The sequence below is a fragment of the Bacillus sp. L_1B0_5 genome, assembly GCF_000836715.1.
Taxonomy (GTDB): Bacteria; Bacillota; Bacilli; order Bacillales; family Bacillaceae_G; genus Bacillus_A; species Bacillus_A thuringiensis_S.
The window spans coordinates 1-57671 of record NZ_JXIS01000025.1 but is presented as its reverse complement, the minus strand read 5'-3'; the positions used below and the strand labels follow the sequence as shown (position 1 = coordinate 57671).

The window sequence follows — 57671 nt, the reverse complement described above, 5'->3', positions numbered from 1 at the left end:
TTTATCAATACTGCAATTGTAAATAACCGTGAGATTCCTTGTGAATTACGTAAGTTATATGAGGAAGAAATGTCTACACCAGTTGTAGTGGATGAAGAACGTTTTGCTGAAAATAATATTGATGTTATTCAAGAGGGATTAGCGAAGTATGATGATCGTGTTGTAAGGCATGATACGTTAAAGTTAGCTTCGATTTTATATTCATTGTTATAAATGTGCGTTGCCTCGTTTGAGGTAGCGCTCCTCATTCATATAGGACAAGAATTTTGTTCCATAATAATCGTATAAGGAGGTGTTGACTGTGTCATTTGCATCAGAAACAAAGAAAGAGTTGACGAATCTTGAAGTGAAAGAATGCTGTGAGAAAGCAGAATTATCGGCGTTACTTCGAATGAACGGATCGCTTTCTTTTTCAAACCGTCGTCTATCTATCGATATTCAAACAGAAAATGCGGCAATTGCAAGAAGGATTTATACGCTTTTGAAAAAAGGATATGATGTGACGGTAGAATTACTTGTTCGTAAAAAAATGCGATTGAAGAAAAATAATGTGTATATTGTACGACTTGTTGAAAAATCTCGTGAAATACTAGCAGATCTTCATATTGTTCGAGCTGATTTTTCATTTATTCGAAATATATCACAGGAATTGATTGAGAAAAAATGTTGTAAACGATCGTATTTACGCGGTGCATTTTTAGCAGGTGGTTCAGTAAATAACCCAGAAACATCATCTTATCATTTAGAGATCTTTTCGTTATATAAGGAACATAATGATGCTATATGTGAACTGATGAACGGATTTGATTTAAATAGTAAGACGTTGGAAAGAAGAAAAGGGTACATTACGTATTTGAAAGAAGCGGAGAAAATTACGGAATTTTTAAATATTATTGGTGCTCATAATGCGCTTTTAAGGTTTGAAGATATTCGAATCGTACGTGATATGCGTAATTCCGTAAATCGTTTAGTGAACTGCGAAACAGCTAATTTAAATAAAACAATTGGTGCAGCGCTAAGGCAGATTGAAAATATCCGCTATATTGATGAGACGGTTGGTCTTGATATATTGCCAGATAAACTACAAGAGATTGCGCAACTACGAAGAGATTATCAAGATGTAACATTGAAAGAGTTAGGTGAGATGGTATCCGGGGGGAAAATTAGTAAATCGGGTATTAATCATCGTTTGCGTAAAATCGATGAAATTGCAGAGAAATTACGCGCGGGGGAAACGGTAGCAAAAAAATAAGAGGTTAAAGGGGAAATGGAGCTGTGGTTCAAAAACGAGTTCAGGTTTCATTAAAAAACGGTTTACAAGCACGTCCGGCTGCGTTGTTTGTACAAGAGGCAAATCGCTTTCATGCAGATATCTTTATTGAGAAAGATGGAAAGACAGTAAATGCAAAGAGCATAATGGGGATTATGAGCTTAGCAATTGGAACTGGAAGCATGATAACAATTACAACAGAAGGTTCAGATGCAGAAGAGGCTTTAGAAGCATTAGCTGCATATGTACAATAAAGAGCTATCGCGTATATGCGATAGTTTTTTTGTTTTGTTGTTTGTGCGGATTAGCGGGGAGGGGTATTTAGCTGATTTGTCCTTGTCGGAGATTGTCGGTAAATCGATATGTTGTGTCGAACCGTTGATATATTAAAAAAATCGTTGATATAATTTGAGTTTTGTTCGATATAATTGAAAAATCGTTGATATATTTAGAGAGATACTGGGTGGGGTATGTGAGCGGGGAACAATATATAAAAGAAGCGCCCAATTATAGGGCGCTTCCACTTTTAGTTGTATCCAGCTCCAGCGACCTGCGATTCTAAACGAGCCGCTTCCGCTTTTAGTTATATCCAGCTCCAGCGGCTAGAATGGTCGGTGGCTTCGCTTCTTCCGTCGAGGTAAAAAGCACCTCTTTGTCAGAAGCTCCATCCTCCTCCCATTCTGAACGAGCCGCTTTCGCTTTTAAGTATTAACGATTTGTAAAGATCTTATCGATTAAACCGTATTCTAAAGCTTTTTCTGCTGTCATGAAGTTGTCACGATCTGTGTCGCGTTGTAGTACTTCAAGTGGTTGACCAGTGCGGTCAGCAAGAATTTGGTTTAGCTTTTCACGTAAGAATAGGATACGTTTTGCAGCGATTTCGATTTCAGTCGCTTGACCTTGTGCTCCACCAAGTGGTTGGTGAATCATTACTTCACTGTTTGGAAGTGCATAACGTTTTCCTTTTTCACCTGCTGCAAGTAAGAATGCACCCATAGATGCAGCCATACCGATACAGATTGTTGATACTTGTGGTTTAATAAACTGCATTGTATCATAGATTGCCATACCCGCTGTGATAGAACCACCAGGGCTGTTGATGTAGATGTGAATATCTTTTTCTGGATCTTGAGATTCCAAGAATAAAAGCTGGGAAACGATTGAGTTAGCTACGTTGTCATCAATTGCACTACCAAGCATAATGATGCGGTCCTTTAATAGTCGAGAGTAAATATCGTAAGCGCGTTCTCCACGATTTGTTTGTTCAATTACTGTAGGAATTAAATTCATCTGTTATTTCCTCCTTCTAAAGCTTTCTTAGTCTTATAATACAATTATGGTCAATAAAGGTCAAACGAAACCACTTTAAATCAAAAAAATATGTAGTTGTACCATGAAATATTCGCTATGTTTTCGAAATTCCCTGCTTATGTATCTTCAACATCATAACCGAATTACGTAAATTTAAACGTTATGAAAACTGGAGAAAAACAGAAAAGAACGCCTTTTAACTGAAGCGTTCTTTCGATAATTAGTCTTTTAAAAGATAGGTTAATTTATTTAAAATCTTTTCGATTTGTTTCGCGTTTTTACTATACATTTCACTTGCTGATTTCGACTTTGTTTCTAGGGAAAATAGTTCAAGATCAGCATGACATTTTTTTAAAGATGCTAATAATAAAGGTTTGTTTTGAGGAGAAGGCATTTGAAGTTTGTCATTGTAAATGTCGATAGTAAGTTGTCCGTATGAATCTACTTGACCGAGAAAAACATTTTCGATAACAACACCGAGCTTTTCTAGTTCAGAGTGTAGCCAAGCGCGGTTATGCCCGCTGGAGGATAGAGGTTCATCTAGTACATTTCCATCCATAATAACAGTTTGCGGTTCTTTTTCGTTTGGTACTTTTAAACCGATGTCTTTTGCTGTAAGTGGCTGAGAATCTTTCTTTAATAGTACATTTAATTCTCCGCTCGGTTCTAAGACAGCAAATTCGACTTCCGCTACGCTGAACGCACTTTTTCCTCGGAGTAGTTCAAGTAATTCGTCACTCGTATATTTTTCTTTCTTTAAGTTATCTTCGAGTATCTTTCCATCTTTTATTAATACGGTAGATTTCCCTTCAAAAAAATCCCGAGCTGTTTTGTTCTTTAAGGAGAGGATTCCTGTGAAAAAAGGTACCGCAGCGAAAATGAGTATCGCAAAGACGCCGTGGAAAAATTTCGAATCGAGCCCTGTAGATACTTGGGCAGCGATGTCACCGATTGTCATTCCGGCAATGTATTCAAAAAAGGAGAGCTGAGAGATTTGTCTTTTCCCTAACCATTTCGTAATAGCAAATAAAATAATTAATATGAATACAGAGCGAAGAATGACAAGTGTCCATTCCGGCAGGTGAGACATAGTCATTTCCTCCAGTCTACTTAAAACCCTTTATATTGAGGTTCTTCACGTTCTAATACTGAAACTCTATTCTGTAAATCAGCGATGACGCTATCCATTTCTAACATACATTCATGAAATACACGTTTGGATTCGTCGTCTTGTGAATTTAATGAAAGCGAGCTTAAACTTGCTTGAGCTCCTCTTACACTAGCAAGGCAAGTTTTTACGCTAGCGATAACAGTCATACAAACACTCCTTATCCTTTCGGTTTAAATAACAATGCTCCTATGAAACCAAAAATAATAGCTGCGGATACGCCGGCGCTCGTTACTTTAAACATGCCGGTAATGACGCCAACAATACCATGTTTTGCAGCTTCTTCCATCGCACCATGAACGAGGGCGTTACCGAAGCTTGTAATAGGTACAGTTGCACCAGCTCCAGCGAAATCAATTAATGGTTCATACAAATTGAATCCATCTAATATAGCTCCGGCAACAACGAGTGTTGCCATTGTATGAGCTGGTGTTAGCTTGCCGACATCAAACATAAGTTGTCCGATTACACATATGAGTCCACCAATGACGAAAGCCCAGAAAAAAATCATTGCGTTGCACCTCCAAATTCAATCGAAACGGCGTGAGCGATACACGGAATCGTTTCTTCTTGTTGGAATGTAAGTGGAGATAGTAAAGCGCCTGTCGCAACGACAAGTATTTTTTTGAACTCTCCTCTTTTCATTCGATTTAATAAGTGACCGTACACGACGGTTGCAGAACATCCAGGCCCGCTAGCGCCGGCTATGACAGGTTGTCCTTCTCTATAAATGATAATTCCGCAATCTTGAAACTGTTCGCTCGTTACTTTTGTTCCATGCTTATGTAGTAAATCGTAAGCAATTTCGCGACCGACATGACCAAGATCACCGGTCACGATTAGGTCATAGTAAGAGGCATCGATTTGTCGTTCGCGTAAATGGGCTTCGATTGTATCGACTGCAGCTGGAGCCATTGCGCCTCCCATATTAAAAGGATCTGTTAATCCCATATCAATAACTCGTCCAATTGTGGCAGATGTTACCCTAGGGCCGTGTCCGGTATCGCTTAAAATGGCGGCTCCTGCTCCGGTTACTGTCCACTGTGCAGTAGGTGGCTTTTGTCCGCCGTATTCGGTAGGATAGCGGAATTGTTTTTCTACAGCTGTATTATGACTGGATGCACCAGTTAATAAATATTTTGCGCCTTTTGCATTTACGATACTTGCCCCAAGTGCTAAACCTTCCATAGAAGTAGAACAAGCTCCGAATAATCCGAGATAAGGAGTGCCAAGTGTCCGGCAAGCAAAGCTTGTAGGGGTAATTTGATTAATTAAATCTCCTGCGAGTACAAATTGAATATCATCTTTACGAAGTTCTGCTTTTTCAGTAGCACGGCTACAAGCTTCTTCGAATAAAATCTTATGTGCTTTTTCATAGGAATCTTGTCCGAGCCATAAATCTTCATGAAGGATATCGAAGTCTTCTGGGATGTTCCCCTTTGCTTCAAATGGTCCACCGACAACCCCTGTTGAGATAATGACTGGTTTGTTTTCAAATACCCACGTTCGGTGTCCTTGTAACATTTATAGTCCTCCCCATTGAACGAGAATCGTTTTAATAAGTGCGATGACGAAAGCGGAAAATACACCAAATAAAATAACAGAACCAGCTAGTTTAAACATATTGCCGCCAACGCCAAGGACGAATCCTTCCGTTCGGTGTTCGATACATGCTGCAATAACAGAGTTACCAAATCCAGTAACAGGTACAGCTGTACCAGCACCAGCAAACTGCCCAAAACGATCATATATACCGAAACCAGTTAGTAACATAGAAATGAAAATAAGAGTTGCGACGGTTGGATTTCCTGCCGAACGTTCAGTGAAATCGAAATACGTAATATAAAAAGTAGAGATTAGTTGTCCTATGAAGCAAATAAAACCACCGACGAAAAAGGCTTTTATACAATTTTTTAAGACAGGTCGTTTCGGTTCGCGTTCTTGCTCGAATTTTTTATACTCCTGTTGTACAGGGGTTAAGTTTTTATCTTTACTAGACATTGCAATCCTTCCTTTTCTTTTAAAAAGCGTTAAGTGTTAGACTCCATTTTTTTACCAATGAATTTTAATTGCTTATTAATCTCATCTTTAGATACTTTTTTGTCCTTAATCTTTCTTTCGAGCTTTTCGAGTAACATAAAGATTTTTTTATCTGTACTTACACGAACATCGAAAGTAGGGTGCTCGTCACTTAGCTGCTTTTGAAGCTTCTTACGTAGAGGTTTTAATCCAAATCTTTCGTGATGCTCCGGTGTAACTGCTATGTAGAGATCTAAATTTGAGTTTACTGCTGTGCTTTTTGTAATTTCATCCATAGCGAGAGCTCTTTTCTTCGCTCCTTGTGATATAGATTGATTAAAGGATTCCGTACTCGTCTTTGTTAACTTTGGACCTTTTTCTTTCTCCGTTCGTTTTGCTTCTTCTTTCACTTTTTTATCTAAAGGACTATTATCACATCCGGTAAAAGAGCTAAATAGAAGTGCAAATAATGCGGTTATGAGGCCGAGTTTTCGCATAATTATCATTCCATTTCTATTGCAATATGTAATGTGATAGAAAAAGGATGACTGCATATCATCCTTTTTCTATTTCACAGCAAGTCTGATTCGTTATTGCTGTGAGTATTGTGGTTCTTCTTGTTGGACTTCTTCAACGCGTGGGTTTAAAGAATCGATAATCGTTTGTGTTTGCTGCGCAGCTGTTTGGAAAAGTTGCTTAGCTTGTTGGTTATCCGTATCAAGAGCGAATCCCTCTAAGCTAGCTTGTGCACTTTTTAATCCAGAAACAGTTTGCTTTAGTTTCGTAATTACAGTCATTGAATGAAGCCCCCTTTGGAATATCAATTCAAAGATTATAATTTGTGAGTTGGGGTGAATTTATGATTGGAAAATTTAGGGGTATTACATGTGTGGATTACAATTTTGTAATGAATATGTAAGGAAAAGCGATAGTGGAAAAACCCTCTTTCTCCTAGAATAAAGAAAGTAAAGTAAGTTAAAAGGATATTTTAAGGAGAGAAAAATGAAGAATTTATTATTAGGTTTAATTGGACTTTTTATATTAGTTATTGGTGTGGCAAGCTTTTCTCATAATGAGGTGACTGATAGATATAATCCGCTTGTGAAAGAAGAATTTGTATATGTAAAAGCGAAAGAATCTGGCCGATTATCTACAGTTGGAGAGGTAGCTGGAGACTATAAACTTACTGGTTATTACGCTTCGGGTGAAGGAAGAGACGTTAAGTTTTATGCACCTCGTGGGCTTCGAGAAGGAGCGTATGTAAAGGTTAAAACAAAAGGTGAATATATTGAAACATACCAAGAAGTACAGCCGAATGAAATTCCAAAAGAGATTAAAGAGAAACTAGATAAATAAAATGGGTAAGAAGTGCCTCCTAAATGTAGAAATTAGGGGGCTTTTTTATGCAGACAAAAAGCGTATATATAATGTGCTATTAAAGAGTTTTTATTGATTTAAATGGTTTTTATTGCTATTATTATGAAGAGAAAATGAAGTGTTTTCTATAATCATGCGCCCATAGCTCAGTCGGATAGAGCGGTGGTTTCCGGTACCACGTCTGCCGGGGGTTCGAATCCCTCTGGGCGCGTTAAAAAGTCCTAACTTACGTTTTGTAGGTTAGGACTTTTTTTATTTACCTCTTGTTATATCTACTAATAAGATTTACTATTAGTACTTGGTGATAATTTTTAACTTTATTATTTTCTTTCAATATTATTCAAATTTCGGTTGTAAGTTGTAAATCTCATTAATACATATAAATTAATAATATTTTGGAATGGGTGTCTGTGATAGCATTCTCCTTTTACCAAACTTATTGTACAATAGAAACAAGGGGGAGATTAGTTTGAAGGCAAGTCTTTTACAAGAACAAAGCTTACGTTTGGCAATGACACAAGAGTTAAGGCAAGCGATTACAATGCTCCAGTATAATGTACAAGAATTATCGGAGTTTTTGTATGAGCAATCGTTAGAGAATCCCCTTATTGAGTTAGGTGGTTTTGAGAGGGAGAAGAAAAAGAGCTCTAACAACAGTAAAAGTACCAGCAAACAAGTCGAGAATCAGATGGAGATCTACAGTGTGGATTCTACAACGATTCAGCAACATTTATTAAATCAAATACAGTATTATAAAATAGATGAAGAAGAGCGAAAAGTAGCTTCTTTCATTATTATGAACATGGATGGAAATGGATATTTACAAGAAACGAATGAAGAGTTAGCAGAGCTCCTTTCTGCGCATATTCATGTAGTCGACCGCTCTGTAGAGCTTGTCCAATCACTGGAACCAGCAGGGGTAGGGGCGCGTAATATTCAGGAATGTTTAACCCTGCAATTGAAGCGCTTACAAAGGCGGAATGGATTAGCAGAAGAGGTTGTAGAAGATCATTTCGCTTATTTTGTGAAGAAAGATTGGCGAAAGCTCGTTCAAGTGTTGAAATGTAGTAATGAGGAATTACAGAGTGCGGTAAATTGTATAACGTCATTACAACCAAAACCAGGTCTTGCGTTTTCTTCAGATAAACCACTTTATATTGTGCCTGATATGGCGGTGAAAAAAGATGGCGATCGCCTCGTTTTACAAATGAATGAGAGAAATATGCCGAGAATTGAAATTCATTCTGAATATAGTGCGCTTCTTAATAATAGTGAAAGTGAAGTAGCATCTTACGTATCAGAAAAGTATCAGCATGTGCAATGGATTATGCGCAGTTTGAAACAGAGAAAACAAACACTTCTGCAAGTGATGACGATTATTATGGAAAAACAACGTGATTTCTTTTGGGGAGGTCCAGCGTATTTGAAGCCTCTCGCTTTAAAAGAGGTGGCGGAAGAGCTAAGTGTACATGAGTCTACGATTAGTCGTGCAACAAGAAATAAGTATGTGCAAACGCCACACGGTTTATTTGAGATGAAATCGTTCTTTAGTAATGCAATTTCGACGACAGAGGATGAGGCAGTTTCAACGAAGCGAGTGAAACAGTTTATTCAAACGCTTGTGGAAGCAGAGAATAAGAAAAAGCCACTCTCAGATCAAAAGATTTCAAAATTATTAGAAGAAGAGCATGAAATTGTTATTTCTCGAAGAACAGTGGCGAAGTATAGAGAACAAATGCATATCCCAGCTTCGTCATTACGAAAAACGATCGGATAGGTGAAGAAGATGAAAGTTGTACTGTATACTAAAAAAGATTGTGGCCTTTGCGTGAAGGCGAAACAAGTTTTACAGGAAGTACAATGTGAATATTCTTTTCAAATCGAGGAAATAGATATATATGAAGATAATGACCTTTTAGAAAAATATCACTTAATGATTCCGGTTGTAGAAATGGACGGAAAACAAGTAGAATATGGTAACATTCACAAAGGTGTCATAATAAACTATATAAAGAATGCAGTTAAGAGTTGAATAAGTTTCTATCTCCTGTTACAATAATACACGTAGCAGGGATTATTTTTTTAACCTATGTGGGACACAAAATGTCACTACGGGACGTAAAGTGACCATGAAGGAAAAATGAACCAATGTAGTGAGGAGAAAAGATATGCGCTCATGGATTCAGAACACAAAAAAATTATTACCTGATCTGCTACCTGTTATGCAAACGAGAATGCAAATTCTTCAATACATTAGGCTCATGCAGCCGATTGGAAGAAGAAACTTATCAGCAAGCCTCGGTATGACAGAACGAGTATTGCGAAGTGAAGTTCAAGTTTTGAAAGAACAAAACTTAGTTCACGTCGCTTCTTCTGGAATGACTTTGACAGAAGAAGGAACAGCTTTAGTTCTTGCTTTGGAAGACTTTATGAAAGAAATTTCCGGGTTAAAGGTTTTAGAAAAGCAACTTAAGGAAACATTAGACTTGGATGAAGTTTTCGTTGTCCCTGGTGATAGTGATGAATCACCTTGGGTCAAACTGGAGATGGGCCGTGCTTGTGTGACTTGTATAAAAGACCGTCTGACAGCGAATAATATCGTTGCTGTGGCTGGAGGAACTACGCTAGCTGCTGCTGCGGACATGATGCAACTTGATTGCAAAGATTTACATATGCTATTTGTCCCAGCACGTGGTGGAATTGGAGAAGGTGTTGAATTAGAAGCCAATACCATTTGTGCCAAGATGGCGCAAAATACGATGAGTAATTATCGCTTGTTGTATGTTCCAGACCATGTTAGTAGCGAAGCATATGCGTCTATTGTGACAGAGCCTTCCGTGAAAGAAGTTCTTGAGTTGATTCGATCTTCCAATATCGTCATTCATGGAATAGGTGATGCGTTAACAATGGCACGTCGCAGAAGTACTTCAGAAGCAGATTGGTTAAAGATTCAAGCAAGCGAAGCAGTTGGCGAAGCTTTCGGTTACTACTTTAATGAAGAAGGAAATGTTGTTCATAAAGTAAGAACAGTTGGTATGCAACTAGAGGATTTACAAAATGTATCTCACGTTGTAGCAGTCGCTGGAGGTTCTTCAAAGGCAAAGGCAATACAGGCTGTAATAAAGCAAGGGCACACTTCAATTCTAATTACAGATGAAGGTGCAGCAAAACAGTTAACAAAGGGTTTTACCCTTTAATATAATCCCCCAAGGAGGAAATTCAAATGACTAAAATTGGTATTAATGGATTTGGACGTATCGGACGTAACGTATTCCGCGCAGCTCTTAACAACTCTGAGGTAGAAGTAGTAGCAATCAACGACTTAACAGATGCTAAAACATTAGCTCACCTTTTAAAATATGACACAGTTCACGGAACTTTAAATGCAGAAGTATCTGCTAACGAAAACAGCATCGTTGTTAACGGTAAAGAAATTAAAGTTATCGCTGAGCGTGACCCAGCTCAATTACCATGGAGCGACTACGGAGTAGAAGTAGTAGTAGAATCTACTGGCCGTTTCACTAAAAAATCAGACGCTGAAAAACACTTAGGTGGATCAGTTAAGAAAGTTATCATCTCAGCTCCAGCTTCTGACGAAGATATCACTGTAGTTATGGGTGTTAACCACGAACAATACGATGCAGCTAACCACAACGTAGTATCTAACGCTTCTTGTACTACAAACTGTCTAGCTCCATTCGCTAAAGTATTAAACGAAAAATTCGGCGTAAAACGCGGAATGATGACAACAATTCACTCTTACACTAACGACCAACAAATCTTAGACTTACCACACAAAGATTTACGTCGTGCTCGTGCAGCAGCTGAAAACATGATTCCAACATCTACTGGTGCAGCTAAAGCTGTAGCATTAGTATTACCAGAACTTAAAGGTAAATTAAACGGTGGCGCTGTACGTGTTCCAACTGCTAACGTTTCTCTTGTTGACTTAGTTGTTGAACTTGACAAAGAAGTAACAGTTGAAGATGTAAACGCAGCATTCAAAGCAGCAGCTGAAGGCGAATTAAAAGGTATCCTTGGATACAGCGAAGAGCCATTAGTATCTATCGACTATAACGGATGTACAGCTTCTTCTACAATCGATGCATTATCTACAATGGTAATGGAAGGTAACATGGTTAAAGTACTTTCTTGGTACGATAACGAAACTGGTTACTCTAACCGCGTAGTAGACTTAGCAGCTTACATGACTTCTAAAGGTCTTTAATTCTTAATTATATAAGCAATCAATGACAAAACGAGGGAGAGGGTTTGTTCCCTCTCTCTTCTTTCGTTTTAAAAGCAAATGTGTTAAGCTTTTGAATGGGTTTTGTCAATCCTAACTAGTAGTCGGAGGGAAATCCAATGAACAAAAAATCAATTCGTGACGTAGATTTAAAAGGTAAGCGTGTATTTTGCCGCGTTGATTTCAACGTACCTATGAAAGAAGGCAAAATTACAGATGAAACTCGTATCCGTGCAGCTCTTCCTACAATTCAATATTTAGTAGAGCAAGGTGCGAAAGTTATTTTAGCAAGCCACTTAGGCCGTCCAAAAGGTCAAGCAGTAGAAGAATTACGTCTTACTCCAGTAGCAGCACGTTTAGGCGAGCTTCTTGGTAAAGATGTTAAAAAAGCGGACGAAGCATTCGGACCAGTTGCACAAGAAATGGTTGCAGCAATGAACGAAGGCGACGTATTAGTTCTTGAAAACGTACGTTTCTATGCGGGCGAAGAAAAGAACGATGCAGAACTTGCGAAAGAATTTGCAGCACTTGCTGACATCTTCGTAAACGATGCATTCGGTGCAGCTCACCGTGCTCATGCTTCTACAGCGGGTATCGCAGACTACCTACCAGCAGTATCTGGTCTATTAATGGAAAAAGAGTTAGATGTACTTGGTAAAGCACTTTCTAACCCAGAACGTCCATTTACAGCTATCATCGGTGGTGCGAAAGTAAAAGATAAAATCGGTGTAATTCGTCATCTATTAGACAAAGTAGATAACTTAATCATCGGTGGCGGACTTGCTTACACATTCGTTAAAGCTTTAGGTCATGAAATTGGTCTATCTCTATGTGAAGACGACAAGATTGAACTAGCTAAAGAATTTATGCAACTTGCAAAAGAAAAAGGCGTAAACTTCTACATGCCAGTTGATGTTGTAATCACTGAGGAATTCTCTGAAACTGCAACAACTCAAATCGTTGGTATCGACTCTATCCCTTCTACATGGGAAGGCGTGGACATCGGTCCTAAAACACGTGAAATTTATGCAGATGTAATTAAAAACTCTAAGCTTGTTGTATGGAATGGACCAATGGGTGTATTCGAAATGACTCCATTCGCAGAAGGTACAAAAGCAGTAGGACAAGCATTAGCAGATGCAGAAGATACATACTCTGTTATCGGCGGTGGTGACTCTGCAGCAGCTGTTGAAAAATTCGGTATGGCTGATAAAATGAGCCACATTTCTACTGGCGGCGGTGCGTCATTAGAATTCATGGAAGGTAAAGAGCTTCCAGGTGTAGTTTGTCTTAACGACAAATAAGTAGCAGCCAAAGAAAAAGGACGGTGCAAAGCATGCGTAAACCAATTATCGCAGGTAACTGGAAAATGAATAAAACTCTATCTGAAGCAGTTAGCTTCGTAGAGGAAGTTAAAGGTCAAATCCCAGCAGCTTCAGCTGTTGATGCAGTAGTTTGCTCTCCAGCTCTATTCTTAGAGCGCCTTGTAGCAGCAACTGAAGGAACTGACTTACAAGTAGGTGCACAAAACATGCACTTCGAAAAAAATGGTGCATTCACTGGCGAAATTAGCCCAGTAGCACTTAGCGACTTAAAAGTTGGTTATGTAGTACTTGGCCACTCTGAGCGTCGTGAAATGTTTGCTGAAACAGATGAGTCAGTAAACAAAAAGACTATCGCAGCATTTGAACATGGTTTAACACCAATCGTATGTTGTGGTGAGACTTTAGAAGAGCGCGAAAGCGGAAAAACATTTGATCTAGTAGCAGGTCAAGTGACAAAAGCACTTGCAGGTTTAACAGAAGAGCAAGTTAAAGCAACTGTTATCGCTTATGAGCCAATCTGGGCTATCGGTACAGGTAAATCTTCTTCTTCTGCAGATGCAAACGAAGTATGTGCGCACATCCGTAAAGTTGTTGCAGAAGCTGTTTCTCCAGAAGCTGCAGAAGCTGTTCGTATTCAATACGGCGGTAGCGTAAAACCAGAAAACATTAAAGAGTATATGGCACAATCTGACATCGACGGCGCTTTAGTTGGCGGTGCTAGCTTAGAGCCTGCTTCGTTCTTAGGTCTTCTGGGGGCGGTAAAATGAGAAAGCCAACAGCTTTAATCATCCTTGACGGTTTCGGACTTCGTGAAGAAACTCACGGGAATGCTGTAGCACAAGCTAAGAAACCTAATTTTGATGGTTACTGGAACAAATTCCCTCATACAACGCTTACAGCTTGTGGTGAGGAAGTAGGTCTTCCAGAAGGTCAAATGGGTAACTCTGAGGTTGGTCACTTAAATATTGGTGCTGGCCGCATCGTATATCAAAGCTTAACACGCGTAAACGTTGCAATTCGTGAAGGTGAGTTCGATCAGAACGAAACATTCCAAAATGCAATTAAAAGCGTAAAAGAAAAAGGTACTGCTCTTCATTTATTCGGTTTACTTTCTGATGGTGGTGTGCACAGTCACATGAACCATATGTTTGCTCTTCTTCGCTTAGCAGCAAAAGAAGGCGTGGAGAAAGTTTATATCCATGCATTCTTAGATGGCCGCGATGTTGGACCACAAACAGCAAAAGGTTATATCGATGCAACAAATGAAGTAATTAAAGAAACAGGAGTAGGACAATTCGCGACTATCTCTGGTCGTTATTACTCCATGGACCGTGACAAGCGTTGGGATCGCGTAGAAAAATGTTACAGTGCTATGGTGAATGGTGAAGGCCCTACTTATAAATCAGCAGAAGAGTGCATAGAAGACTCTTATGCGAACGGTATCTATGATGAATTCGTATTGCCGTCTGTAATTGTTAACGAAGATAACACGCCAGTTGCAACAATCAATGATGATGATGCAGTTATCTTCTATAACTTCCGTCCAGACCGTGCAATTCAAATTGCTCGTGTATTTACAAACGAAGACTTCCGTGAGTTCGATCGTGGTGAAAAAGTACCTCACATTCCAGAATTCGTATGTATGACACACTTCAGTGAAACTGTAGATGGTTACGTGGCATTCAAGCCAATGAACCTTGATAACACTTTAGGTGAAGTTGTTGCGCAAGCGGGATTAAAGCAACTTCGCATCGCGGAAACTGAAAAGTATCCGCACGTTACATTCTTCTTTAGCGGTGGTCGTGAGGCTGAATTCCCAGGAGAAGAGCGTATCTTAATTAACTCACCAAAGGTTGCAACGTATGACTTGAAACCTGAAATGAGCATTTACGAAGTAACGGACGCTTTAGTAAATGAAATCGAAAATGATAAACATGATGTTATCATTCTTAACTTTGCGAACTGTGATATGGTTGGCCATTCTGGGATGATGGAACCAACAATTAAAGCAGTAGAAGCAACTGACGAATGTTTAGGAAAAGTTGTAGAAGCGATTCTTGCAAAAGATGGTGTAGCACTTATTACTGCTGACCATGGTAATGCTGATCAGGAGTTAACTGCTGATGGCGGTCCTATGACAGCTCATACAACTAACCCGGTTCCTTTCATCGTTACAAAAAATGATGTAGAGCTTCGTGAAGGTGGTATTTTAGGAGATATCGCTCCAACAATGCTTACACTTTTAAATGTGGAACAACCGAAAGAAATGACAGGTAAAACAATTATTAAATAATTTGCTTATATAAAAAGGAGAGAATTTATTATGTCAACAATTATTGATGTTTATGCTCGCGAAGTCCTTGACTCTCGTGGTAACCCAACTGTAGAAGTAGAAGTTTACACAGAAAGCGGCGCTTTCGGACGCGCTATCGTACCAAGTGGTGCATCTACTGGTGAGCACGAAGCAGTAGAATTACGTGACGGTGACAAATCTCGTTACCTTGGTAAAGGTGTTGTTAACGCAGTAAACAACGTTAACGAAATTATCGCTCCAGAAATCGCTGGTTTCGATGTAACTGACCAAGCTGGTATCGACCGTGCTATGATCGAATTAGATGGCACTCCAAACAAAGGTAAACTAGGCGCTAACGCTATCCTTGGTGTATCTATGGCAGTAGCTCACGCAGCAGCTGACTTCGTAGGTCTTCCATTATACCGTTACCTTGGTGGATTCAATGCAAAACAATTACCAACTCCAATGATGAACATCATCAACGGTGGTTCTCACGCTGATAACAACGTTGATTTCCAAGAGTTCATGATCTTACCAGTTGGTGCTCCAACATTCAAAGAATCAATCCGTATGGGTGCTGAAGTATTCCATGCACTTAAAGCTGTATTACATGACAAAGGTCTTAACACTGCAGTAGGTGACGAAGGTGGATTCGCTCCAAACCTTGGTTCTAACCGTGAAGCTCTAGAAGTAATCATCGAAGCTATCGAAAAAGCTGGTTACAAAGCTGGCGAGAACGTATTCTTAGGAATGGACGTTGCTTCTTCTGAGTTCTACAACAAAGAAACTGGTAAATATGACCTTGCAGGCGAAGGCCGTACTGGCTTAACTTCTGCAGAAATGGTTGATTTCTATGAAGAGCTTTGCAAAGACTTCCCAATCATCTCTATCGAAGATGGTTTAGACGAAAACGACTGGGATGGTCACAAATTATTAACTGAGCGTATCGGTGATAAAGTACAATTAGTTGGTGACGATTTATTCGTAACTAACACTCAAAAACTTGCTGAAGGTATCGAAAAAGGTATCTCTAACTCAATCTTAATTAAAGTTAACCAAATCGGTACTTTAACTGAGACTTTCGAAGCTATCGAAATGGCTAAACGTGCTGGTTACACAGCAGTTGTATCTCACCGTTCTGGTGAAACTGAAGATGCTACAATCGCTGACATCGCAGTTGCAACTAACGCTGGCCAAATCAAAACTGGTTCTATGAGCCGTACTGACCGTATTGCTAAGTACAACCAATTATTACGCATCGAAGACGAACTAGGCGAAATCGCTGTTTACGATGGTATCAAATCTTTCTACAACATCAAACGATAATTGTAGAAAATAACGGCAGACCGTGAGAAATCACGGTCTGTTTTTTTATGCTAAAATTGTTCACCCGTCATAAGTGACATGAAATGTTTGAAGAAGCGATTATAATCAAAATCAATTGCTATTTGATGACTCGGCCAATCAATAAATGGTTTAGATTCTCCTAAAGAGCGAAATTCTCCAATGCTTGCCCCCTGTGCATAAGATTCTGTCATGACAACGATAGGTGATCTGTGATAGGTAAACATAGAGTTATCAAGTAAAGCAAGTATTGGCATTGTGTCATGGAAGGGGCTACCCTTTAAATGTGGTAGGGCGTCTTTATAATATCCGTAGTAATAATGATCGAATAACGGTTTGACAAGTGGAGCTTTTCCTTTTGCTTCAATGTATTCGGCCATTTCTGGTGTAATGATGGAATATTGGGTGACGTTTAATGGGTATATGTACATGTTAGCTGCGGATTGAAGGACTATATTAGCTGCAGTAGGGTCGCCATAAAAGTTTGCTTCGGAAATAGGGGTAACATTACCAGGATGTAAAAAGGCACCGCCCATTACGTAGTAAGATTTAACTTGCTCCATTAATTGTTTACATACGATAAATAAAATTGCTAGGGAGGTAAGTCTTCCTAAGCTCACAATAATTAATTCATCTTTATACTGTTCAATAAGAGGAATAACTTCAAAAAAATTCTCCATTTCTTCGTTAGTTACATTCACCTTTGGAATAATTGGCCCGAGCCCTTGTTTCCCGTGTACATCTGTAAAAAAAGAAGGAGGAGCACCAGTAATTGGACGTTCTGATCCACCAAAGATTTTGATATTTCTACCCTTTACTTCGTTTGTAAGAAAATAAGCATTTTCTACGGCCATTTTTTTTGGAACATTGCCGTAATCAGCAACGATACCGACGATTTCTATTTCATTGATAAAGAATGCTAAGAGGAGAGCCATCGTATCATCAATCCCAGGATCACAAAAAATAAGAACTTTTTTGGGCATATGTTCACCACCTATCTTGTTTATCCCGTACAAACCCGCTTGGTTAGGGTTAATCATCAATGGGGATGAGGAAACCCTCATTGATTAAAGTTTTACTTTATATATATGTAAGCTTATGGATAAAAAGATTATTTTATTGAAATAATAGTCCTTTAAATTCAGAAAATAAAAACTTTTTATATTAGGTCAAGGTTTTTGACGTAATTTTCATTTAGAAATGCAGTCATATCAAGGTTGTAAGCGTATAACATCGGCTGTTTTTGCTGTCAAGTGGATAAATTGCAGCTTTTTACAATTTATACTATGATAAAGATATTAACAGAAGATCGTATAAACATGAGGGATGATGAACATGAAATTTACAAAGATTCTTGTCCAAATTGCTGCTCTTTACGTGTTTTATATGGTTGGAACTTGGGTGCAAGAAATGTTAAATATTCCAATTCCAGGGAGTTTGATTGGGATGTTCCTCTTACTTGTTTTACTTAGCCTAAAAGTTCTTCCAGTGAAATGGTTCGATTTAGGAGCAGAAACACTCGTTGCTATTATGCCGTTTTTATTAATTCCGCCAACGCTTGGCCTAATGAATTACGGTGCTTTTTTTATGAGTAAAGGAATTTCTCTTTTCATTACAGTTGTAGCGAGTACATTTTTAATTATTATTGTCGCAGGACATACAGGACAATATCTTGCGAATAGGAAGGAAAGAGAGTCGCGATGAGCCAAATATTAATCGGAATCGGTTGGGTTCTTTTTACGGTGCTATTATATCAATTATCTAAAAAAATCTATAAATTATTTCCAACACCATTCACAATTCCAATGCTTGTAGCAACAGGATTAATGGCTTTCCTATTTATCGTGCTTGATATACCATATCAACATTATATGGAAAGTGGTGGTGGCTGGATTGCAAAGCTACTTGGACCCGGTGTTGTAGCATTTGCAATTCCCCTTTATAAACAACGTCATGTTCTGCAAAAATATGTTGTACCGATTGCTGGCGGGGTATTAGTAGGTACAACAGTTGCAATCGCTAGTGATTTTGCCATTGCTTCACTTATGGGAACAGATAAAAGCTTAATCTTATCGTCTTTACCAAAATCAGTGACAATGCCAGTTGCGATGAGCGTTTCTGAACAAGTTGGTGGTGTACCTTCCTTAACAGCAGCTTTCGTTGTTATCGCAGGTATTACTGGAACAATTACAGGACCTCTCTTATTAAAATGGAGCCGTGTTACAAACTCAGTTGGTAAAGGTATCGGATTTGGATGTGCTTCTCATATTATGGGTGTTATGAGAGCAATGAAAAATAACGAACATGAAGGTGTTATTGGATCGGTAACAATGACATTAACAGCAATTTTGACATGTTTACTTGGACCGTTATTTGCAATGATGTTTATGTAATAGAAGAAAAGCGAGGGCAACTCTATAGCTCTCGCTTTTCTATAGGATTTATGCTACAGTTACAATAACTGAATCTTTGTAGGAGGTACGCCAAGTGCATACGTTATTATCCGTTTTACTTATTACTGTATCGATTTTAATGATTGTTATGGTACTTATGCAGTCTAGTAATAGCTCAGGCCTTTCAGGTGCAATTTCAGGCGGTGCAGAGCAATTATTTGGTAAGCAAAAAGCACGTGGAATTGAAGCAGTATTAAACCGTATTACAATTGTTTTAGCTGTATTGTTCTTTGTATTAACAATTGCTGTTACGTACTTAAACTTATAGAATTGAAAGAAGAAGCGTTAGTAAGATGTACTAATGGTTCTTCTTTTTTGTTTTGCCATTTGAAAGATGTTTCTAATTAGATTATAGAAATACAAATATGGTACACTAGATATAGAAAGAATACGACTAGATTACAGAAGAGAAAGAGGAGAAGTACATGATGAAATTAGCATCTCCGAAACCATTTACATTTGAGGGTGGAGACCGCGCTGTTTTATTACTACATGGATTCACAGGGAACTCAGCTGATGTACGTATGTTAGGGCGTTTCTTAGAAAAGAAAGGCTATACTTGTCATGCGCCAATTTATAAAGGGCACGGTGTACCACCAGAAGAGCTTGTTCATACAGGTCCTACAGATTGGTGGCAAGATGTAACGGAGGCATATCAGCTTTTAAAAGATAAAGGTTTTGAGAAAATTGCTGTTGTTGGATTGTCACTTGGCGGTGTATTTTCTTTGAAATTAGGTTATACAGTACCGGTTTTAGGTGTAGTACCAATGTGTGCACCGATGTATATTAAGAGCGAAGAAACGATGTACCAAGGTATATTGGCATATGCCCGCGAATATAAAAAACGTGAGCAAAAATCACCAGAACAAATTGAACAAGAAATGTTGGAATTCCAAAAGACACCGATGAATACATTAAAAGCATTACAACAATTAATTGCTGACGTACGTAACAATGTGGATATGATTTATGCACCAACATTTGTTGTACAAGCACGTCATGACGAAATGATTAATACAGATAGTGCTAACATTATTTATAACGGTGTAGAATCTACGTTAAAAGACATTAAATGGTATGAAGACTCTACGCATGTCATTACACTTGATAAACAACGTGACGAGCTACATGAGGATGTATATAACTTCTTGGAGCAACTAGATTGGTAAGATCTAGTTGCCTCTTTTTTTCATAAGGAACTTTTTATGGAAGCTGTAAAAAAATCATTGGGAGATGATTAAAGTTTCACTTTATCCCGCACTAACGGGCAGTAGGCCTCCTACCTTGAAATTCAGCGAAAGCAAAGAAGTTAGGTAGGAATCAACTGCCCGTAAAGGCCCGATTGGTTCAACTAATAATCAGTGGGGGGATGAACAAACCCCGACTGATTAAAGTTTCACTTTATACATCCCCCATCTTTCGGATACACTAAATAATATAAGGGTTTAAAGGAGGTATTTCTACTTGGAAGAAATCATACAAGAACATATTGATAAGTTGTTATTATTTATGAGAGAAGAAGCGTATAAACCGCTAACGATACAAGAGTTAGAAGAGGCATTTGGAATTGAAGGTTCTGAGGGCTTTAAAGATTTTGTAAAGGCACTTGTAATGATGGAAGAGAAGGGACTTGTTATTCGTACACGTAGCAACCGTTACGGTCTTCCTGAAAAGATGAATTTAGTACGAGGTAAGTTAATTGGACATGCACGTGGCTTTGCTTTCGTTGTGCCAGAAGAGAAGAAAACGGGAGACGATGATCTTTTCATCCCACCTACAGAATTAAACGGTGCACTTCATGGCGATACAGTATTAGCACGCCTTAGTTCTCAATCAAGCGGTTCACGTCAAGAAGGTTCAATTGTACGCATTTTAGAGCGTGGAACGAAAGAACTAGTTGGTACATATACAGAATCGAAAAACTTTGGGTTCGTTATACCTGACAATAAGCGCTGGACGAGTGATATCTTTATCTTGAAAAGTGCATCAATGGGTGCTGTAGAAGGTCATAAAGTAGTTGTGAAAATTACGAGCTATCCAGAGAATCGTTTAAGTGCAGAAGGTGAAGTTATTCAAATTCTAGGTCATAAAAATGATCCAGGAGTAGATATTTTATCTGTCATTCATAAACATCATTTACCTTTAGCATTCCCTGAAGAAGTGATGGAGCATGCAAACAGTGTACCAGAAACGATTTCAGAAGAAGATTTAAAAGATCGCCGTGATTTACGTGATCAAATGATCGTAACGATTGATGGTGCAGATGCGAAAGATTTAGATGACGCTGTTACAGTAACGAAGCTTGAGAACGGCAATTACAAGCTAGGCGTTCACATTGCGGATGTAAGTCATTACGTTCAAGAAGGTTCTCCAATTGATGTAGAAGCAGCGGAAAGAGCGACAAGTGTGTATCTTGTTGACCGTGTAATTCCGATGATTCCACATCGTCTATCTAACGGTATTTGTTCATTAAATCCGAAAGTAGACCGTCTGACATTATCTTGTGAAATGGAAATCAACAACTTAGGTGATGTTGTTAAACACGAGATTTTCCAAAGTGTGATTAAAACGACAGAGCGTATGACGTATGCTGACGTAAGAAGCATTTTAGAAGATGAGGACGAAGAGTTAATTAAGCGTTATGAGCCATTAGTACCGATGTTTAAAGAGATGGGGCAATTGGCACAAATTCTACGTGAAAAACGTATGCGCCGTGGTGCAATTGACTTTGACTTTAAAGAAGCGAAAGTATTAGTGGATGAAGAAGGAAAACCGACTGATGTTGTCATGCGCGATCGCTCTGTATCAGAGAAGTTGATTGAAGAATTTATGCTTGTTGCGAATGAAACAGTAGCAGAGCACTTCCACTGGATGAACGTACCGTTTATGTACCGTGTCCATGAAGACCCGAAAGAAGATAAGCTTGAGCGTTTCTTCGAGTTTGTAACGAACTTCGGATATGCGGTAAAAGGACGTGCGAATGAAGTGCACCCTCGTGCGCTGCAACAAATTCTTGAAATGGTTCAAGGACAGCCTGAAGAAGTAGTTATTTCAACGGTTATGCTTCGTTCTATGAAGCAAGCACGTTACGATTCGGATAGCTTAGGACATTTCGGCTTATCAACTGAGTTCTACACACATTTCACATCACCAATTCGTCGTTACCCAGATACAATTGTTCATAGATTAATTCGTGAATACATTATTAATGGTAAAGTCGACAATGGAACGCAAGCAAAATGGCGTGAAAAATTACCTGAGATTGCAGAGCACTCTTCTAATATGGAACGCCGTGCTGTTGAAGCAGAGCGTGAAACAGATGAAATGAAAAAAGCAGAGTATATGGTTGATAAGATCGGTGAAGAGTATGACGGTATGATTAGCTCTGTAACAAACTTCGGTTTATTCGTAGAGCTTCCAAATACAATTGAAGGTCTTGTACATGTTAGTTATTTAACGGATGATTACTACCGTTATGACGAGCAGCATTTCGCTATGATCGGAGAGCGTACAGGAAACGTATTCCGCATCGGTGACGAAATTACAATTCGTGTTATTAACGTAAATAAAGACGAGCGTGCAATCGACTTTGAAATCGTTGGCATGAAAGGTACACCTCGCCGTAAGTTCAAAGATCGTCCAGTCGTTATCGAGCAGCCAAGAACAGGCAGAAAGAAACGCGGTGGACGTAGCGAGCGCAGTAATGAGCGCGGCGGAGAACGTGGCACAGGTAGAAAATTTGACCGTGGTGGCAAAGGTAAAAGTACAGGAAGAGGATCAGCATCAGCAACAGCATCTACGTCCGGTAGTCAGCCAGGGAAAAAAGATGGTAACGGCAAGAAGAAAAAAGGATTTTTCGAAAACGTACCAGGATTCAAGAAGAAAAAGAAAAAGCGTAAGTAAGAAAAGAGTGGCTTCGCTTTGATGAAAAGCGGGGCTTTTTCTTTTTTTATTGGTGGCTTGAGAGCGAGCCACTTTCGCTTTTTGTATAATCCAGCTACAGTGGCTAGAATGTTTGGCGGCTTCGCTTCTTCCCCAGAGGCAAAGAGCGCCTCAAGGTCAGAAGCTCCATCCACCTCACATTCTGAACGAGCCACTTTCGCTTTTAATGGAATCTAGCTACAGTGGCTAGAATCTATGGGCCATTTCACTCCCTCGGACGAAGCAAAAAGCGCTTCTCTGTCGGGAGTTCCAATGTCCAAAGATTCTGAGCGAGCCACTTTCGCTTTTTATCTACATTTGTTACAATAGTAAAAATAGAGGAGGGACGTTATATGCCAAAAGGTACAGGTAAGGTTATTGCACAAAATAAAAAAGCGTTTCATGATTATTTCATCGAAGAAACATACGAAGCAGGGCTTGTCCTTCAAGGAACGGAAATTAAGTCGATTCGCGCTGGTCGCGTGAACTTGAAAGATGCGTTTGCACGTATACATAATGGTGAAGTATGGGTTCATAATATGCACATTAATACATACGAACAAGGGAATCGTTTCAACCATGATCCACTTCGTACGAGAAAATTACTTCTTCATAAAAAAGAAATTGATAAGCTAGCGGGCGCTGCAAAAGAAACAGGTTACGCATTAGTTCCACTTAGAATCTATTTGAAAAATGGATTTGCAAAAATGGCACTTGGTTTAGCAAAAGGTAAGAAACAATATGATAAACGTCACGATTTAAAAGAGAAAGAAGCGAAACGTGAAATTGCACGCGTGTTCCGTGATCGCCAAAAGATGTAATACAGATATTTACATTTGTAAAACGGCGCGCGTATGATATAATAACTTATGTAAGGTTGTTGCACATTGAAAAACAGCTCTTAGTAGCTATCACGATATTTTCTTCGTATGCTCCATTTTTATCATGGGGACGTTACGGATTCGACAGGGATAGTTCGAGCTTAGGTTGCGAGTCGAGGGGATCGGCCTCGTTAAAACGTCAAAGCCTATAATTGGCAAACAAAACAATCTTTCTTTAGCTGCTTAATTGCACTAAAGGTTCCTCCCTCCATCGTCCATGTGGTAGGGTAAGGGACTCAAACTAAGTGGACTACGCCGGAGTTCGCCGTCTGAGGGCGAAGGAAGAGAACAATCAGACTAGCAACTTGGAAGCCTGTCGATAGGCCGAAGAGTTCGCGAAATGCTAATATATCGACTACACTCGTAGAAGCTTAAGTGCCGATATTTTTGGACGTGGGTTCGACTCCCACCGTCTCCACCAATACATATTTGGTGGTTTTTTTATTTTGTATGATATGAACCATAACTTTGCCAGGTCGGCGAGGTTATGGTTCTTTTTGTTTGTGGCAAACTTATGCATACAAAAATAAAAGATTTTAAACCGTATCTTTATTATTGTCTACTTGACAGGGAAGTGACCACCTTACGTGTATATGATATTCATTGAATTTCTACAATTTAAAAGGACAATTTGTACCCATTGATAAAATTACTAGATTTATACTAAAAACACGCATTTTGATTAAGTTTTTTCAAAATGCGTGTTTCATTTATGTTTATATTTTACAATGATGCAAACAAACCTTCTTAAATTGTTTTTACCTATATTTGTATAAGCAGCGAAGGAGATCTATACTTTCTCTAAAAAACCACTTCTCTTTTATAAGAAAGCGATTTTTTTATGAATATAACTATGAATTAACTTTAACTGTTCTGTTTATATATCTTTTCACTTTTGTTTTCCATGTGATGTATAATGCTTTCGCCTTCAACATCAATGTTAGGTAAAATTTTATCCAGCCATTTTGGCAAGTACCAGGCCGACTTACCCATGAGAGCCATGACCGCAGGTACGATTGTCATTCTCACGATGAATGCGTCGAAGAAAACACCGAATGTAAGAGCCATGCCTATGGATTTAATGATGCTATCAGGTGCCAACATGAATCCAATAAATACAGACATCATAATTAATCCTGCTGAGACTACGACTTTACCGCTCTCTCGCATTCCTTCTAAAATAGCTCTCTTCGGGTCGCCTGTATGTGTATATACTTCCCGCATCTTGCTTACTAGAAACACCTCATAGTCCATGGCAAGTCCGAACAGGATGCCAATCAGAATAACAGGCAAGAAAGCTAAGATTGGACTGGCAGCTGGGAAACCAAATAAATTTTGGAAATGCCCATCCTGCACGAAAAATACCACGGCTCCCAACGTAGCACCAAGAGACAGTAGAAACCCTAATACTGCTTTTAATGGAATGAGTAGAGATCTAAACACTAGAACTAAGAGTACATATGCGAGTCCCACAATAAGAGCAGCGAAAACTGGCAAGGCATCACTCAGCTTTTGCACAATATCAATATTCATCGCTGCTGTGCCCGTTACCATTAGTTCAATTCCATTTTTTTTCTCGGTCTGGTTTGATCTGTCCCGAATCGTATTTACCAAATCCTTCGTCTTTGTATCGTCAGGTCCTGTTTTTGGTGTGATGGAAATCATATAAATCTTTCCAGAAGGACCAGGGATAGCTGGTGTCACACTTTTCACGTCAGATAAGTTACCCAATTCTTTTGCAACGGTGTTCATAGTATTTTGCGTTTCAGCTGTTGCTTCCTCAGCTTTTGCCACTACCGCTAAAGAGGCATGAATTCCTTCTCCATATGCTTCCGTCAATAAATCATATGCTCTTCGTTCTGTCGTTTCTGTGGACTTTGATGTTCCATCAGAAAGCAGCCCAAGGTTCATATGGAAAAATGGAATCGTAATCACTGCAAGTAGTCCGATTGCGAAAATCGAAACAACCAGAGGACGTCTTACGACAAATTCCCCCCATTTATTTGAACCAGTGCGTTTCTTACCTGCCCCAGTCATCTTTTCCAAGAATCGATTTTGTTTAGTTGGGGCAATCTTATGGCCGATAATTCCTAATATGGCCGGTAATATGACGACGGAAACCACCACAGCTATGAATACAGTGAAAGCAGCGGATACGCCCATCGCTATTAGGAATGGAATCTTTGTAACAGACAGTCCCAAAAGACCAATAATAACAGTCAATCCTGCAAAGATTACGGCACTTCCCGCTGTTCCCGTTGCAATGGCAATAGATTCTGGAACAGAATCTCCTTGTGCGAGCTGCTGTCTAAAGCGATTGATAATGAAAAGCGCATAGTCAATGCCTACTGCGAGTCCCAGCATGGCAGCTAATGTTAAGGAAACAGATTGGATTTCCACATAATTGGTTCCAATCATGATTCCTAGCATTCCAATCGCTAATCCGATTATCGCAGTGAGAATCGGAAGTCCAGCTGCTAGAAGAGACACAAAAGTAAATGTCAGGACTACGAAGGCAACAAGTACTCCAACAATTTCAGTCATACCTGAAGTCTCTGAGTCGGAAAACTTAATATCGCCTCCTGATAGCTCCGTTTGAATGCCGGCATCCCTTGTTGTTTCAATACTATCTAAAATCTTATCCTTAGAAGCTTCTGTGACCTTTTCCGCTTCCACTTTATACGTAACAACTGCATATCCGATTTTCTTATTTTCACTAAGATTCTGCAGTTGCATCGGTGCTGCCACAAAATCAACAGCTGAATCTTTTTTTATCTCACTTAGAACTTCTGCAATTTTCTGTTGTACTTCCGCTGACTCCAAGGTTCCGTTTTTTGGTGCTTGAAATACTACTTTTACTTGTGCACCAGCTGGTTGCATCGCTTTAAACTCTTTTTTAATTACTTTTCCTGCTTTATCTGCCGGTGTATTCGGAATGCTCATTTCATCATTGAAAGAGGAACCCATGTTGACTCCAATAAGTACAAATGCAATAAGAATTGCGAGTGCACTAAATATAACCTTTTTCCTATGATTTACTGCCCAATGTCCTAACTTATAAAGATATTTTGCCAATTAAATCTCACCCTACTTTCGTTGGAAATTTGTCTTGTTCTTACGTTGTAATTTAGAAACGTACAAACACCAAAATCTCATATTATTCATATAAAAGGATTTTAAAATATATATTGTAAATTGTATCAGTATATCTCACCCTATTTATAGCTTGCAAAATGGCGGGAAATTGCCAGTAGGAAACAAAGAAAATGGTACACATTGACAGCAATGATGGCCTTTTATACACTAACAATTGTACTTACATGTGTAAGTATAACAGTGAATTTTCATCTTTCAAGCACTATGTGATAATTTGCACTTAAAACGAACAGAATGAAGGGATGTGTTAGTTTTGAGGAAGTCAAGAGAAGACAGTATACACTCTCAGAAATACATTATGGAGGCATTGAGCGCACTGTTGCATGAACATAAACTGCAAGATATAACCGTAACAGCTATTTGCAAAAAGGCTGGAGTTGCCAGAGTCACATTCTACAAATACTACCGCAACGTTTACGACGTCGTACAAGTATCAGTGGATGAAATTGTTCAACAATTTTTGAAAGAGGTTGATAGTTTGGATCCTTATGAAAGTATGCAGCTAATTATTGAATATATTATAGAGGGCTTTGTGTCTGCACAGAAGCCGTCAGGAAAGTTAATTGATGCAAATATATCTAGTATGATGCTTGATTATTTGAATTACACAATGGAAAAGGTCTTTCAAGCGGATATTACGCGCAATCATGACATAAGCAGAATGCAAATCCTGTTTTTAGCAGGCGGTATCTATAATATTGTTAACGATTGGATTAAAAGAGGGGCAAAGGAATCTCCCCAGGCACTTGCTGCAAAAATATACGAGATCCTTCCATATGGGACAACAGACACAAGGAATTTGGCAAATTCATGATGCAACTGTACTATCTTTGATTACATCTAAAAAATGGCATCACATAAATAGCTGTGAGTAGTTCATCTAACCATAAACGACCGTTTTTGGTTAAAAGAACAAAACTTTCTTTCATATAAAATTTTCTTAACGTTGTTGAAAGCGGAGGAATCGTCAGGAAAATGGGCTTAGTGTTGTAAATCCGCATTTTCCTGACGGTACCTCTAAAAGCAAAGGATATCATTACAAACACTTTTACCATTAAGCCAATATACTAAAACTCCTTTGTTAAAGTTATTGAACTTGTTGTATAAAAGCTTTAATGAATAAAATAGTAAGATTAAATGCCACATGCTAATAATAGGTATTTTTATTTGTTTTGTTGTAACATTCACGGCAAGTTTATGCTTCTTTTGTTTGTGGAAAAGTTAGGATTTTAAAAATAGAATGCTTCTAATTCTTCACTTCTTTCACTTCTATCCTTAATGCGTATCCCTTAATGATTACAAGTTTATCCCGTCAAAACCTGGTTGATAAGACTTCATTGAGTTTTTGTTTTATTCGAATATTGATATGTTTTGTGTTTTTATCCATACCTATTGTAAGATTATATAGAGTTCTCCTAATAAGCTGTTTTCATGGATTATTTAGGAATTTTAAATTTATAAATCTTAAATTGTTTTTTGGGGATAATTTTTTATCTAAATAAGTTATATTGAAGTAGAGGTGAACCATCGGTGAAGCAGGTGTTGGTGATTAAAAATGAACGGTCTTCAGCAAAGAAAATCGTAAGCGGTCTAACGCAAGAAGGCTATTTCATTTTAAAACTTCACAATGAAAACGAAGGTTTAAATATAATATATGAACAAGACTGGGATATTATCATATTAGATTGGGATTCATTAAGTATATCGGGACCAGAAATTTGCAGACAAATACGGCTTGTTAAAAAGACACCAATCATTATTGTGACCGATAATATTTCTAGCAAGGATTGCATAGCAGGATTACAAGCAGGAGCAGATGATTATATAAGAAAACCATTTGTGAAAGAAGAATTAGTAGCAAGAGTTCAAGCGATTTTAAGGAGAAGTGGCTGTATTCAGCAAAATGAGACAAACTTTTTTCAGTTTAAAGATCTCTTTGTTGATGCATCTAGCAATATTGTGAAAAAAGGTGGCGAAAACCTCTCGCTTACTAAGCGAGAGTACGATTTACTTGTATTTTTAATCAAGAATAAAAATACAATATTGAGCCGTGAAATGCTTTTGAATCAGGTTTGGGGATATAACGTAGTAGTAAATCCAAATGTAGTAGATTTATATATTGGGTATGTAAGAAAAAAGTTAAAGTGCGAGAAAAAAGAAAGATATATTCAAACGATACATGGCAGAGGCTATTCGATGATTGACTGATAAAAATAAGATAATAAAAAAATGAGTAAAACTATTTCATTTGGTTTTACTCATTTTTTTATTAAATATGATAATCAAATAGTTTCTTAGAAGTATTAAAAGACGTAAAAAAATGGATTATGAAAATATTAGCTATTAATGAGCGTGTTTTGGAGAGGAAATCATGGTTAATCAACACGCCTGACTCCACATATTACTTTTTATGCCTGATTTTATGAATTCACACCATTCACAAGATTTTCACAGAATTAATGACTATACTAATTAACAGGATGTTCAAATGAAAATGATTATCAATAGCGATTCAATTGAATAAAAGTTACTTTCTAATTCAATCTATGGATGTCATCATTTTCGAAATAAATCACACTATAAGGAGTATACATATGAAAAAATCTATGCTTTTAAAATTAGTGAGTATTCTAGCAGTTTTCACTTTAATGTTAGTAGCTTGCTCAGATTCAAGTAAAGAAACTTCGAAGGCTAATAATAAAGATAATGGTAGTGATAAGCCAAAAACGGTTGAAATCACTGATGCTCATGGAACTGTTAAAGTCCCTGTAAACCCAAAGAATGTAGTTGCTTTGGATAACAGAACTTTTGAAACTTTATCTGATTGGGGAATTAAATTAGCGGCTGCTCCAAAGGATATCATGCCTGCTGATTCAGCATATAAAAAGGATGAAAAAGTTCAAAATATTGGGAATCACCGTGAACCAAATCTTGAAATTATTGCAGCGGCAAACCCTGACCTTGTAATCGTTGGTCAAAGATTTGCTGACCATTACGAAGAAATCAAAAAATTAGTACCAAATGCAGCAGTTATTGATCTTAATTTTGATGTCTCTGAGAAAGCTACTAAGCCTGGCGAAAACTTAGTAAAAGGACTTAAAGATTCTACAGTTACTTTAGGAAAAATCTTTGATAAAGATAAAGAAGCTAAAAAATTAGTAGCTGATTTTGATAAATCTATTGAAAACGCAAAATCTGCTTATAACGGAAAAGATAAAGTTATGAGTGTTATCGTTACTGGTGGTAATATTGGTTTTGCTGCTCCACATTCTGGTCGCGTTTGGGGACCAATGTATGAAATTTTCGGTTGGACTCCAGCGTTAGAAGTTTCAAATTCTACTGCAGGTCATAAAGGTGATGACGTTTCTGTTGAAGCTATTGCACAAACAAATCCTGATTGGATTTTCGTATTAGATCGTGATGCTGCAACATCTGATGCAGCTAAGTCAACACCTGCTAAGGATGTTATTTCTAAATCACCTGCTCTTCAAAACACAACTGCTGTTTCTAAAAAACAAGTTATTTATGCACCAGAAGATACTTACACAAATGAATCAATTCAAACTTATATAGAGTTATTTGGAAATGTGGCAAAAACTTTAGCTAAGTAGTGTAAAGGAGTACGAAACAGTGTCAAAAAATATAATTTCTAGGGTTGAGAATATTTCTCAACCCCAGTTTTATAATCACAATAAATTATGGACAAAACCTTTTATAATAGCGATTATAGTTGTTATAATTTTAGGGATTATATCACTGTTTACTGGAGTTTATGATATACGTGGACAAGAGGACGGGACAGAGATGTTTTTCATAACTCGTGTTCCGAGAACAGCTGCATTAATGCTTACTGGAGCTGCGATGGCGATGGCAGGGCTCGTAATGCAACTCATTACACAGAATCGCTTTGTTGAACCTACTACAACGGGGACTATTGAATGGTCAGGCTTAGGCCTGCTTTTTGTGTATTTATTATTTCCTGCCCCGACTTTAGTTCAAAGAATGACTGGTGCAATCATTTTTTCTTTTATAGGAACTATGATTTTCTTTCTATTTTTAAGAAGAGTTAAGCTTCGTTCGTCTTTAATTGTTCCGATTATTGGATTGATGCTTGGAGCAGTAATTTCTGCAGTGTCTACTTTTTTAGGACTCCTTTTTCAAAAGACGCAAAGTATTGAAACTTGGTTTGTAGGTTCATTTGCTAACATTCAGGTGGGAAGATATGAATATTTATGGCTGATTGTTATCATTACTTTTCTTATTTTTATGTATGCTAATAGATTGACTTTAGCTGGACTAGGAGAAGATGTCGCAACAAGTCTTGGAGTTAATTACAATAGAATTGTTCTTTTTGGGACTGCTCTTATCTCTGTTGCAGTTGGAATTGTTGCAGCTGTTATTGGACACTTACCTTTCTTAGGATTAATTGTGCCAAATATCGTTTCAATGTTTAGAGGTGATGATCTTAGGAGTAATTTACCTTGGGTTTGTGTGATCGGAATGGGATCAATAACTGCCTGTGACATCATTTCTCGAACAATTATACAGCCTTTTGAATTACCTGTTTCTTTAATACTTGCAACAGTGGGAGCAGTCGTGTTTATTACTATTTTATTGAGACAAAGAAAACCAAGGAGGCTACGATGATCACATTAGAATATAGAAAAAAAGAAAATGTCGAAATCGATTCTAGCCTTCATAATGAAAGTAGATCAGCTAGCGCTTTTCGGTCTAAGAAGGAAGCAAGACGTTATTGGATTTTACTGATAACATTGATTGCTTTAGGTCTTCTTTCTTCATATGGACTTTTAGTTTATAACAATCCAGTTCCGATAGATTCACCTTCTTTTATCCCAGTCGTTAAGAGAAGGATAGTAGCTATTGTTGCAATGATTATTGCTGCGGTTTGCCATAGCTTGTCGACAGTTGCTTTCCAATCTATTACGAATAATAAAATTATTACTCCTTCACTTTTAGGTTTCGAATCACTTTATTCAGCAATTCAAACGAGTACAGTATTCTTCTTTGGTGCTAGTGCGTTAATAAATTTTAATGGAATTGGATCATTTTTATTCCAAGTTGTTGTTATGGTCTTCATGAGTTTGATACTTTATGGATGGTTACTTTCCGGTAAATACGGGAATTTACAACTTATGCTTTTAGTTGGAATTATTATTGGTACCGGGCTAAATTCTGTGTCAACTTTCATGAGAAAACTACTTGCGCCTTCAGAATTTGATATCTTACAAGCAAGATTATTTGGTTCTGTTAATCATGCAGATCCTGCATATTTTCCTATTGTAATTCCTATGATCATAATTATAGCAGTATTAATTTTTGCTCATTCTAAGAATTTAAATGTTTTGTCACTAGGAAAGGATGTTGCTACTTCTTTTGGAGTTAAATACCAACCTAGTGTAATTTATACGCTTGTATTAGTTGCTATTTTGATGTCCATTTCAACAGCTCTAATTGGGCCACTTACTTTCTACGGCTTTTTAGTAGCAACTTTGAGTTATCAGGCAGCATCAACTTATGATCATAGATATATTTTTCCGATGGCTTTTGCTATAGGATTTTTAATAATGACGAGCGCATACTTTTTAATGTATCATGTATTCCATGCTCAAGGTGTAGTTTCAGTTATTATTGAATTATTCGGTGGAATCATATTCTTAACTATAGTTTTAAGGAAGAGGGCTTTATGATAAAAATTGATAATGTTAAAAAGTTCTATACTGATAAGGTGAAAATAGGACCTTTGGATATTGAAATACCAAAAGCGGGCTTTACTTCTTTAATTGGACCAAATGGTGCTGGAAAGTCAACGACACTTTTAATGATTGGCAGACTTTTAGATATGGATGAAGGCCAAATTCAGGTAGCAAATATGGATGTTTCTGAATCAAAATCAAAAGACTTAGCAAAAGTTTTGACTATATTGCGACAAGAAAATCATTTTGTAACTAGGCTTACTGTGAGACAACTAGTTGGATTTGGGCGCTTTCCTTATTCAAAGGGAAGATTGACTAAAGAAGATGAGGCTATCATCTCTAAATATATCGATTTCTTAGATTTAACTAGTTTAGAGAATAGATATTTAGATGAGCTTTCTGGTGGTCAAAGACAAAGGGCATATGTAGCGATGGTATTGTGCCAAGAGACGGAATATGTACTTTTGGACGAACCTTTGAACAACCTTGATGTTGCTCGTTCTGTTCAAATGATGGAGCATTTGAGACGTGCAGCTAATGAATTTGGACGAACAATTTTGACTGTTATGCATGACATAAATTTTGCAGCTAAATACTCGGATAAAATTTGTGCTATGAAAGATGGACAAATTGCTGCTTTCGGAACAGTAGAAGAGGTTATGGACCCAACACTTTTGACAGATATTTTTGAAACAAAAATAGAAATTATTAATGGTCCTTATGGGCCGATCGCAGTGTATTAGTTATAAAATGTCTTGCGTAGATTATGCAAGACATTCTAGTTGAAGTTGCTGTCTATATTTTATAGGCAGCAGCTTTTTTTATGTGATTACTCATAAAATGAAAAAGAACGCTTCACCTTTTCAAGTATGTACCAAACGGAAAAAATATCTCTGTATAATTTTTCAAAAGAATTCAGCTTGTTTTTTTATATGTAATATTGCATATCAGAGTGTATTGATAAAAGTGTAAGGGGTCACTATAATGAGGGCATAAAGATAAATCATATTTTCGTAGCAATAAAAAGGAGGAAATAATATGGAAATCGCAATGGCAGTATTAAAATTTGTAGGTGGCGTAATCCCGTTAATTCAAGAACTTTTAAAAGCATTTATGTAAGTGTATTAGTTAGCTATCATTTATCAATCATTATCATATTTTACTAAAAAAAGAACGGGGTGATTTTTCTGAATATTAAGAAAAACACTAAGAGAAGAAAGTTCCTTGCATGTTTATTAGTTAGTCTATGCACTATTAATTATTCATCTATTTCCTTCGCAGAAACACAAGCAAGTAATGCAACTGATGTAACCAAAAATGCTAGTGGCATTGATACTGGTATAGCAAATCTTAAATATAATAATCAAGAGGTTTTAGCTGTAAATGGTGATAAAGTAGAGAGTTTTGTTCCGAAAGAAAGTATCAATTCAAATGGTAAATTTGTAGTAGTGGAACGCGAGAAAAAATCACTTACAACGTCACCAGTCGATATTTCAATTATTGATTCTGTAGTGAATCGTACGTATCCAGGAGCTGTACAACTTGCAAATAAAGCTTTTGCAGACAATCAACCAAGTTTATTAGTGGCTAAGAGAAAGCCTTTGAATATTAGTATAGACTTACCGGGCATGAGAAAAGAAAATACAATCACTGTCCAAAATCCGACATATGGTAATGTAGCTGGAGCAGTAGACGATTTAGTATCTACTTGGAATGAAAAGTATTCCACAACACATACGTTACCTGCAAGAATGCAGTATACGGAATCTATGGTTTATAGTAAATCACAAATCGCAAGTGCTCTTAATGTTAACGCTAAATATCTTGATAACAGTTTAAACATTGATTTTAATGCGGTTGCAAATGGAGAGAAAAAAGTGATGGTTGCCGCATATAAGCAAATATTTTATACGGTAAGTGCTGAACTACCTAATAATCCATCTGACCTTTTTGATAATAGTGTTACTTTTGACGAGTTAACTCGAAAAGGCGTAAGTAATTCGGCTCCACCTGTTATGGTTTCAAATGTAGCTTATGGTAGAACGATTTATGTAAAATTAGAAACAACATCTAAGAGCAAAGATGTACAAGCTGCTTTTAAAGCCTTACTTAAGAATAACAGCGTTGAAACAAGTGGACAGTATAAAGGTATTTTTGAAGAAAGTACCTTTACTGCTGTAGTATTAGGTGGAGATGCGAAAGAGCATAACAAGGTTGTTACTAAAGATTTCAATGAAATCCGAAATATCATTAAAGATAATGCTGAATTAAGTCTTAAAAATCCAGCATACCCGATTTCATATACAAGTACTTTCTTAAAAGATAATGCAACTGCTGCTGTTCATAACAATACAGATTATATTGAGACGACAACTACAGAATATTCAAGTGCTAAAATGACACTTGATCATTACGGTGCTTACGTTGCTCAATTTGATGTATCTTGGGATGAATTCACATTTGACCAAAAGGGTAACGAAGTACTAACACATAAAACGTGGGATGGTAGCGGAAAAGACAAAACGGCTCATTACTCTACAGTTATCCCTCTTCCACCGAACTCAAAAAATATAAAAATTGTAGCAAGAGAATGTACAGGTCTTGCATGGGAATGGTGGAGAACAATTATTAATGAACAAAATGTTCCATTAACAAATGAAATAAAAGTTTCAATTGGAGGAACAACATTATACCCAACAGCTAGTATTAGTCATTAAGTATAAAAAAAGCGCCCTATAAGTAGGGCGCTTTTTTACTTGGTCACAAATTTTATCCCGCTATTTGCCGGGCGGCCTGATTGGTGAGGGCTGATTAATAATGTAATTCCTATTACTTGAACAAGTGTTGCTAAAAGTGTGGCAATTGGAGGAATAAAACTTAAAACAGTTTATGTTCTTTTGTTTGCGGCCAACTTAAGAAACTTTTGTAAAATGATAGAATTACAAAAATGTAATGTGGGTGTAAGGAAACTGAATTGTACCATCTTTATGGTTAAAGCATACTTAAGGTAAGGAAGATTTATATTTTAACGGGTATAAATCTTACAAGTAGAATAGAAAGGTTAGGTATTATCATATGAAATGGATCATGAGAATTTTTGTGTTATTAGCTATAGTAGGAGGTGCTTTCTACTATATGAAGTCAGGGAATGGATACTATTCGACTAAACAATATTATGTAAAAGTAACGACCGATTCTACAGTAGAAAACGAAAAATTGAGTAATGGAGAAGTTCTTACGTATCATGTTTATGATGAGAAGGTGTACGATAAAAAAGGGGAAGAAAGAGAACTGAAAATTTCCATGCAAAATAAATTGGAAAAAAATCAATATTATTTGATTGATTGGGAAGAGCGCCGTGGGATTGTTTCTAAAATAGCTAAAGTGAATCAAGCGAAAATAGATAAAAGTATTTTAGATAAGTTGAACGCAAATTCATAATATTTCAGGATAAGTTAATTAAAAGCTGTGTTAGCGTAAGATTTATAAGAAAAAGGTATTGTAGCAAAAATAAAAGAGATTATTATAAAACAAAAAAGACCGAACCGTCTGGTTCTGTCTTTTTTTAGGAGTGAAGAATGAATTTTACAAATGATGTGGCACAAAGCTGGATTGCTACAATTGTAATGGCATGTATGAATATTGGACTATAACACTTATGCAGATGGTTTGCAGAGATATAAAATCAATATAGAAGAGGAGTATTGTTATAAATGACTTATGTAACTACAATTTTATCAATAGCGGGTATTGTTATCATGTCTTTAGCAAGGATTAATTTTAAAATAAGGGCGTTTGCTAATAAACCAGCTTGGGGTGGCTTAACTCTTCCCTTAATTCTAATTGGATTTATTTTATTTTGTATCGGTATGTTTTTAGGTTTTGTAAATCATCAGGGAATATTGTGAAGACGAAAAGCTACATGTTTTTCGTCTTTTCGTTCTCTTGCTTAATAAGAAAGATCCTGCAACTCAGTACAGGATCTTTAATCAAACGTTTTTAAAAGCTAAATTGTGGTTTCATATCACCTTTATAAGGTTCATGTTCAACGAATATAGTTATATCCTTACCAGCTTGGTCTTTACCAGTTCTTTTATACGTAAATTTATTCTTATTTAGTTCAGTAAGCTCAAGAGCAGCACCGTATTTATTATTTCCAATGGAAACATGGGCTCTTATTTTATTTTCGTGTACAACATCGAAGTAGCCATAATCACCGCGGCTTTGACCTGTTTCGCTATTGAAGAACTCATATTTATTAGATTTGTCATCAAATTTTGCTAGGCTTATAAAATTCGAATTAAACTGTGTTACATCATTACCAGCTTCATCTAATACCTTTGTTCCATGCCAAAGGGTATCGCCTAGAATTTTATCTCCATCAACGTTTTTAACAATATCTCCTGTAGTCGTGTTCAGCTGCTTGTCCGGATCAGTGAAAGAAAGTTCTTTTTCTTTATATGGGACATGTTCAACGAAAACTTCTACATCTTTACCGTTAGCGTCTTTCCCCATTCGTTTATAAGTAAATACATTTTTGTTTAGTTTTGTCATGTCAACGACAGCTTGATACTTCATTGATTCTGAAATTAATATTCTCTTCTTCCCATCATTTGTGACAAAGAAAGTTCCTTTATCGCCACGACTTGCACCTGTTTTAGCATCAAAAAATTCATATCTGCCTGACTTCGCATCATATTTTGCAAGACCAATGAAATTTGCATTCTCTTTTGTTAAGTCATTCTTATCTTTGTCATACACTCGTGTACCTTGCCAATTTGTCTCGCTAAGAATATTAGCCATTTTTTGCCCTTTAGTTAATTTATTTTCCTTTTTTGTTTCTTTAGCAACTTGTTCTTGTTTTTGTTTCCCATGATTTTCTTCAGCTTTAGTACCAGCACACCCTGTTAATGCTAATGTGAATCCGAGCAATACGGATGATAGTGCTTTTGCTTTTTTGTTCATGTTTTATCGTCTCCTTATTTTATGATTTCAAGTAGTACGGTTAGCGATTATAGTAGCAGTGCGTCATATATGAACTTAGTTGCTACGTTTCTTATGTTAATACCCGACTATAAACTGCCTCTAAATAAAACATTAAAAAAAGATAAACTAATTCCTAAAATTTGTTCATATTTATAAAAAATTGCTAGCTTGCTGTAGTGCCTACGAGTAATCCAAAAAATACATTGTAAAGAAGAAGGAAAGCCACTAACAATAATGTAATTGCTAATAGAGCTAATCGATTGTAGTGCAAAACTTTTGAGAAAAACTGTAGGAGAAATGAAGATTTTATAGAATTCGTTTCGTATAGGAAGGGGATACCCATGTTTGATTCAACAGATTTTAAGATTATACAATTACTACAAGGAAACGCTAGAATGAACTGGAAGGAAATTGGGGAGATAGTACATTTGACTGGTCAGGCTGTTGGGAAGCGAATTAATAAATTAGAAGAGGCAGGTGTCATTCAAAAATATACGATAAATATTGACAGGGCTAAGCTAGAAGGATCTATTATGACCTTTGTTACACTATTTTTGCATGCACCGCATTATCATAATCAAATTCAAAATTTTTTTGAAAAAACGGACGTAATTACTGAAATGTATCGTATAAGCGGCGATGGTTGCTATGTCATGACTCTTCACACATCTTCGCATCAGCAATTAGAAGAGACTCTTGCAGATGTTTTACATTATGGTGATTATCGTATAAATACTGTCATTAAGACGATGGAAAAAAAGAAAGAATAAGATACTTATCCTTTCTTTTTTCATATGGAACTGTAATTCTTTATTTGCTTTTGGTTATAAAACAGTTTGCTGACATGACTGTTGCATAAATATCACCAAACTCTAATGCACTCATGAACGATTGATGAGCGTGTACTGCAGGGATTAGATTTCCTTGAAATTCTAAATCTTTTGTTGTACAAGCATCTTCAATTACAATACATTGAAATCCGAAGTCACTGGCAGCGCGCACTGTTGCATCAATACATACATGAGTCATCATACCGCAAATGACTAGTCGGTCTATTTTCTCTGTCTTTAATGTTTCTAATAAATTTGTTCTTAAAAAACTGTTGGGGTGATGTTTTTGTAGGACTCTTTCGTTAACAATCGGTTGTACATCATCATGAATTTGAACACCTACTGTATCAGGTAAGAAGAAAGTAGCTCCTTCATTGTTCGCGATATGTTGTACGTGAATAACTGTTTTATGATTTTCACGAAATACTTTCAAGACTTCTTTCGCTTTTTGTGCGGCTTTTTCAGGTTGATGTAATTCCATATTGCCGCCTTCAAAGTAATCATTTTGTATGTCTACTAATAGTAACGCTTCTTTCATCGTTATTCCCCCATACTTAGTGATTCAGTACGTTATTTGTACTGTACCGTTATTATATAAATTGTAGCTATGCGGAAGTAATAACGTTATGAAACGATTTTAACGGATATAGTTTCAGTGTGAAAAAAGTGAAAGTTGGTATAAGTACAAATGGATTTTGTGGAATTCACAGCAAGGTTATAGATAGAGTGGCATCGCAGGGTTAAAAATCATACCTTTGCTGGAGGAGCAGGTTATGTTTTTTTATGAGGAAATGCGATTTTAAGTTTTTGCTGAAGATGTTTTTCTAGGATATGCTGTGAGTGATTGGAGTGAGGTAGTGTCAGATATTGTCGACCAATCGATATATTGGAAAAATCGTTGATATATTGTGAGTTGTGATAGATATATTGAGAAAATCGTTGATATATTGTGAGTTGTGATAGATATATTGAAAAAATCGTTGATATATTTGTAAAGGGGTGTTTGAGGTGATTGTGAAAGAGAGAAAAATACCGATTTATATAAGGCAGTTAGAAGCACTTCTTAGAAGGTTACCTGTACATCATCCGAAACGAAATTTAATTGGAGAAAACTTGGCAAAACACATGGCGGGGTATAAAGGAGAGCAAGCGATTGATTATCCGCTTAGTTTTATTTCTGAGAAAGAGTATAGTGTTTTACATGATGTTCGCTTATGTAATTATGATAAATACTTTCAAATTGATACTATTATCCTTTCCACAAAGTTTCTTCTTTTTCTTGAGATAAAAAATATAGCAGGTACATTAATGTTTGATGCAAAGTTTAATCAACTTATCCGAATAACAGAAGGAAATTCAGAGGGATTTCCAGATCCGGTTTTACAAATAAAAAGGCAAGAAATACAACTAAAGAAATGGTTAAACTCACATGGATTTTCCTCTAGTCTTCCAATTGAGTCCCTCGTTGTTATTAGCTCGCCTCGTACCATTATAAAATCTTCAGATGACAATCTTCTTCATACAATTATTCATAGTGCCAATTTACCTCATAAAATAAAGTGGTTTGAAAGTAAATATAAGAGAAAAGTTATAGATAATGTAGATAGGCTCATTCATCAAATAATAGCGGAGCATTCTCCACTTCAACAAAATATACTTGAGCAATATAAAATAGAAAAAGAGGAGTTGCTAAATGGAGTACAATGTGAGAAATGCTTAGTTATTCCAATGGTTAAAGTTAAGAAGGGTTGGCGTTGTACAAGTTGTAAAGATTTTTCAAAAGTGGCACATGTGGATGCTATACGAGATTATGCATTGCTCATTAGTAAGACATGTACGAATGGTAATTTGAAAGAGTTTCTCAATGTTTCGTCGGGTATGGTTGTAAACAGAATTCTCCACACACTAAATCTTCCCTATACTGGCAACAACAAAGGACGAATATATGATTTAACTTCTTTCCAATCGTAATTTTGCTATAATAAATAAGTACTTATACGAAGGGGAGTCTAAAGAGAATATGAAGTCATTTAATATCGATCATGTTATAGCTAGTGTTTTGCAATGGATATTAAATATAGCTTTAATTATATTATCCATTGTGTTATCGATTTTCTTAGTGAATGAGACGATCACGTTTGTGCAGTATATTTTTTCGTCAAAAGAGTATACGTCTTATAAATTGGTTGAAAGTATCATCGTCTATTTCTTATACTTCGAGTTCATTGCATTAATTATTAAGTATTTTAAATCGAATTATCATTTCCCGTTACGCTATTTTATTTATATCGGAATTACGGCTTTAATTCGATTAATTATTGTGTCTCATGAGGAACCGATGGAGACGTTATTATACGCAGGAGCAATTCTTGTTTTAGTTATTGCTTTATACATATCGAATATGAGAGATTTGAGAAAAGAGTAGTAGTGCAGACGTAAGTTTGCACTACTTTTTTACATCTTGACCTTCAAGTTGCTTGAAAGTTTACAATGAAATTAGGGCGTTTGAAATCGAAAAAAATTGAGAAATTAAGTGAAGAGGTTTCTTTTACTTGGAGGTTATAGGAATGAATCAGGAATTGAAGTTACGTCCATTAGAACGAGAAGATTTAAAGTTCGTACACGAACTGAATAATAATGCGCATATTATGTCGTATTGGTTTGAAGAGCCATATGAGGCATTTGTGGAGCTACAAGACTTATACGATAAACATATACATGATCAAAGCGAACGCCGATTTATCGTTGAGAAAGACAATGAAATGGTTGGATTAGTTGAGTTAGTAGAAATCGATTATATTCATCGTAGAACAGAATTCCAAATTATTATTGATCCGAATTATCAAGGATATGGTTATGCAGTAGAGGCGACGCGTTTAGCAATGGATTATGCTTTCGCTGTATTAAATATGCATAAGATATATTTAGTTGTGGATAAGGAAAATGAAAAAGCAGTACATGTTTATAAAAAGGTTGGATTTATTGTAGAAGGTGAACTTATCGATGAGTTTTTCGTTGATGGTAACTATCATAATGCGATAAGAATGTGTATGTTTCAGAAGCAATATTTTGAAAACAAGTAGTTGAAAGATTTGGAAGTAATGTTGACGCTTCGTAAAACCGTATGCTAAAATCCCTTTTAAGTATTAAGGAAGGTGCAGAACATGCTTTATATAAAATTTGTAAAACTCATTAGAAAACTTTGCTCCGCACAAATGTATACGGTGAAGCGTTGTACGGAGCTTAATCAAGGGGGATAAATCCCCTATATTCATCGGCTGAATAACTTTTCTAAAAAAGTATAGTTTATCTATGCTTATTTCGTTATGGTTTTTCAGCTGGTGTATAAAATAGATTAAGGGGCCATAGACAATGCTTTGTCTATGGCCCTTTGTGTATATTATTCCGATGAGTCTTTACCGTAAATTGGAGTAGTATAGGAAAAACCACGAAGCAGAGGGCTAGTGTCGAATGACGCTATCTCTCTGCTTTTTTTAATTTCAGGAAAAGAGGAATAAAAATGAGTTTACTTAAAGTTGAAAGTTTATCACATAGTTTTATAGATAAAGTATTATACGAGAATGCTTCTTTTGATTTGCATAAAGGGGAGCATATGGGGATTGTTGGACAGAATGGTGCAGGAAAAAGCACATTAATGAAAATATTGGTGGGGGAAATTATTTCTGATAAGGGAGACATAAAGTGGCAACCTAATATTCAAATTGGGCATCTTGATCAATACGCTGACATTGATGAGGGTTATACCATTTCACAATATTTAAAGAGAGCTTTTTATGATTTGTATGAAATGGAAAAGAGAATGAACAAGTTATATGAAGAAAGTGCAATGACTGGAGATGAGAATCAACTACTAAAAGCGGCTGAAATGCAAGAGCAGCTTGAGGCTCGTGATTTTTATTCAGTAGACAGTATTACGAATAAGGTGGCAGCTGGTTTAGGTATTGATGCAATTGGGATGGATCGTGTTATTGGTGAATTAAGCGGAGGGCAGCGTGCAAAGGTAATTTTAGCGAAGCTCTTATTAGAAGAGCCTAATATTTTATTACTAGATGAACCGACGAATTTTCTTGATAAGGAGCATGTGGAGTGGCTTGCTAACTATTTAATGAAGTTCGAAGGAGCGTTTATTGTAGTGTCACATGATTTTGATTTTCTGGAAAAAGTAACTTCTTGCATATGTGATGTAGAGTTCGGAACAGTTAAGAAGTATTACGGTAAATACTCAGATTTTGTAAGGCAGAAGGAGCATTTGCGAAAAGATTACATTCGCCAATATTATGCACAGCAAAAGAAAATTGAAAAAACGGAAGAGTATATTCGTAGAAATATTGCTGGGGTGAATTCAAAAATAGCGCAAGGTCGTCGAAAACAATTGGAGCGTATGGAAAGAATTGCGCCACCAAGTTTTACTCATAAACCGTCTATTCATTTTCAGGGACTTCCCATTTCAGTTCAGACAGTTTTTGAAGTAAATAACCTTGAAGTTGGTTACGACTTCGCTCTCTTACCAAAGTTGAATTTTTCAGTAATGGGTGGGCAAAAACTTGTTATTACAGGTTTCAATGGAGTAGGGAAATCTACTTTATTAAAAACAATCGTTGGAAATATTGCTAGTATTTCTGGAGAGTTTCACTTTTCAGAGCAAATAAAGATTGGATATTATGAGCAAGATTTAAATTGGAGCAATGATTCTTTAACGCCGCTTCAAATTATTTCAGGGCAGTTTCCTAAACTGAATATGAAGGAAATACGCCATCATTTAGCTGCGTGTGGTGTGAAGGATACGCACGTCTCGCAAGAAATTCGTACGTTAAGTGGTGGTGAACAATCGAAGGTGAAACTGTGCGGATTATTACTATCACCTTGTAACTTCTTAATTTTAGATGAGCCGACAAATCATTTAGATGCAGAAGCGAAGGAAGCTTTGCAAAAGGCGCTAATTCAGTTTAAGGGCAGCATTATACTCGTATCTCACGAAGCGAGTTTTTATCTTGATTGGGCAGATAGCATCTTTGATATAGAGACAGGATTAGTTAAGGGGGTGTGAAACATATGAGTGAAAACAATTGGAAAACGAAAATTATATTATTTTTGACCGCTCAAACTATTTCGTTGTTCGGTTCCTCTCTCGTGCAATACGCGATTATATGGTATATCACCCTTACAACATCATCAGGAGTGATGTTGACTATTTCAACTGTTTGCGGTTTCCTACCACAAATTGCGATATCTTTGTTTGCAGGTGTTTGGATTGATCGTTATGACCGTAAAAAGATGATTATGTTATCGGATGGGATTATAGCGATTGCGACGTTAGTTTTAGCAATTTTATTTTTAACAGGATATAAAAGTATTTGGTTACTTTTTATTGTGTTACTCATTCGTTCAGCTGGAACAGGAGTACAAACGCCAGCTGTAAATGCATTAATTCCGCAAATTGTTCCGAAAGAGTATCTTATGAAAGTAAATGGAATAAATAGCAGTATTACATCTTTAATTATGTTTCTTTCTCCAGCAGCAAGTGCGACGATTCTTTCTATTGCCAGCATTGAAACAACACTTTTTATTGATGTTATTACGGCTATGATTGGAATTAGTATTATGTTTATCATTCAGGTGGAAGGACATGTGAATGTAGAGAGTAAGCAAAAATCTAATTTACAAGGAATTAAAGAAGGGTTCTCTTATTTAAAAGAAAATGTATTTATTAAAAGGCTAATCGTTTTATTAATTATCGTCATGATTTTAATAAGTCCAGCTGCTTTTTTAACACCTTTAATGGTAACTCGTTCTTTCGGGGCCGAAATGTGGAGACTTACTGCTAGTGAGATGACCTTTAGTGCGGGTGCGGCAGCTGGTGGTGTATTGATTGCGGCGTGGGGTGGCTTTCGTAATCGTATGTATACAACAGCGCTAGCTTGTGCATTATATGGACTGCTTATGATTGGACTCGGAATAGCACCGATATTTATTATGTATTTAGTATTTAATTTTTTAATTGGTATAACAATGCCGTGCTTCAATACACCAGTTACTGTGTTATTGCAGGAGAAAGTAGAACCATCGATGCACGGACGGATGTTCAGCCTTGTACAAATTGCGAATTCATGCGCGCTTCCTTTAGGAATGATAATATTTGGTCCATTGTCGGATATGTTTAGTGTAGAGATTTTGTTAATTTATGCTGGGATATTCGTGCTATTTTGCGCAATGTACATTGTATTAAGCAAGAGATTTGAAGTGTAAATATTTATAATTTAGAAGGTTTGCGAAGTGATTTAAGATGCTTCGCAAACCTTTTTGTTATTAGTCTAGTCAATAATTCTTTATTGTTTAACGATAAAAAATTATTGACTGTTAATGTTATTTTAGGTAATATGATGTTAATAATTTAAGGAGAATTACATGAGTAGAGGAGAATGTGAAATGAAAAATAAATACGTAGTAGCTATTTCTTTAATGATTTTAGCGATTATTTCTTTAACTATACATGCTTCAAACAGTAAAGTAGGAGCGGATGGATTCCTTGAAGAACCTTTCTTTTTCCTAGTACCGATAAGTTATGTATTGTTCCTTAGTGGTATTGGTGTATTATTATTTGGATTTATTACTTCAAAACTGAAAAAGAGCAATAGATAGGTGCTACCAATAGGGGCCAAAGCACTCACTATGAAATAGCAACATACCATATGGAAGAAAAAGAATAAGTGAGATGAATCATGATGAACTATCATTTTTATAATGGAAGACAAGTAGGGTCGGCTATTACTTGGGCAGGAGCACAGGGAACAATTCATGCTGTGTATCAGGCTATTCACATGCAGCAGCAAGCACAAGCTGCACAAATGATGCAAAGTCAGTATATGCCGTATTCACAACTTCCGATGCAAATTGTACATTACGATGTACATCCAGCTGGTTTATTTTCCATTCCATATGGCGGGACATATTTCTTATGAAAGAAAGCGACTCAATAGAGTCGCTTTTTTTATATTCCACCCAGCTTCATCCCAAGGAATGCGAAGAGGATACCAATTATGTAAGTAGCACTTAAATATAAAAGGAAGATGTACAGTTTTTTAAGATCGAGAAGCTGAACAGCTTCTAATTTAAACGTAGAAAATGTCGTGAATGCGCCCATAAATCCAGTACCTAATAATAGTTGCCAGCCTGTAGTAACTCCGTTGCCAATTATATATCCGAGTAAAAATGCCCCTGTTATATTAATAAGGAATGTAGCAATTGGAAATTGTGTTTTATTTCTTTTCTTAAACCAATTGCTAATTGCAAATCGTGTAATCGCACCGAAAAATCCTCCTGTTGCGACTAATAAGGCTTCTATCATGAGTAATCACCTTCCGTAAGAGATTTCTTAATTAAGAAATCTCCAAGTGTATAGCCAAGGCCAGACATAATGAGGCCACCAAGTATGCTACATGATACATATAAGAAGGCTATGCTCCACTCAGAATGATTGATCAATTGCACAGTTTCTACACTAAATGTTGAAAAAGTCGTAAAGGAACCGATGAATCCAGTCCCGATGCCTGTGATAACCTCTGAAGGTAAGATGTTTAGTCGAGCGATATAAGTAGTTAGCCACGCTAAGAAGAAGCAACCGATTAAGTTAATGACTAATGTTGCTAATGGAAATGAATGATGCCAAAATGTGGTGATATTAAGACCTAAATAATAACGAGAAAGAGCTCCTAATATACCGGCAATGCCGACGATAATATAAATCAATTTTCTCACCTCTTTAAATAGCTTGCTCAAAAAAATAGACTCCTACCAGTATGTATACTGGTAGGAGTCATTAGCTAAGCAGCGTTTATGGCGAACTCCATCGCCTATGATTATTACATATAGTGTACTAAATATACCGTTTAATTTCCAGTGAGGAGGTGGGTGTAACTTTTCTTTTTTTGATGTCTGAAGGTTTTTTAAGTAATTAAAACAGGATCGATTACTTATCAACTAAATATAGTGATATACGGTTTTAATTATGATAAAATGTTTCTTATGTGTGTCGTTTTCTTTATTTGACTGAAAATAAAGAAAAATAAATTCGCGTGAAAAGGAGTCATTTATTTGAAGAAATTTTTTAAAATCGTATTTATATGTGTTTTAGTAGTAGCGGGCATTGTAGGAGGATTTCTAGCGTATATGACACTTACTAAAGAACAGCCTGCTGATGTTACAAGCTTGAAGGTGGAGAATAATAAGGAGCGCGTATTAGCGACTGGAAATGAATTTAAAGTTACAACATTTAATATTGGATATGCAGGGTTAGATAAGGAGCAAGATTTCTTTATGGATGGGGGAAAGGGGTCTGGTTCAAGTAGTAAAGAGCAAACAGAAACTAATTTAAAGAATATGCTTTCGTTTTTACAAAATGAAAATAGTGATTTTGCGCTATTACAAGAAGTTGATATAAAGTCACTTCGTTCATTTGATGTAAATGAACATGAATTTTTGAAAAAAGGATTACCTGATTATGTTTCGTCATTTGGCAAGAACTACGATACGAAATGGGTTCCGGTGCCAATAACAAATCCAATGGGATATGCGGAGGCTGGATTAAGTACGTTTTCTAAATACACTGTTCAAGAAGCGAAGAGGTTCCAGCTTCCTGGAATGGAGCCGTGGCCAAAGCGTTTGTTTGATTTAGATCGGGCAATTGTGGAACATAAAATACCTGTTAATAATGGGAAACATGTTAGACTCGTAAATTTACATTTGTCTGCTTATGATGAAGGCGGGAAAATTAGAAAACAGCAAGTAGAGTATTTAAAAGAATATATGAACAAGCAGTATGAAAATGGCGATTACGTAATAATGGGCGGAGATTGGAATCAATTAGTTTCAAACGCTCAATTAAGTGATCCGAAGTTCGTGAAAGAGCGTCCTGAGTGGTTAGTAGAGTTACCGAAGGACTTTACGGACGGTGGCTTTAAGTGGGCTGTAGATCCGTCTGTTATGACTGTGAGAGATGATGTAAAGAAATATGTAGAAGGTGAAAATTTCGTCACTATTATTGATGGCTTTATCGTTTCACCGAATGTAGAGATTGTAAATGTACAAGGGAAAGATTTAAAGTTTGAAAATAGCGATCATAACCCAGTGAGTGCGGTATTTAAACTGAAGTAATTGATATGTATAAGTAGAAGGTGGGGCTTCATATGGAGTGGTTAAAGAGGACTTGTTTTTCTAACCTTGAGAAAGAATCACAGAAAAATCATTTATTACTGTTTATAACGATTTTTAGTTTCTTCCTTGGGATAATCGCGATTGGGTATTATGGATATATTTTTACAGAGAGAGCAATAGCGTTTTGGATTTGTGGTATTTCTGTCGTTGTATTTGGAACGCTTTTTACTTTTATAAAAAGTATGGAATCAGCGTATAAATATATCATGACATTTATGTTGCTTACAATGTCTTACATTATGGTACAAGCTTTTAATGAAAGCCCGGCTGTATTTCAAATGGTCTATTTTACATTAGCTGTTTCACTTATTTACTTAAGTGAGCGCCTCATTTTAATTCTTGGCGGGGTAGCTGTTGTGATCACATTTATCCTTTGTAGCTATTGGCCGGAGCAATTTTTTGCTTATACAGCCTCGTCTGAAGCTGCTAATTTCGCAAGTTTGTTAGCGATTGTAACAATCGCTATGTGGGGTGTCACGAAAATCGGTTCTAATCTGCTCCTTCGTTTAAGTGATGAGAAGCAAGAAGTAATGAGAAAAGCTCAGGAGCTAGAAGAGACGCAAAGGCTTATTGGTGAAACAGTTTTGAAACTAGATAGTAATTTCAATCATTTAAGACAAAATATGAACACGTCGATGGAATCGATGAGTGAAATTAATTTTGCCTTTGAAGAGGTAGCAGTTGGTACGCAATCACAATCAGAGATGATGTATCGTTCGGTAGAAGTATTGAATGATATGGAGGGAAATATTGAACAAATCATCTCTCAAGTAAGAACTGCATCGGCTCGTGTGGATGAAAGTTTAGAAATTTCAAAGGGCAGCGTAAATACTTTAAGAAATTTTGAAGCTAACATGAGAAGTTTAAATGATGTTGTTTCACAGTCTGGAATTATATTTAGAGATTTAATGATGCAATCGAAACAAATTAATGAAATTGTAGATGTAATAACGAATATTTCAAGTCAGACGAGTTTGCTAGCTTTAAATGCAAATATTGAAGCTGCCAGGGCAGGTGAGCATGGAAAAGGTTTTGCTATTGTAGCGAGTGAAGTGTTAAAGCTTGCTGAAGAATCAAATCGTTCTGCGGGAAGAATTCAAGGGATTTTGAAGGAGTTTAGTAATCAAGCAAGTAAGGTAGAAGTGCAGGTAGAGAAGTCAGAAAGAGTACAAGAAGAGTGTAACGAAATGTTAGCAAGCGTTTTAACAAATGTAACGGATTTAGGGAAGTTTATTGATGCGATTAATGAAGTAATGCGAGAGGTTGTTGTTCATCAAGAAAGTTTCCAAGTTAAAACGACGAATATCGTAAAGGATGTTACGCATGCTTCTAACGTAATTCAGCAAACTTCTACAGCTACAGAAGAAGTGCTAGCGAGTGTGGAAGAAGAAAAACATCGAAATGATACGTCAGTGAAGACGTTACAAACTGTTAGCGAGCAAGTGAAGTTGTTAGAAGATATTTTAGAAAAGTAATATTGCTTGGGAAGAGCACAAATGATGTGCTCTTTTTTCATTTAAATGAATACTTGATAGTAATTTAATTGCTTTTCTGCGCGTTTTCTGCCAAGCTTAAGGAGATAAAGTGAGACTAATACCTACTGATTATTAGTTGAACCTCGCAAATAGCGGGATAAAATACTTCAAAGAAAGAATTATATAGGTGACGCATATGATCGAAGTTAAGACTTCTGAACTTAGTGATGGAGAATTTAATAGAGGTGTATTTGCAACTCGTGATATTAAAAAGGGTGAGTTGATTCACTCAGCACCGGTTATCTCTTATCCAAATGAACAGCATGAACACATTGAAAAAACGTTACTTGCTGACTACGCATTTGAGTATGGGGTAAATCATACGGCATTCCTGTTAGGATACGGCATGTTATTTAATCATGCATATAATCCGAATGCAACGTATGAAATTGTCTTCGAGAATCATACTTTTAACTTCTTCGCGTATAAGGATATAAAAGCGGGAGAAGAAATTTTAATCAATTATAATGGTGAAGTGGATGACGATGAACTATTATGGTTTGATAAGGAAAAAGAAGAGAACGAAAAATAATTTAATGAGTATAGAAAGAGCACATTCTGTCGGATGTGCTCTTTTTTTATTGATGTAAATAAAGTAAAAAGTACAAAAAAATACCACTTTCTTTTTGTATGGTATAGTAAGATACTGAGGGATAGTGTTTTGAAAAAGTCACATATTTTACAAATTGTTGTCTTTCTGATGACATGTCAAGTTTAGTAGTCCATTTGGGTTGCTTTATTATGCAATATATATTTTAATATGAGTGGCACCTCTTATAAATTAAGAGGTTTATAGGTGTCTCGAATTGATTTTGGGTACACTGTATCCACCACTTTAGGTTCTTTCATGTACGTGGGGATATTATGGGCCCGTATAACGGGATAAAATGAATATAGAAATAGAGGAATCGTAAAATGAATATGCAAGAGGTTTATAAATATTTAAGTACGGTATTGCCTGAAGGACATGTTAAACAAGATGAAATGTTAAAGAATCATACGCATATTAAAGTTGGCGGAAAAGCAGATGTTTTTGTTGCGCCTACAAATTATGATGAAATTCAAGAAGTTATCAAATATGCGAACGAATATAATATTCCAGTTACGTTTTTAGGAAATGGATCGAATGTCATTATTAAAGATGGTGGAATTCGCGGGATTACAGTAAGTTTAATTCATATTACAGGTGTTACTGTAACAGGAACGACGATTGTAGCACAGTGTGGTGCAGCAATTATTGACGTATCACGTATTGCTTTAGACCATAACTTAACGGGTCTTGAGTTTGCTTGTGGTATTCCAGGTTCAGTTGGCGGAGCGTTATATATGAATGCTGGTGCTTACGGTGGTGAAGTATCGTTTGTGTTAACAGAAGCTGTTGTAATGACAGGTGATGGAGAGCTACGTACTTTGACGAAAGAAGCATTTGAATTTGGATATCGTAAGAGTGTATTTGCTAACAACCATTACATTATTCTTGAAGCGAGATTTGAACTTGAAGAAGGTGTACGTGAAGAAATTAAAGAGAAAATGGATGATTTAACGTTTAAGCGTGAGTCAAAACAGCCTCTAGAATATCCTTCATGTGGTAGCGTATTTAAGCGTCCACCAAATAACTTTGCTGGTAAGTTGATTCAAGACTCAGGACTACAAGGTAAGCGAATTGGTGGAGTGGAAGTTTCTTTAAAACACGCTGGATTTATGGTGAATGTTGATAACGGAACAGCACAAGATTACATCGATTTAATTCACTTCGTACAAAAGACAGTTGAAGAGAAATTTGGCGTGAAGTTAGAGCGAGAAGTAAGGATTATTGGAGAAGATAAGGAATAACGAAATACGTATGAAGATATGAATTATTTTAAAATAATATTTGGGTATTGTTGACAATTTGTTTTCAATTCAATATAATGCTAATAATTTAACAAATAACATACGTTGAAAGAGCCCAGTAGCAGTTTGTCACTGTTAACGAGAGAGCTAGGGGTTGCTGGAACCTAGCACAAACAAACTTGCGAATTACACTCTGGAGTATCTTAGGTAATGCTAAGCGGACTAGCAATCGATATTATTGCTAAGAGTGGTATGAGTAGCTATGCTATTTATGCAAACTGGGTGGTAACACGGTGAATAATCGTCCCTATGTCTATCGTAGACATAGGGGCTTTTTTGTTTTTAAAAAATAAAGGGGATGACAAAAGATGAATATTATTGATGAATTAGAATGGCGCGGCGCCGTTAATCAGCAGACTGACGAAGAAGGCTTACGTAAGCTAGTAGAAGAGAAAAAGATTTCACTATACTGCGGAGTTGATCCGACTGGTGATAGTATGCATATCGGACATTTGATTCCGTTTATGATGATGAAGAGATTCCAATTAGCTGGCCATCATCCTGTTATTTTAATTGGCGGGGCAACAGGAACAATTGGTGATCCGAGTGGACGACAATCGGAGCGTCAACTTCAAACGTTAGAAGTGGTTCAGCATAATGTAGATGCGTTAACAGCACAAATGAAAAAGCTATTTGATTTTGGCGGAAATAGCGAAGTGAGGATGGTAAATAACTATGATTGGACACATGAAATAAATGTTATTGAGTTTTTACGTGATTACGGGAAAAATTTTAGCATCAATAGCATGTTAGCGAAGGATATTGTAGCAAGTCGTTTAGATACAGGTATTTCTTTCACAGAATTCACGTACCAAATTTTGCAAGCGATGGATTTCCATCATTTATACACGAAAGAAGATGTTCAACTTCAAATTGGTGGTAGTGACCAATGGGGAAATATTACGAGTGGTTTAGATTTAATTCGTAAGTTAGAAGGTCATGAGGCGGAAGTATTTGGATTAACGATTCCGCTATTATTAAAATCGGACGGTACGAAGTTTGGTAAATCAGCAGGTGGTGCGGTTTGGCTTGATCCTGAAAAAACGACACCGTTTGAATTTTACCAGTTCTGGGTAAATACAGATGACCGTGATGTAATTAAATACTTGAAATACTTTACGTTCTTAACGAAAGAGCGTATTGATGAATTAGCAGTGAAGGTAGAAGCGGAGCCTCATAAACGTGAAGCGCAAAAAGTGTTAGCGGAAGAAATGACGAAATTCGTTCATGGAGAAGAGGCGTTCCTGCAAGCTGGGAAAATTACAGCAGCGTTATTTAGCGGAGATATTAAATCGTTAACAGCTGATGAAATTGAACAAGGCTTTAAAGAAATGCCAACATTCCAGTCTTCAAAAGAGACGAAAAACATCGTAGAGTGGCTAGTCGATTTAGGGATTGAACCATCTAGACGACAAGCACGCGAGGACATTAATAATGGTGCGATTTCTATGAATGGTGAGAAAGTAACAGATGTGGGTACGGATGTTACTGTAGAAAATTCGTTTGATGGAAGATTTATTATTATTCGTAAAGGGAAGAAGAACTACAGCCTTGTGAAATTAGGAGAATAGTTTGTGTGAAAGGGATGGGAGTAGGAAGAATACTTCCATCCCTTTCATATACACAATTTAGACATAAAATAATCAGTAAATTTAGATAATTAAAAGGGTTATATTATTCTTCTGCCGAATAAATAAATTAGAGAAAATTACGGATAAAGTGAAACTTTAATCAGTGGGAGTTTTACTGCCCGCAAATAGCGGGATAAAAATAGCCCGAACCATGCTGGGCATGATTCGGGCTTATATTCAGATTAGTAAGCTAAGCTGAATAGACCTTTAATGTGTGATAAGTAACGAACGTTACTTGCTTCTTTCATTAATGATGCTGGTAAGCCTTTAAGTGGAGTATTGCTTGCTCCAATTGTAGCAACAGCATCTTTACGTCCTAGACTAGCAAGTGTTCCAGAGTTTACAGGTGCGAACTCTTCGAATGCTTTGCCTTCTAGTGCTGCGTATAAGTTGTATCCAATTAACTCACCCATTTGCCAAGCGATTTGTGCAGTTGGTGGGTATGGACGACCGTCTGGAGAGAAGACAACAGCGCTGTCTCCAGCAACGAATACGTCTTTGTGAGAAGTAGATTGTAGGTATGCATCAACTGTTGCACGTCCACGGTTAACTTCAAGACCTGATTCACCGATTAATGGGTTACCTTGAACGCCACCTGTCCAAACGAATGTGTTAGCAACAAGTTTTTGACCGTCTTTTAAGTCGATTTCATTGCCAGCAACGTTTGTTACAGGAAGACCTGTTAAGAATGTAACACCGCGTGCTTCTAGGCTAGTAGTTGCACGTTCGATTAAGTGATCTGGTAATACTGGAAGGATTTTTGGACCTGCTTCAACAAGAAGAAGTTTAACTTCTTTTGGATTTACGCCGTGGCTTTTTGCAAGTTTAGGCATAATGTCAGCAAGCTCACCAACTAGCTCAACGCCGGTTAATCCGCCACCACCGATTACGATTGTAGCATCAGCTTCGTTTTTCGTTTTCGCGTATTCACGAATACGGTCTTCAACGTGTTTGTAGATTTTGTTTGCATCAGCAGCAGATTTTAATACCATGCTGTTTTCTTCTAGTCCTGGAATACCGAAGTAAGCAGTTTTACTTCCTAAAGCAACTACAAGTGCATCGTAAGATAAAGTAGTGCCGCCAGCTAGTTTGATTTCTTTGCTATCAACAGAGAATGACTCAACTGTTGCGATTTTAAGATCGATATCTTTACCTTTGAAAAGCTTTGTAAGTGGCATTGCAATTGCTTGCTCAGCAACGTTACCAGCTGCAAGGCGGTGTAGTTCAGTGATGATTTGGTGTGTTGGGTATTGGTTAATCACTGTAACTTGTGCTTCTGATTTGCTGTAATATTTACGTACGTTTAAAGCGGCAAGAAGACCGCCATAACCAGCGCCTAAGATGACAATTTGTTTTGACATAGTATGATATCCCCCGTCTTTACTAATTGTTGTTATAAGTTAAATTATTTATTATTACGTTCTGCACTAATTTGAAGATATGCGTTCACAAAGCGGAACATTTTTTGTGCTTGTGGATCTTTTAGTAATTTTAATAGACCGAATAGGCCGATAACTTCAGTACTTTCGTCAGCACGATCTTTCGCTTCGATTGCAGTTGCAGCCATGCTTTTCACTGTATCTTTTACAGGTTCTACAAGCTCTGTAATTGCACCAACAGTGTCGCTTTTTAATACTTCATCAGTAGCAACAGTTTGAGCGAAGTCATAAGACTTAGTTAAAATGTTAACAAGCTCAGTTAATTTTGGAAGCTGTTCTACTAGTGTTGTTAATGATTCTTGTACCTCAGGTTTTAACAACTGATCAAGTACATCAAGTTGTCCTTGGCTAGCAGAAATTTGTACAGTTTCTTGTTCTGGCTTTGTTTGAGTCATAGTTTCTGGCATCTCCAATTCTCCTTTACGATAGCAATACTCTTATTTTTTATAAGTAAGATAGTAAACGTTTACGAAACTTTATGCAAAGTTTCACAAAACACAATAAAATGCCTTTAAATTTATGACAGCAAGTAAGCTGCAAACATAAATCTAAAACCATAACGTCTTACTTATTATTTATGAACTGTCCGATATATGGCTTGTCCGCATAATGGAAAAGCTCCGTTACCGGAAAGTGTATATAATATATATCCTATATTATATACTATATACACCTATGTTAACATAAAAATGATTCCTAATTATTTGATATTGAGTGTATAACGTAGTGCTGACAAGGTATGAAAGCGTATAAAATATTTTGTTTCAGTTAGAAATGTACATATATATATAGAAAAAAAGGAAAAAACGAACAAATTCATGTTCGTTGTTTCCTTTTTCCTATTATTCACCTTCCGCAATTAGCATCGATGTGTTACCTTCTTTTTCAAGATGGCATTCGCCCCAAGAACAAAGAGAGTCAAGAATGGATTCTAAAGACCAACCGTAGTCGGTAAGAGAATATTCTACTTTCGGTGGGACTTGGTTGTATACTTTTCTTTGAATGACCCCGTCGTCTTCTAATTCACGTAATTGCTGCGTTAACATTTTTTGTGTAATACCAGGCATGGAGCGTTTTAATTCACTCGTTCTCTTTGTACCTTTCGTTAAGTGACAAAGAATAACAACTTTCCATTTGCCGCCGATAACTTCTAAAGTCGCCTCTACAGGAATATTGTATTTCTTCATATGAAACCCTCCCTTTTTGAGTAAAGTAAGTTTAATAATACAAATGTTACTTTTTAGTACCTATAGCACTTTAAAGTACGTACTTTTTATTATGTTAAATATGTTTCATAATAGCACATGTAAGAGGCAAATGAGTAGTACGGTACTAAAAAGTGACTATGTTACTTTTTGGTGCCTATCGTACTTTAAAGTGCGTTCTTCAAAAAAAGAATGAAACCATTCATAATAGCATTTGTAAGTATGAAATATATGTTTTAGAAGATAAAAGGGCCTTTTTATCATACTATTATGATTGGATTTCTTGTAATAAGGAGGAATTCAATTGAGTTCATATACAGTATCATCTTCGGAAGTTCAGACGAATCGAAGAAGTATGTTTGCTTTATTAGCACTAGCAATTAGTGCGTTTGGGATTGGTACGACCGAGTTTATTAGTGTCGGTTTACTACCATCTATTTCGAAAGATTTAAATGTTTCGGTTACAACAGCCGGTTTAACGGTTTCCTTATATGCGTTAGGAGCAGCGGTAGGAGCACCTGTTTTAACAGCGTTAACGGCTAGTATGTCGCGAAAGACATTATTAATGTGGATTATGGTTATTTTCATTATTGGTAATGGTATTGCGGCGGTAGCAACAAGCTTCACTGTATTAATTATCGCAAGAATTGTATCTGCGTTTGCACATGGTGTGTTTATGTCAATTGGATCTACAATTGCGGCTGCAATCGTACCGGAGAATAAACGTGCTAGCGCAATTGCGATTATGTTTACTGGATTAACAGTTGCGACTATTACTGGTGTGCCAATTGGAACATTTATCGGTCAAGAGTTTGGCTGGAGAGCGTCATTTATGGCGATTGTCGTAATTGGAATTATTGCTTTCATCGCAAACAGTATACTTGTCCCATCTAATTTAAAAAATGGTGTACCTGTATCGTTTCGTGATCAATTTAAATTAATTAAAAATGGAAGACTATTACTTGTTTTCATTATTACTGCACTTGGATACGGTGGTACATTCGTAACATTTACGTATTTATCACCACTATTACAAGAAGTAACAGGATTTGAAGCAAGTACCGTTACTATCATTTTATTAGTGTATGGAATCGCAATTGCGATAGGGAATATGGTTGGCGGGAAATTATCGAATCATAATCCGATTCGAGCGCTATTTTACATGTTCTTTATTCAAGCGATCATATTATTTGTTTTAACATTTACAGCGCCATTTAAAGTAGCTGGATTAATCACAATTATTTTCATGGGACTATTCGCATTTATGAATGTTCCGGGGCTACAAGTATATGTAGTTATATTGGCAGAGCGCTTTGTTCCAAGTGCGGTTGATGTTGCTTCAGCAATTAATATTGCCGCATTTAACGGAGGGATCGCTTTAGGTTCTTATATAGGTGGCCTTGTAACGAATTCGTTAGGATTAATCCATACTGCTTGGGTAGGTGGTCTTATGGTAGTAGGTGCTGTGATTTTAACAGCATGGAGCATGACATTAGAAAAAAGAGATCAAGTAAAATAAAAGGAGAGAAAATAAAATGAAAAACTTACAAAGTAAAACAGTATTAAATAATGGTGTAGAAATGCCTTGGTTCGGTTTAGGTGTATTTAAAGTAGAAGAAGGACCAGAACTTGTAGAAGCGATTAAATCAGCAATTAAAGCAGGATACCGTAGCATCGATACAGCTGCAATTTACGGAAATGAAAAAGCTGTAGGTGAAGGAATCCGTGCAGGTATTGAAGCGACTGGTATTTCAAGAGAAGAATTATTTATTACTTCAAAAGTATGGAACGCAGATCAAGGGTACGAAGAAACAATTGCTGCATACGAAGAGAGCTTAAAGAAATTAGAATTAGATTATTTAGACCTATATCTTGTTCACTGGCCTGTAGAAGGAAAATATAAAGATACGTGGAGAGCGTTAGAAACACTTTATAAAGAAAAGCGCGTACGTGCAATTGGTGTAAGTAACTTCCAAGTACATCACTTACAAGATGTAATGAAAGATGCAGAAATTAAGCCAATGATTAACCAAGTAGAATACCACCCTCGTTTAACACAAAAAGAAGTACAAGCTTTCTGTAAAGAACAAGGTATTCAAATGGAAGCATGGTCACCACTTATGCAAGGTCAATTATTAGATAATGAAACATTACAAGAAATTGCTGAGAAACACGGTAAAACAACAGCACAAGTAATTTTACGTTGGGATCTTCAAAACGGAGTAATTACAATTCCAAAATCAACGAAAGAACACCGCATTATTGCAAATGCTGATGTATTTAACTTTGAATTAACAAAAGAAGACATGGAAAAAATCGATGCGTTAAACCAAAATCACCGCGTTGGTCCAGATCCTGATAACTTCGATTTCTAAGATTAAAGTAAGAAAGAAAAAAGAGTGCTTTTATGCACTCTTTTTTTCAGAGTGTTGGGAAACCCTTT

The 57671-nt window shown here is 36.7% G+C and carries 59 protein-coding genes, 1 tRNA gene, 1 other RNA gene, 1 riboswitch and 1 other annotated feature (1 of these 63 running past the window's edge); of the genes, 44 read left to right on the top strand and 17 right to left on the bottom strand.

Going from position 1 to position 57671, the window contains the following annotated elements:
* From RT27_RS08275 to RT27_RS08265, 3 genes are all read left to right on the top strand, one after another.
* Positions 1–213: the 3' end of a YvcK family protein gene (locus RT27_RS08275; protein WP_000712187.1), read on the top strand. 741 nt of this gene lie to the left of the window's left edge; the window shows 213 of its 954 coding nt (coding positions 742–954); the start codon falls outside the window, past its left edge; its stop codon occupies positions 211–213.
* A gap of 88 nt (positions 214–301) precedes the next feature.
* Positions 302–1252: a DNA-binding protein WhiA gene (whiA, locus tag RT27_RS08270; protein WP_016079752.1), complete on the top strand. Its 951-nt coding sequence runs from the start codon at positions 302–304 to the stop codon at positions 1250–1252.
* Between the two features lie 23 nt (positions 1253–1275).
* Complete coding sequence (locus tag RT27_RS08265) at positions 1276–1524, top strand: HPr family phosphocarrier protein (protein ID WP_000250307.1); 249 nt, start codon at positions 1276–1278, stop codon at positions 1522–1524.
* Between the two features lie 454 nt (positions 1525–1978).
* On the opposite strand, the gene clpP is transcribed toward RT27_RS08265, so the two are convergent.
* From clpP to RT27_RS08225, 8 genes are all read right to left on the bottom strand, one after another.
* On the bottom strand, positions 1979–2560 hold the full coding sequence (gene clpP / locus RT27_RS08260) for an ATP-dependent Clp endopeptidase proteolytic subunit ClpP (protein WP_001049162.1): 582 nt from the start codon (positions 2558–2560) through the stop codon (positions 1979–1981).
* A gap of 241 nt (positions 2561–2801) precedes the next feature.
* On the bottom strand, positions 2802–3671 hold the full coding sequence (locus RT27_RS08255) for a DUF421 domain-containing protein (protein ID WP_043935803.1): 870 nt from the start codon (positions 3669–3671) through the stop codon (positions 2802–2804).
* 20 nt (positions 3672–3691) lie between these two features.
* A complete protein-coding gene (locus tag RT27_RS08250) occupies positions 3692–3898 on the bottom strand; it encodes a DUF1657 domain-containing protein (RefSeq protein ID WP_016079754.1) in 207 nt (68 codons plus the stop codon).
* An 11-nt stretch (positions 3899–3909) separates the two neighbouring features.
* The gene (gene spoVAE / locus RT27_RS08245) at positions 3910–4260 is read right to left on the bottom strand and encodes a stage V sporulation protein AE (RefSeq protein ID WP_000575919.1); all 351 of its coding nucleotides are present in this window, start codon (positions 4258–4260) and stop codon (positions 3910–3912) included.
* The gene (gene spoVAD / locus RT27_RS08240; protein WP_000938970.1) at positions 4257–5273 is read right to left on the bottom strand and encodes a stage V sporulation protein AD; all 1017 of its coding nucleotides are present in this window, start codon (positions 5271–5273) and stop codon (positions 4257–4259) included. Before spoVAD ends, spoVAE begins: the two co-directional genes overlap by 4 nt.
* Entirely contained in the window at positions 5274–5750 is a 477-nt protein-coding gene (spoVAC, locus tag RT27_RS08235) for a stage V sporulation protein AC (RefSeq protein ID WP_000095399.1), read from the bottom strand.
* A 29-nt stretch (positions 5751–5779) separates the two neighbouring features.
* Positions 5780–6265, bottom strand: coding sequence for a YhcN/YlaJ family sporulation lipoprotein (locus RT27_RS08230; RefSeq protein WP_016079756.1), 486 nt, complete (start codon positions 6263–6265; stop codon positions 5780–5782).
* A 93-nt stretch (positions 6266–6358) separates the two neighbouring features.
* A complete protein-coding gene (locus RT27_RS08225; protein ID WP_000216166.1) occupies positions 6359–6565 on the bottom strand; it encodes a DUF1657 domain-containing protein in 207 nt (68 codons plus the stop codon).
* A 205-nt stretch (positions 6566–6770) separates the two neighbouring features.
* On the opposite strand from RT27_RS08225, the gene RT27_RS08220 reads away from it, so the two are divergent.
* From RT27_RS08220 to eno, 10 genes are all read left to right on the top strand, one after another.
* A complete protein-coding gene (locus tag RT27_RS08220; RefSeq protein ID WP_043935802.1) occupies positions 6771–7124 on the top strand; it encodes a YxeA family protein in 354 nt (117 codons plus the stop codon).
* Between the two features lie 156 nt (positions 7125–7280).
* Positions 7281–7356, top strand: a tRNA-Arg gene (locus tag RT27_RS08215).
* Between the two features lie 258 nt (positions 7357–7614).
* Positions 7615–8922: an RNA polymerase factor sigma-54 gene (gene rpoN, locus RT27_RS08210; protein WP_043935801.1), complete on the top strand. Its 1308-nt coding sequence runs from the start codon at positions 7615–7617 to the stop codon at positions 8920–8922.
* 9 nt (positions 8923–8931) lie between these two features.
* Positions 8932–9177, top strand: coding sequence for a glutaredoxin family protein (locus tag RT27_RS08205; protein WP_000869730.1), 246 nt, complete (start codon positions 8932–8934; stop codon positions 9175–9177).
* 136 nt (positions 9178–9313) lie between these two features.
* Entirely contained in the window at positions 9314–10342 is a 1029-nt protein-coding gene (gene cggR / locus RT27_RS08200) for a gapA transcriptional regulator CggR (RefSeq protein WP_001258185.1), read from the top strand.
* Positions 10343–10368: 26 nt separating this feature from the next.
* Entirely contained in the window at positions 10369–11373 is a 1005-nt protein-coding gene (gene gap / locus RT27_RS08195; protein ID WP_000161234.1) for a type I glyceraldehyde-3-phosphate dehydrogenase, read from the top strand.
* 137 nt (positions 11374–11510) lie between these two features.
* Positions 11511–12695 carry a phosphoglycerate kinase gene (locus RT27_RS08190; protein WP_001036333.1) on the top strand — a complete coding sequence of 395 codons (1185 nt, stop codon included), beginning with the start codon at positions 11511–11513 and terminating at the stop codon, positions 12693–12695.
* Positions 12696–12727: 32 nt separating this feature from the next.
* Complete coding sequence (gene tpiA / locus RT27_RS08185; RefSeq protein WP_001231038.1) at positions 12728–13483, top strand: triose-phosphate isomerase; 756 nt, start codon at positions 12728–12730, stop codon at positions 13481–13483.
* Entirely contained in the window at positions 13480–15009 is a 1530-nt protein-coding gene (gene gpmI, locus RT27_RS08180) for a 2,3-bisphosphoglycerate-independent phosphoglycerate mutase (protein WP_016079762.1), read from the top strand. Before tpiA ends, gpmI begins: the two co-directional genes overlap by 4 nt.
* A 30-nt stretch (positions 15010–15039) precedes the next feature.
* On the top strand, positions 15040–16335 hold the full coding sequence (gene eno / locus RT27_RS08175; protein WP_000103951.1) for a phosphopyruvate hydratase: 1296 nt from the start codon (positions 15040–15042) through the stop codon (positions 16333–16335).
* A 50-nt stretch (positions 16336–16385) separates the two neighbouring features.
* Here the strand turns inward: eno and RT27_RS08170 are convergent, their stop codons facing one another.
* Positions 16386–17336: a nucleoside hydrolase gene (locus RT27_RS08170; RefSeq protein WP_043935800.1), complete on the bottom strand. Its 951-nt coding sequence runs from the start codon at positions 17334–17336 to the stop codon at positions 16386–16388.
* A 352-nt stretch (positions 17337–17688) separates the two neighbouring features.
* Here RT27_RS08170 and RT27_RS08165 point away from each other — a divergent pair, with 352 nt between their 5' ends.
* From RT27_RS08165 to ssrA, 7 genes are all read left to right on the top strand, one after another.
* Complete coding sequence (locus tag RT27_RS08165) at positions 17689–18057, top strand: CidA/LrgA family holin-like protein (protein WP_000673222.1); 369 nt, start codon at positions 17689–17691, stop codon at positions 18055–18057.
* Positions 18054–18746, top strand: a complete 693-nt coding sequence (locus tag RT27_RS08160) for an LrgB family protein (RefSeq protein ID WP_000078304.1) — start codon at positions 18054–18056, stop codon at positions 18744–18746. Before RT27_RS08165 ends, RT27_RS08160 begins: the two co-directional genes overlap by 4 nt.
* A gap of 94 nt (positions 18747–18840) precedes the next feature.
* Positions 18841–19074 (top strand): preprotein translocase subunit SecG, encoded by a 234-nt coding sequence (gene secG, locus RT27_RS08155; RefSeq protein WP_000557266.1) that lies wholly within the window; start codon positions 18841–18843, stop codon positions 19072–19074.
* A 160-nt stretch (positions 19075–19234) separates the two neighbouring features.
* Entirely contained in the window at positions 19235–19975 is a 741-nt protein-coding gene (estA, locus tag RT27_RS08150) for a carboxylesterase (protein ID WP_000761986.1), read from the top strand.
* A gap of 295 nt (positions 19976–20270) precedes the next feature.
* Positions 20271–22709, top strand: a complete 2439-nt coding sequence (gene rnr, locus RT27_RS08145; protein ID WP_043935799.1) for a ribonuclease R — start codon at positions 20271–20273, stop codon at positions 22707–22709.
* A gap of 371 nt (positions 22710–23080) precedes the next feature.
* A complete protein-coding gene (gene smpB / locus RT27_RS08140; protein WP_001123917.1) occupies positions 23081–23548 on the top strand; it encodes an SsrA-binding protein in 468 nt (155 codons plus the stop codon).
* 126 nt (positions 23549–23674) lie between these two features.
* Positions 23675–24029, top strand: a transfer-messenger RNA (tmRNA) gene (gene ssrA / locus RT27_RS33005).
* Between the two features lie 443 nt (positions 24030–24472).
* Here ssrA and RT27_RS32350 read toward each other — a convergent pair.
* Positions 24473–26683 carry an MMPL family transporter gene (locus RT27_RS32350; protein ID WP_043935798.1) on the bottom strand — a complete coding sequence of 737 codons (2211 nt, stop codon included), beginning with the start codon at positions 26681–26683 and terminating at the stop codon, positions 24473–24475.
* A 379-nt stretch (positions 26684–27062) separates the two neighbouring features.
* On the opposite strand from RT27_RS32350, the gene RT27_RS08130 reads away from it, so the two are divergent.
* The 9 genes from RT27_RS08130 (at position 27063) to RT27_RS08080 (ending at position 36386) form a co-directional block, all read left to right on the top strand.
* A complete protein-coding gene (locus tag RT27_RS08130; protein ID WP_043935894.1) occupies positions 27063–27578 on the top strand; it encodes a TetR/AcrR family transcriptional regulator in 516 nt (171 codons plus the stop codon).
* 716 nt (positions 27579–28294) lie between these two features.
* Entirely contained in the window at positions 28295–28972 is a 678-nt protein-coding gene (locus tag RT27_RS08120; protein ID WP_043935796.1) for a response regulator transcription factor, read from the top strand.
* 386 nt (positions 28973–29358) lie between these two features.
* Positions 29359–30375 (top strand): siderophore ABC transporter substrate-binding protein, encoded by a 1017-nt coding sequence (locus RT27_RS08115; RefSeq protein WP_043935794.1) that lies wholly within the window; start codon positions 29359–29361, stop codon positions 30373–30375.
* 19 nt (positions 30376–30394) lie between these two features.
* Positions 30395–31411 carry an iron chelate uptake ABC transporter family permease subunit gene (locus tag RT27_RS08110; protein ID WP_000041820.1) on the top strand — a complete coding sequence of 339 codons (1017 nt, stop codon included), beginning with the start codon at positions 30395–30397 and terminating at the stop codon, positions 31409–31411.
* Positions 31408–32472: an iron chelate uptake ABC transporter family permease subunit gene (locus tag RT27_RS08105; protein ID WP_016079769.1), complete on the top strand. Its 1065-nt coding sequence runs from the start codon at positions 31408–31410 to the stop codon at positions 32470–32472. Before RT27_RS08110 ends, RT27_RS08105 begins: the two co-directional genes overlap by 4 nt.
* A complete protein-coding gene (locus RT27_RS08100) occupies positions 32469–33221 on the top strand; it encodes an ATP-binding cassette domain-containing protein (RefSeq protein ID WP_000590061.1) in 753 nt (250 codons plus the stop codon). Before RT27_RS08105 ends, RT27_RS08100 begins: the two co-directional genes overlap by 4 nt.
* A gap of 435 nt (positions 33222–33656) precedes the next feature.
* Positions 33657–35195, top strand: a complete 1539-nt coding sequence (alo, locus tag RT27_RS08090) for an anthrolysin O/cereolysin O family cholesterol-dependent cytolysin Alo (RefSeq protein WP_043935793.1) — start codon at positions 33657–33659, stop codon at positions 35193–35195.
* Positions 35196–35553: 358 nt separating this feature from the next.
* A complete protein-coding gene (locus RT27_RS08085; protein ID WP_043935792.1) occupies positions 35554–35919 on the top strand; it encodes a YxeA family protein in 366 nt (121 codons plus the stop codon).
* Positions 35920–36191: 272 nt separating this feature from the next.
* Complete coding sequence (locus RT27_RS08080) at positions 36192–36386, top strand: hypothetical protein (protein ID WP_016079772.1); 195 nt, start codon at positions 36192–36194, stop codon at positions 36384–36386.
* A 91-nt stretch (positions 36387–36477) separates the two neighbouring features.
* On the opposite strand, the gene RT27_RS08075 is transcribed toward RT27_RS08080, so the two are convergent.
* Positions 36478–37443, bottom strand: a complete 966-nt coding sequence (locus RT27_RS08075; RefSeq protein WP_029443570.1) for a DUF4822 domain-containing protein — start codon at positions 37441–37443, stop codon at positions 36478–36480.
* 362 nt (positions 37444–37805) lie between these two features.
* Between RT27_RS08075 and RT27_RS08070 the strand changes: the two genes are divergently transcribed.
* Positions 37806–38234 (top strand): Lrp/AsnC family transcriptional regulator, encoded by a 429-nt coding sequence (locus RT27_RS08070; protein WP_000460485.1) that lies wholly within the window; start codon positions 37806–37808, stop codon positions 38232–38234.
* Positions 38235–38274: 40 nt separating this feature from the next.
* Here the strand turns inward: RT27_RS08070 and RT27_RS08065 are convergent, their stop codons facing one another.
* Positions 38275–38832 (bottom strand): cysteine hydrolase family protein, encoded by a 558-nt coding sequence (locus RT27_RS08065; protein ID WP_043935790.1) that lies wholly within the window; start codon positions 38830–38832, stop codon positions 38275–38277.
* 476 nt (positions 38833–39308) lie between these two features.
* Between RT27_RS08065 and RT27_RS08060 the strand changes: the two genes are divergently transcribed.
* The 7 genes from RT27_RS08060 to RT27_RS08030 all read left to right on the top strand — a co-directional run bounded on the left by RT27_RS08060 (position 39309) and on the right by RT27_RS08030 (position 45274).
* Positions 39309–40265 (top strand): nuclease-related domain-containing protein, encoded by a 957-nt coding sequence (locus RT27_RS08060; protein WP_043935893.1) that lies wholly within the window; start codon positions 39309–39311, stop codon positions 40263–40265.
* A 49-nt stretch (positions 40266–40314) separates the two neighbouring features.
* On the top strand, positions 40315–40719 hold the full coding sequence (gene psiE / locus RT27_RS08055; RefSeq protein WP_000834709.1) for a phosphate-starvation-inducible protein PsiE: 405 nt from the start codon (positions 40315–40317) through the stop codon (positions 40717–40719).
* Between the two features lie 142 nt (positions 40720–40861).
* Positions 40862–41377: a spermidine N1-acetyltransferase gene (speG, locus tag RT27_RS08050; RefSeq protein ID WP_001071094.1), complete on the top strand. Its 516-nt coding sequence runs from the start codon at positions 40862–40864 to the stop codon at positions 41375–41377.
* 437 nt (positions 41378–41814) lie between these two features.
* Positions 41815–43362, top strand: a complete 1548-nt coding sequence (locus RT27_RS08045) for an ABC-F family ATP-binding cassette domain-containing protein (RefSeq protein WP_043935789.1) — start codon at positions 41815–41817, stop codon at positions 43360–43362.
* Between the two features lie 5 nt (positions 43363–43367).
* Positions 43368–44561 carry an MFS transporter gene (locus RT27_RS08040; protein ID WP_043935788.1) on the top strand — a complete coding sequence of 398 codons (1194 nt, stop codon included), beginning with the start codon at positions 43368–43370 and terminating at the stop codon, positions 44559–44561.
* 159 nt (positions 44562–44720) lie between these two features.
* Positions 44721–44954: a DUF3955 domain-containing protein gene (locus tag RT27_RS08035; RefSeq protein WP_042969156.1), complete on the top strand. Its 234-nt coding sequence runs from the start codon at positions 44721–44723 to the stop codon at positions 44952–44954.
* 80 nt (positions 44955–45034) lie between these two features.
* On the top strand, positions 45035–45274 hold the full coding sequence (locus tag RT27_RS08030) for a DUF3947 family protein (protein ID WP_016079780.1): 240 nt from the start codon (positions 45035–45037) through the stop codon (positions 45272–45274).
* Positions 45275–45303: 29 nt separating this feature from the next.
* Here the strand turns inward: RT27_RS08030 and crcB (RT27_RS08025) are convergent, their stop codons facing one another.
* Positions 45304–45660, bottom strand: a complete 357-nt coding sequence (gene crcB, locus RT27_RS08025) for a fluoride efflux transporter CrcB (RefSeq protein WP_029443563.1) — start codon at positions 45658–45660, stop codon at positions 45304–45306.
* Positions 45657–46061 (bottom strand): fluoride efflux transporter CrcB, encoded by a 405-nt coding sequence (gene crcB / locus RT27_RS08020; protein ID WP_042969155.1) that lies wholly within the window; start codon positions 46059–46061, stop codon positions 45657–45659. Before crcB (RT27_RS08020) ends, crcB (RT27_RS08025) begins: the two co-directional genes overlap by 4 nt.
* A gap of 54 nt (positions 46062–46115) precedes the next feature.
* Positions 46116–46175, bottom strand: a riboswitch (Fluoride riboswitch).
* Positions 46176–46406: 231 nt separating this feature from the next.
* Between crcB (RT27_RS08020) and RT27_RS08015 the strand changes: the two genes are divergently transcribed.
* The 5 genes from RT27_RS08015 (at position 46407) to tyrS (ending at position 52524) form a co-directional block, all read left to right on the top strand.
* Positions 46407–47465 (top strand): endonuclease/exonuclease/phosphatase family protein, encoded by a 1059-nt coding sequence (locus RT27_RS08015; protein ID WP_029443561.1) that lies wholly within the window; start codon positions 46407–46409, stop codon positions 47463–47465.
* A gap of 32 nt (positions 47466–47497) precedes the next feature.
* Positions 47498–49000: a DUF4077 domain-containing protein gene (locus RT27_RS08010; protein ID WP_029443560.1), complete on the top strand. Its 1503-nt coding sequence runs from the start codon at positions 47498–47500 to the stop codon at positions 48998–49000.
* Between the two features lie 196 nt (positions 49001–49196).
* Positions 49197–49592: an SET domain-containing protein gene (locus RT27_RS08005; protein WP_000573651.1), complete on the top strand. Its 396-nt coding sequence runs from the start codon at positions 49197–49199 to the stop codon at positions 49590–49592.
* A 383-nt stretch (positions 49593–49975) separates the two neighbouring features.
* Entirely contained in the window at positions 49976–50893 is a 918-nt protein-coding gene (gene murB / locus RT27_RS08000) for a UDP-N-acetylmuramate dehydrogenase (protein ID WP_029443559.1), read from the top strand.
* Positions 50894–50989: 96 nt separating this feature from the next.
* Positions 50990–51205: a binding site (T-box leader), on the top strand.
* Positions 51206–51261: 56 nt separating this feature from the next.
* The gene (tyrS, locus tag RT27_RS07995) at positions 51262–52524 is read left to right on the top strand and encodes a tyrosine--tRNA ligase (RefSeq protein WP_043935787.1); all 1263 of its coding nucleotides are present in this window, start codon (positions 51262–51264) and stop codon (positions 52522–52524) included.
* A gap of 242 nt (positions 52525–52766) precedes the next feature.
* Here the strand turns inward: tyrS and RT27_RS07990 are convergent, their stop codons facing one another.
* From RT27_RS07990 to RT27_RS07980, 3 genes are all read right to left on the bottom strand, one after another.
* Entirely contained in the window at positions 52767–53945 is a 1179-nt protein-coding gene (locus tag RT27_RS07990) for an NAD(P)/FAD-dependent oxidoreductase (RefSeq protein WP_000043197.1), read from the bottom strand.
* Positions 53946–53989: 44 nt separating this feature from the next.
* Positions 53990–54430 carry a DUF1641 domain-containing protein gene (locus RT27_RS07985; protein ID WP_001115310.1) on the bottom strand — a complete coding sequence of 147 codons (441 nt, stop codon included), beginning with the start codon at positions 54428–54430 and terminating at the stop codon, positions 53990–53992.
* 435 nt (positions 54431–54865) lie between these two features.
* A complete protein-coding gene (locus RT27_RS07980) occupies positions 54866–55210 on the bottom strand; it encodes a helix-turn-helix domain-containing protein (protein ID WP_000760481.1) in 345 nt (114 codons plus the stop codon).
* Positions 55211–55583: 373 nt separating this feature from the next.
* Between RT27_RS07980 and RT27_RS07975 the strand changes: the two genes are divergently transcribed.
* Together RT27_RS07975 and RT27_RS07970 are read left to right on the top strand one after the other, a co-directional pair.
* Positions 55584–56747, top strand: a complete 1164-nt coding sequence (locus tag RT27_RS07975) for an MFS transporter (protein ID WP_168410432.1) — start codon at positions 55584–55586, stop codon at positions 56745–56747.
* A gap of 16 nt (positions 56748–56763) precedes the next feature.
* Positions 56764–57603, top strand: coding sequence for an aldo/keto reductase (locus RT27_RS07970; RefSeq protein ID WP_043935786.1), 840 nt, complete (start codon positions 56764–56766; stop codon positions 57601–57603).
* The last annotated feature ends 68 nt before the right edge of the window (positions 57604–57671 follow it).

Coding starts and splice junctions, on each gene's coding strand:
- RT27_RS08250 (WP_016079754.1), bottom strand. CDS start 3,898: ATGACTGTTATCGCTAGCGTAAAAACTTGCCTTGCTAGTGTAAGAGGA.
- gap (WP_000161234.1), top strand. CDS start 10,369: ATGACTAAAATTGGTATTAATGGATTTGGACGTATCGGACGTAACGTA.
- RT27_RS08065 (WP_043935790.1), bottom strand. CDS start 38,832: ATGAAAGAAGCGTTACTATTAGTAGACATACAAAATGATTACTTTGAA.
- RT27_RS07980 (WP_000760481.1), bottom strand. CDS start 55,210: ATGAAGAAATACAATATTCCTGTAGAGGCGACTTTAGAAGTTATCGGC.
- RT27_RS08230 (WP_016079756.1), bottom strand. CDS start 6,265: ATGCGAAAACTCGGCCTCATAACCGCATTATTTGCACTTCTATTTAGC.
- RT27_RS08225 (WP_000216166.1), bottom strand. CDS start 6,565: ATGACTGTAATTACGAAACTAAAGCAAACTGTTTCTGGATTAAAAAGT.
- murB (WP_029443559.1), top strand. CDS start 49,976: ATGAATATGCAAGAGGTTTATAAATATTTAAGTACGGTATTGCCTGAA.
- RT27_RS08255 (WP_043935803.1), bottom strand. CDS start 3,671: ATGTCTCACCTGCCGGAATGGACACTTGTCATTCTTCGCTCTGTATTC.
- tpiA (WP_001231038.1), top strand. CDS start 12,728: ATGCGTAAACCAATTATCGCAGGTAACTGGAAAATGAATAAAACTCTA.
- RT27_RS08035 (WP_042969156.1), top strand. CDS start 44,721: ATGAGTAGAGGAGAATGTGAAATGAAAAATAAATACGTAGTAGCTATT.
- RT27_RS08105 (WP_016079769.1), top strand. CDS start 31,408: ATGATCACATTAGAATATAGAAAAAAAGAAAATGTCGAAATCGATTCT.
- speG (WP_001071094.1), top strand. CDS start 40,862: ATGAATCAGGAATTGAAGTTACGTCCATTAGAACGAGAAGATTTAAAG.
- RT27_RS08075 (WP_029443570.1), bottom strand. CDS start 37,443: ATGAACAAAAAAGCAAAAGCACTATCATCCGTATTGCTCGGATTCACA.
- RT27_RS08160 (WP_000078304.1), top strand. CDS start 18,054: ATGAGCCAAATATTAATCGGAATCGGTTGGGTTCTTTTTACGGTGCTA.
- eno (WP_000103951.1), top strand. CDS start 15,040: ATGTCAACAATTATTGATGTTTATGCTCGCGAAGTCCTTGACTCTCGT.
- RT27_RS08005 (WP_000573651.1), top strand. CDS start 49,197: ATGATCGAAGTTAAGACTTCTGAACTTAGTGATGGAGAATTTAATAGA.
- psiE (WP_000834709.1), top strand. CDS start 40,315: ATGAAGTCATTTAATATCGATCATGTTATAGCTAGTGTTTTGCAATGG.
- crcB (WP_029443563.1), bottom strand. CDS start 45,660: ATGATAGAAGCCTTATTAGTCGCAACAGGAGGATTTTTCGGTGCGATT.
- RT27_RS08220 (WP_043935802.1), top strand. CDS start 6,771: ATGAAGAATTTATTATTAGGTTTAATTGGACTTTTTATATTAGTTATT.
- RT27_RS08165 (WP_000673222.1), top strand. CDS start 17,689: ATGAAATTTACAAAGATTCTTGTCCAAATTGCTGCTCTTTACGTGTTT.
- RT27_RS08190 (WP_001036333.1), top strand. CDS start 11,511: ATGAACAAAAAATCAATTCGTGACGTAGATTTAAAAGGTAAGCGTGTA.
- spoVAD (WP_000938970.1), bottom strand. CDS start 5,273: ATGTTACAAGGACACCGAACGTGGGTATTTGAAAACAAACCAGTCATT.
- RT27_RS08085 (WP_043935792.1), top strand. CDS start 35,554: ATGAAATGGATCATGAGAATTTTTGTGTTATTAGCTATAGTAGGAGGT.
- RT27_RS08205 (WP_000869730.1), top strand. CDS start 8,932: ATGAAAGTTGTACTGTATACTAAAAAAGATTGTGGCCTTTGCGTGAAG.
- spoVAC (WP_000095399.1), bottom strand. CDS start 5,750: ATGTCTAGTAAAGATAAAAACTTAACCCCTGTACAACAGGAGTATAAA.
- RT27_RS08080 (WP_016079772.1), top strand. CDS start 36,192: ATGACTTATGTAACTACAATTTTATCAATAGCGGGTATTGTTATCATG.
- smpB (WP_001123917.1), top strand. CDS start 23,081: ATGCCAAAAGGTACAGGTAAGGTTATTGCACAAAATAAAAAAGCGTTT.
- RT27_RS08130 (WP_043935894.1), top strand. CDS start 27,063: ATGGAGGCATTGAGCGCACTGTTGCATGAACATAAACTGCAAGATATA.
- RT27_RS08100 (WP_000590061.1), top strand. CDS start 32,469: ATGATAAAAATTGATAATGTTAAAAAGTTCTATACTGATAAGGTGAAA.
- RT27_RS07975 (WP_168410432.1), top strand. CDS start 55,584: ATGTTTGCTTTATTAGCACTAGCAATTAGTGCGTTTGGGATTGGTACG.
- tyrS (WP_043935787.1), top strand. CDS start 51,262: ATGAATATTATTGATGAATTAGAATGGCGCGGCGCCGTTAATCAGCAG.
- spoVAE (WP_000575919.1), bottom strand. CDS start 4,260: ATGATTTTTTTCTGGGCTTTCGTCATTGGTGGACTCATATGTGTAATC.
- RT27_RS08070 (WP_000460485.1), top strand. CDS start 37,806: ATGTTTGATTCAACAGATTTTAAGATTATACAATTACTACAAGGAAAC.
- RT27_RS08010 (WP_029443560.1), top strand. CDS start 47,498: ATGGAGTGGTTAAAGAGGACTTGTTTTTCTAACCTTGAGAAAGAATCA.
- gpmI (WP_016079762.1), top strand. CDS start 13,480: ATGAGAAAGCCAACAGCTTTAATCATCCTTGACGGTTTCGGACTTCGT.
- cggR (WP_001258185.1), top strand. CDS start 9,314: ATGCGCTCATGGATTCAGAACACAAAAAAATTATTACCTGATCTGCTA.
- RT27_RS08040 (WP_043935788.1), top strand. CDS start 43,368: ATGAGTGAAAACAATTGGAAAACGAAAATTATATTATTTTTGACCGCT.
- estA (WP_000761986.1), top strand. CDS start 19,235: ATGAAATTAGCATCTCCGAAACCATTTACATTTGAGGGTGGAGACCGC.
- RT27_RS08170 (WP_043935800.1), bottom strand. CDS start 17,336: ATGCCCAAAAAAGTTCTTATTTTTTGTGATCCTGGGATTGATGATACG.
- RT27_RS07985 (WP_001115310.1), bottom strand. CDS start 54,430: ATGCCAGAAACTATGACTCAAACAAAGCCAGAACAAGAAACTGTACAA.
- RT27_RS08030 (WP_016079780.1), top strand. CDS start 45,035: ATGATGAACTATCATTTTTATAATGGAAGACAAGTAGGGTCGGCTATT.
- RT27_RS07970 (WP_043935786.1), top strand. CDS start 56,764: ATGAAAAACTTACAAAGTAAAACAGTATTAAATAATGGTGTAGAAATG.
- RT27_RS08115 (WP_043935794.1), top strand. CDS start 29,359: ATGAAAAAATCTATGCTTTTAAAATTAGTGAGTATTCTAGCAGTTTTC.
- RT27_RS08045 (WP_043935789.1), top strand. CDS start 41,815: ATGAGTTTACTTAAAGTTGAAAGTTTATCACATAGTTTTATAGATAAA.
- RT27_RS07990 (WP_000043197.1), bottom strand. CDS start 53,945: ATGTCAAAACAAATTGTCATCTTAGGCGCTGGTTATGGCGGTCTTCTT.
- clpP (WP_001049162.1), bottom strand. CDS start 2,560: ATGAATTTAATTCCTACAGTAATTGAACAAACAAATCGTGGAGAACGC.